At 36.5% G+C, this 57,671-nt stretch carries 55 protein-coding genes and 3 tRNA genes (2 of these 58 cut by a window edge); 36 read left to right on the top strand and 22 right to left on the bottom strand.

Translation table 11 applies throughout. The features are described 5' to 3' along the window. The 8 genes from argA to ubiG all read right to left on the bottom strand — a co-directional run. A protein-coding gene (argA, locus tag ACQ7EO_RS00245) for an amino-acid N-acetyltransferase (RefSeq protein ID WP_034618293.1) crosses the window boundary here: on the bottom strand, positions 1–217 show its start. The gene continues 1,139 nt to the left of window position 1, outside the view; the window shows 217 of its 1,356 coding nt (coding positions 1–217); its start codon is at positions 215–217; its stop codon lies beyond the left edge, outside the window. A 699-nt stretch (positions 218–916) separates the two neighbouring features. Beyond that, entirely contained in the window at positions 917–1,279 is a 363-nt protein-coding gene (locus tag ACQ7EO_RS00250) for an RcnB family protein (protein ID WP_434278660.1), read from the bottom strand. Between the two features lie 194 nt (positions 1,280–1,473). Next, positions 1,474–1,770, bottom strand: a complete 297-nt coding sequence (locus ACQ7EO_RS00255) for an RcnB family protein (protein WP_004723538.1) — start codon at positions 1,768–1,770, stop codon at positions 1,474–1,476. 208 nt (positions 1,771–1,978) lie between these two features. Beyond that, complete coding sequence (locus ACQ7EO_RS00260; protein ID WP_434278661.1) at positions 1,979–2,380, bottom strand: RcnB family protein; 402 nt, start codon at positions 2,378–2,380, stop codon at positions 1,979–1,981. Positions 2,381–2,661: 281 nt separating this feature from the next. Next, positions 2,662–2,817 (bottom strand): hypothetical protein, encoded by a 156-nt coding sequence (locus ACQ7EO_RS00265; RefSeq protein ID WP_167468963.1) that lies wholly within the window; start codon positions 2,815–2,817, stop codon positions 2,662–2,664. Positions 2,818–3,032: 215 nt separating this feature from the next. Then, entirely contained in the window at positions 3,033–3,779 is a 747-nt protein-coding gene (locus tag ACQ7EO_RS00270) for a YciK family oxidoreductase (RefSeq protein ID WP_004723535.1), read from the bottom strand. Between the two features lie 261 nt (positions 3,780–4,040). Further along, on the bottom strand, positions 4,041–4,715 hold the full coding sequence (locus ACQ7EO_RS00275; protein ID WP_166782866.1) for an HAD family hydrolase: 675 nt from the start codon (positions 4,713–4,715) through the stop codon (positions 4,041–4,043). Beyond that, positions 4,712–5,425, bottom strand: a complete 714-nt coding sequence (gene ubiG, locus ACQ7EO_RS00280; RefSeq protein WP_004723533.1) for a bifunctional 2-polyprenyl-6-hydroxyphenol methylase/3-demethylubiquinol 3-O-methyltransferase UbiG — start codon at positions 5,423–5,425, stop codon at positions 4,712–4,714. The genes ACQ7EO_RS00275 and ubiG overlap by 4 nt, the downstream gene beginning before the upstream one ends. Positions 5,426–5,654: 229 nt before the next feature. Between ubiG and ACQ7EO_RS00285 the strand changes: the two genes are divergently transcribed. Then, positions 5,655–6,272 carry a thiol:disulfide interchange protein DsbA/DsbL gene (locus ACQ7EO_RS00285; protein ID WP_004723532.1) on the top strand — a complete coding sequence of 206 codons (618 nt, stop codon included), beginning with the start codon at positions 5,655–5,657 and terminating at the stop codon, positions 6,270–6,272. An 80-nt stretch (positions 6,273–6,352) separates the two neighbouring features. On the opposite strand, the gene ACQ7EO_RS00290 is transcribed toward ACQ7EO_RS00285, so the two are convergent. Continuing rightward, positions 6,353–6,997, bottom strand: coding sequence for a TetR family transcriptional regulator (locus ACQ7EO_RS00290; RefSeq protein WP_056518244.1), 645 nt, complete (start codon positions 6,995–6,997; stop codon positions 6,353–6,355). Positions 6,998–7,170: 173 nt separating this feature from the next. Here ACQ7EO_RS00290 and ACQ7EO_RS00295 point away from each other — a divergent pair, with 173 nt between their 5' ends. The 6 genes from ACQ7EO_RS00295 (at position 7,171) to ACQ7EO_RS00320 (ending at position 13,479) form a co-directional block, all read left to right on the top strand. Beyond that, a complete protein-coding gene (locus tag ACQ7EO_RS00295; RefSeq protein ID WP_224964463.1) occupies positions 7,171–8,193 on the top strand; it encodes a ferredoxin reductase in 1,023 nt (340 codons plus the stop codon). A 119-nt stretch (positions 8,194–8,312) separates the two neighbouring features. Further along, positions 8,313–9,452: a fatty acid desaturase family protein gene (locus ACQ7EO_RS00300; RefSeq protein ID WP_004723529.1), complete on the top strand. Its 1,140-nt coding sequence runs from the start codon at positions 8,313–8,315 to the stop codon at positions 9,450–9,452. Positions 9,453–9,817: 365 nt separating this feature from the next. Next, positions 9,818–10,534 (top strand): ribonuclease PH, encoded by a 717-nt coding sequence (gene rph, locus ACQ7EO_RS00305; RefSeq protein ID WP_004723527.1) that lies wholly within the window; start codon positions 9,818–9,820, stop codon positions 10,532–10,534. Between the two features lie 220 nt (positions 10,535–10,754). Further along, positions 10,755–10,883 (top strand): hypothetical protein, encoded by a 129-nt coding sequence (locus ACQ7EO_RS00310; protein WP_262087376.1) that lies wholly within the window; start codon positions 10,755–10,757, stop codon positions 10,881–10,883. 20 nt (positions 10,884–10,903) lie between these two features. Further along, positions 10,904–13,084: a phosphocholine-specific phospholipase C gene (locus ACQ7EO_RS00315; protein WP_419373104.1), complete on the top strand. Its 2,181-nt coding sequence runs from the start codon at positions 10,904–10,906 to the stop codon at positions 13,082–13,084. Positions 13,085–13,314: 230 nt separating this feature from the next. Beyond that, a complete protein-coding gene (locus ACQ7EO_RS00320) occupies positions 13,315–13,479 on the top strand; it encodes a hypothetical protein (protein ID WP_004723523.1) in 165 nt (54 codons plus the stop codon). 14 nt (positions 13,480–13,493) lie between these two features. Here ACQ7EO_RS00320 and ACQ7EO_RS00325 read toward each other — a convergent pair whose 3' ends face one another. The 3 genes from ACQ7EO_RS00325 to nadC all read right to left on the bottom strand — a co-directional run bounded on the left by ACQ7EO_RS00325 (position 13,494) and on the right by nadC (position 17,704). Further along, a complete protein-coding gene (locus tag ACQ7EO_RS00325) occupies positions 13,494–15,371 on the bottom strand; it encodes an LTA synthase family protein (protein ID WP_434278662.1) in 1,878 nt (625 codons plus the stop codon). 172 nt (positions 15,372–15,543) lie between these two features. Continuing rightward, a complete protein-coding gene (locus ACQ7EO_RS00330; protein ID WP_333664530.1) occupies positions 15,544–16,707 on the bottom strand; it encodes a YfaP family protein in 1,164 nt (387 codons plus the stop codon). A gap of 151 nt (positions 16,708–16,858) precedes the next feature. Continuing rightward, on the bottom strand, positions 16,859–17,704 hold the full coding sequence (nadC, locus tag ACQ7EO_RS00335) for a carboxylating nicotinate-nucleotide diphosphorylase (RefSeq protein WP_434278663.1): 846 nt from the start codon (positions 17,702–17,704) through the stop codon (positions 16,859–16,861). Between the two features lie 154 nt (positions 17,705–17,858). On the opposite strand from nadC, the gene ampD reads away from it, so the two are divergent. After that, entirely contained in the window at positions 17,859–18,446 is a 588-nt protein-coding gene (gene ampD / locus ACQ7EO_RS00340; RefSeq protein WP_434278664.1) for a 1,6-anhydro-N-acetylmuramyl-L-alanine amidase AmpD, read from the top strand. Positions 18,447–18,520: 74 nt separating this feature from the next. Next, a complete protein-coding gene (gene murJ / locus ACQ7EO_RS00345; RefSeq protein ID WP_171066951.1) occupies positions 18,521–20,071 on the top strand; it encodes a murein biosynthesis integral membrane protein MurJ in 1,551 nt (516 codons plus the stop codon). 264 nt (positions 20,072–20,335) lie between these two features. Here murJ and ACQ7EO_RS00350 read toward each other — a convergent pair whose 3' ends face one another. The 5 genes from ACQ7EO_RS00350 to ACQ7EO_RS00370 all read right to left on the bottom strand — a co-directional run bounded on the left by ACQ7EO_RS00350 (position 20,336) and on the right by ACQ7EO_RS00370 (position 25,718). Next, positions 20,336–21,025 (bottom strand): FKBP-type peptidyl-prolyl cis-trans isomerase, encoded by a 690-nt coding sequence (locus ACQ7EO_RS00350; RefSeq protein ID WP_434278665.1) that lies wholly within the window; start codon positions 21,023–21,025, stop codon positions 20,336–20,338. Positions 21,026–21,071: 46 nt separating this feature from the next. Next, the gene (locus ACQ7EO_RS00355) at positions 21,072–21,779 is read right to left on the bottom strand and encodes an FKBP-type peptidyl-prolyl cis-trans isomerase (protein WP_004723516.1); all 708 of its coding nucleotides are present in this window, start codon (positions 21,777–21,779) and stop codon (positions 21,072–21,074) included. A gap of 191 nt (positions 21,780–21,970) precedes the next feature. Beyond that, entirely contained in the window at positions 21,971–24,166 is a 2,196-nt protein-coding gene (locus ACQ7EO_RS00360) for a polysaccharide biosynthesis tyrosine autokinase (protein WP_434278666.1), read from the bottom strand. Between the two features lie 21 nt (positions 24,167–24,187). Continuing rightward, on the bottom strand, positions 24,188–24,616 hold the full coding sequence (locus ACQ7EO_RS00365) for a low molecular weight protein-tyrosine-phosphatase (RefSeq protein ID WP_434278667.1): 429 nt from the start codon (positions 24,614–24,616) through the stop codon (positions 24,188–24,190). A gap of 1 nt (position 24,617) precedes the next feature. Continuing rightward, entirely contained in the window at positions 24,618–25,718 is a 1,101-nt protein-coding gene (locus tag ACQ7EO_RS00370; RefSeq protein ID WP_434278668.1) for a polysaccharide biosynthesis/export family protein, read from the bottom strand. A gap of 397 nt (positions 25,719–26,115) precedes the next feature. Here ACQ7EO_RS00370 and rfbB point away from each other — a divergent pair, with 397 nt between their 5' ends. The 18 genes from rfbB (at position 26,116) to galE (ending at position 45,875) form a co-directional block, all read left to right on the top strand. Continuing rightward, a complete protein-coding gene (gene rfbB, locus ACQ7EO_RS00375) occupies positions 26,116–27,174 on the top strand; it encodes a dTDP-glucose 4,6-dehydratase (protein ID WP_434278669.1) in 1,059 nt (352 codons plus the stop codon). Next, on the top strand, positions 27,174–28,049 hold the full coding sequence (gene rfbA, locus ACQ7EO_RS00380) for a glucose-1-phosphate thymidylyltransferase RfbA (RefSeq protein WP_434278670.1): 876 nt from the start codon (positions 27,174–27,176) through the stop codon (positions 28,047–28,049). Before rfbB ends, rfbA begins: the two co-directional genes overlap by 1 nt. 1 nt (position 28,050) lies before the next feature. After that, the gene (locus tag ACQ7EO_RS00385; protein WP_262087357.1) at positions 28,051–28,908 is read left to right on the top strand and encodes a WxcM-like domain-containing protein; all 858 of its coding nucleotides are present in this window, start codon (positions 28,051–28,053) and stop codon (positions 28,906–28,908) included. Beyond that, complete coding sequence (locus tag ACQ7EO_RS00390; protein ID WP_434278671.1) at positions 28,905–30,020, top strand: DegT/DnrJ/EryC1/StrS family aminotransferase; 1,116 nt, start codon at positions 28,905–28,907, stop codon at positions 30,018–30,020. Before ACQ7EO_RS00385 ends, ACQ7EO_RS00390 begins: the two co-directional genes overlap by 4 nt. A gap of 2 nt (positions 30,021–30,022) precedes the next feature. Then, positions 30,023–31,276, top strand: coding sequence for an O-antigen translocase (locus ACQ7EO_RS00395; RefSeq protein ID WP_434278672.1), 1,254 nt, complete (start codon positions 30,023–30,025; stop codon positions 31,274–31,276). A gap of 4 nt (positions 31,277–31,280) precedes the next feature. Then, positions 31,281–32,195 carry a glycosyltransferase family 2 protein gene (locus tag ACQ7EO_RS00400; RefSeq protein WP_434278673.1) on the top strand — a complete coding sequence of 305 codons (915 nt, stop codon included), beginning with the start codon at positions 31,281–31,283 and terminating at the stop codon, positions 32,193–32,195. Then, a complete protein-coding gene (locus ACQ7EO_RS00405) occupies positions 32,196–33,440 on the top strand; it encodes a hypothetical protein (protein WP_434278674.1) in 1,245 nt (414 codons plus the stop codon). It begins immediately after the preceding gene. A gap of 64 nt (positions 33,441–33,504) precedes the next feature. Continuing rightward, positions 33,505–34,764, top strand: a complete 1,260-nt coding sequence (locus ACQ7EO_RS00410; RefSeq protein WP_434278675.1) for a glycosyltransferase family 4 protein — start codon at positions 33,505–33,507, stop codon at positions 34,762–34,764. Further along, positions 34,748–35,869: a glycosyltransferase gene (locus tag ACQ7EO_RS00415; RefSeq protein WP_434278676.1), complete on the top strand. Its 1,122-nt coding sequence runs from the start codon at positions 34,748–34,750 to the stop codon at positions 35,867–35,869. The genes ACQ7EO_RS00410 and ACQ7EO_RS00415 overlap by 17 nt, the downstream gene beginning before the upstream one ends. Before the next feature lie 9 nt (positions 35,870–35,878). Next, a complete protein-coding gene (locus ACQ7EO_RS00420; RefSeq protein WP_262087349.1) occupies positions 35,879–36,913 on the top strand; it encodes a polysaccharide biosynthesis protein in 1,035 nt (344 codons plus the stop codon). Between the two features lies 1 nt (position 36,914). Beyond that, the gene (gene wbjC / locus ACQ7EO_RS00425) at positions 36,915–38,027 is read left to right on the top strand and encodes a UDP-2-acetamido-2,6-beta-L-arabino-hexul-4-ose reductase (protein WP_434278677.1); all 1,113 of its coding nucleotides are present in this window, start codon (positions 36,915–36,917) and stop codon (positions 38,025–38,027) included. Positions 38,028–38,038: 11 nt separating this feature from the next. Then, positions 38,039–39,169, top strand: coding sequence for a non-hydrolyzing UDP-N-acetylglucosamine 2-epimerase (gene wecB / locus ACQ7EO_RS00430; protein WP_434278678.1), 1,131 nt, complete (start codon positions 38,039–38,041; stop codon positions 39,167–39,169). A gap of 9 nt (positions 39,170–39,178) precedes the next feature. Beyond that, positions 39,179–40,372, top strand: a complete 1,194-nt coding sequence (locus ACQ7EO_RS00435) for a glycosyltransferase family 4 protein (protein WP_434278679.1) — start codon at positions 39,179–39,181, stop codon at positions 40,370–40,372. Between the two features lie 20 nt (positions 40,373–40,392). Next, entirely contained in the window at positions 40,393–41,013 is a 621-nt protein-coding gene (locus ACQ7EO_RS00440) for a sugar transferase (RefSeq protein WP_262087344.1), read from the top strand. A gap of 17 nt (positions 41,014–41,030) precedes the next feature. Next, entirely contained in the window at positions 41,031–41,906 is an 876-nt protein-coding gene (galU, locus tag ACQ7EO_RS00445) for a UTP--glucose-1-phosphate uridylyltransferase GalU (RefSeq protein ID WP_434278680.1), read from the top strand. Between the two features lie 14 nt (positions 41,907–41,920). Then, positions 41,921–43,180, top strand: coding sequence for a nucleotide sugar dehydrogenase (locus tag ACQ7EO_RS00450; RefSeq protein ID WP_434278681.1), 1,260 nt, complete (start codon positions 41,921–41,923; stop codon positions 43,178–43,180). Beyond that, positions 43,177–44,838: a glucose-6-phosphate isomerase gene (gene pgi / locus ACQ7EO_RS00455; RefSeq protein WP_434278682.1), complete on the top strand. Its 1,662-nt coding sequence runs from the start codon at positions 43,177–43,179 to the stop codon at positions 44,836–44,838. The genes ACQ7EO_RS00450 and pgi overlap by 4 nt, the downstream gene beginning before the upstream one ends. Before the next feature lie 17 nt (positions 44,839–44,855). After that, on the top strand, positions 44,856–45,875 hold the full coding sequence (galE, locus tag ACQ7EO_RS00460) for a UDP-glucose 4-epimerase GalE (protein ID WP_434278683.1): 1,020 nt from the start codon (positions 44,856–44,858) through the stop codon (positions 45,873–45,875). Between the two features lie 55 nt (positions 45,876–45,930). Here galE and ACQ7EO_RS00465 read toward each other — a convergent pair whose 3' ends face one another. Beyond that, positions 45,931–47,301 (bottom strand): phosphomannomutase CpsG, encoded by a 1,371-nt coding sequence (locus tag ACQ7EO_RS00465; protein ID WP_434278684.1) that lies wholly within the window; start codon positions 47,299–47,301, stop codon positions 45,931–45,933. A gap of 416 nt (positions 47,302–47,717) precedes the next feature. Here ACQ7EO_RS00465 and ACQ7EO_RS00470 point away from each other — a divergent pair, with 416 nt between their 5' ends. The 3 genes from ACQ7EO_RS00470 to ACQ7EO_RS00480 are packed head-to-tail and all read left to right on the top strand — an operon-like array spanning position 47,718 to position 52,668. Beyond that, positions 47,718–49,283: a TolC family protein gene (locus ACQ7EO_RS00470; protein ID WP_434278685.1), complete on the top strand. Its 1,566-nt coding sequence runs from the start codon at positions 47,718–47,720 to the stop codon at positions 49,281–49,283. Continuing rightward, complete coding sequence (locus tag ACQ7EO_RS00475; RefSeq protein WP_004723489.1) at positions 49,280–51,415, top strand: type I secretion system permease/ATPase; 2,136 nt, start codon at positions 49,280–49,282, stop codon at positions 51,413–51,415. Before ACQ7EO_RS00470 ends, ACQ7EO_RS00475 begins: the two co-directional genes overlap by 4 nt. Next, positions 51,412–52,668, top strand: a complete 1,257-nt coding sequence (locus tag ACQ7EO_RS00480) for an HlyD family type I secretion periplasmic adaptor subunit (RefSeq protein WP_434278686.1) — start codon at positions 51,412–51,414, stop codon at positions 52,666–52,668. Before ACQ7EO_RS00475 ends, ACQ7EO_RS00480 begins: the two co-directional genes overlap by 4 nt. A gap of 180 nt (positions 52,669–52,848) precedes the next feature. On the opposite strand, the gene ACQ7EO_RS00485 is transcribed toward ACQ7EO_RS00480, so the two are convergent. From ACQ7EO_RS00485 to ACQ7EO_RS00495, 3 genes are all read right to left on the bottom strand, one after another. After that, a tRNA-Gly gene (locus ACQ7EO_RS00485) sits at positions 52,849–52,924 on the bottom strand. A gap of 45 nt (positions 52,925–52,969) precedes the next feature. Continuing rightward, a tRNA-Gly gene (locus ACQ7EO_RS00490) sits at positions 52,970–53,045 on the bottom strand. Between the two features lie 46 nt (positions 53,046–53,091). Further along, positions 53,092–53,164 (bottom strand) — tRNA-Gly (locus ACQ7EO_RS00495). Between the two features lie 216 nt (positions 53,165–53,380). On the opposite strand from ACQ7EO_RS00495, the gene ACQ7EO_RS00500 reads away from it, so the two are divergent. From ACQ7EO_RS00500 to ACQ7EO_RS00515, 4 genes are all read left to right on the top strand, one after another. Continuing rightward, entirely contained in the window at positions 53,381–53,689 is a 309-nt protein-coding gene (locus ACQ7EO_RS00500; RefSeq protein WP_034614975.1) for a BolA family protein, read from the top strand. A 17-nt stretch (positions 53,690–53,706) separates the two neighbouring features. Beyond that, the gene (locus ACQ7EO_RS00505; protein ID WP_434278687.1) at positions 53,707–54,099 is read left to right on the top strand and encodes a SirB2 family protein; all 393 of its coding nucleotides are present in this window, start codon (positions 53,707–53,709) and stop codon (positions 54,097–54,099) included. Between the two features lie 85 nt (positions 54,100–54,184). Further along, positions 54,185–55,021 (top strand): ParA family protein, encoded by an 837-nt coding sequence (locus ACQ7EO_RS00510; RefSeq protein WP_004723483.1) that lies wholly within the window; start codon positions 54,185–54,187, stop codon positions 55,019–55,021. Positions 55,022–55,034: 13 nt separating this feature from the next. Further along, a complete protein-coding gene (locus tag ACQ7EO_RS00515; protein WP_314339990.1) occupies positions 55,035–55,448 on the top strand; it encodes a hypothetical protein in 414 nt (137 codons plus the stop codon). Positions 55,449–55,513: 65 nt separating this feature from the next. Here the strand turns inward: ACQ7EO_RS00515 and ACQ7EO_RS00520 are convergent, their stop codons facing one another. After that, positions 55,514–56,164, bottom strand: a complete 651-nt coding sequence (locus ACQ7EO_RS00520; RefSeq protein ID WP_004823651.1) for a DedA family protein — start codon at positions 56,162–56,164, stop codon at positions 55,514–55,516. A 196-nt stretch (positions 56,165–56,360) separates the two neighbouring features. Here ACQ7EO_RS00520 and ACQ7EO_RS00525 point away from each other — a divergent pair, with 196 nt between their 5' ends. Continuing rightward, positions 56,361–56,777 carry a DoxX family protein gene (locus ACQ7EO_RS00525; protein WP_434278688.1) on the top strand — a complete coding sequence of 139 codons (417 nt, stop codon included), beginning with the start codon at positions 56,361–56,363 and terminating at the stop codon, positions 56,775–56,777. A 295-nt stretch (positions 56,778–57,072) separates the two neighbouring features. Then, on the top strand, positions 57,073–57,671 hold the 5' portion of the coding sequence (gene guaA, locus ACQ7EO_RS00530; protein WP_004823655.1) for a glutamine-hydrolyzing GMP synthase. 970 nt of this gene lie beyond the right edge of the window; only the first 599 of its 1,569 coding nucleotides appear in the window; it begins with the start codon at positions 57,073–57,075; its stop codon lies off the right edge, out of view.

A 57,671-nucleotide genomic window follows, 5' to 3' on the forward strand; every position in this document is an offset into this window, starting at 1 on the left:
GGGCGCCGTGGACTAAAATGAGTCGTATGCCCAATGAATGCAGTAGCGCAATATCATGAATAATATGCTGAAAATTTTCATGTTCAACGGCTTCACCACCAAACATCAATACAAAAGTTTTACCACGATGGGCATTGATATAGGGTGCAGAGTGACGAAACCAATGCACGTATTCTTGCGTTGTGCTTTGTATTGTTTCTAAACTGTCGGTTTGCATGCCTATCTCAGTATTGATGATTGCGATACAGCGATTCTAAACAAAAATAGTGCAAGAATAATAGGGTCTGCTGATAATTCGTCTATGTTTGCGACTATGCGGTTTTTTAGGTGATACGAGGCACGAAATACGAAATTTAGTCATTCTAAATGATGAGAAACATCGTTTCGCAAGGTAACGAAGTAGCGGCAAAAAAACACGCTAGTCCTGAAAGGTTGTAGCTAAAATTATCTCAGTCTGCGTTATGAAACTCGAAAATAGTCTCGCTATTCCCTTCGTTTCCTGCCTTGCCTGCTCAATTTTATTCTACAACGCAAGCCATTTATGAAATGCCAACAGACCCTAATCAATAAAAAAAGCACTCGAACGTGGGAGGACGAGTGCAAAAGGGTCATATGAGTGTTGCGATTCAGATTGGATTATTGAGTTAAAAACCAAATATTTTAAGGATTACTGTTCATTGAAATGACATAATCTAATCTTTTCATTTTGAACAATTTACTGAGGATATTTGCCTTTTTAGCTAATTCAATAATTAACCAGTTCAGATTAAATCTAATCGTAAAATATAGAGAAACTATGGAGATATAAATGAAAGTATGTAGTTTATTTATTTGCCCAATCAATTAGATTTTAATCATATTCTCAAAATGTGAAAAAACCCAAGCTGAGTTGGGTTTAAAAGTTAAAATATAGACATTAACCAATCACACGAATAATACGATTATTTCGCTCATTTACCAGCACATAATCACCATTTACTTTATACCATTGCTGATATCTTCCAGGTTTAGGTAACTGACGGTAGTTTTTATAATTGACATGATAACGCGACGAATTGAATTGAGTCGGGAAGTATTGCCCAGAGCGCCAGCGCTGACTCGAATTTACTCGGTTGTCATAATGGTTGTTGTTATTCCAACGATTGTCATATTTATGATCCCAATGGTTTTGTTGATAGCGATTGTGATCATTTCGATGATAATCATGCGGTGCAGCCATCGCAGACGTTGCAATCAGCGCACTCATCGATAAAGCCAGTGTCATTAAGATATTTTTCATTTGATTCACCTGAATTGAACTTTTGTCCTTTGATCTAATCAAATTACTCAATAATTTGAGATAAACGGTGAGCAAGATTTAGGTGAATTGTGAAATGTATGAAGACTTGATGAAGAGACCCATTGGGGGTTTTTCTTTTCATAAATAAAAAAGCCCAAAAAAGAATTTGGGCTGTAAATATCGTAGTTTGGATATTATCGAATCACACGGATAATATGATGGTTGCGTTCATTAACCAGTACATAACGACCATCTACTTTATACCAGCGTTCAAACTTAGCTGGTTGATGCAGGTTTTTGTATGCACGATAATCATTTACGTAATAGCGATTGTCATGGTAACGATCAGGTAAAATAACTCCTTCTCGCCATTCAAATTTTTCATGTGATGCAACAGGGCGATGATTTTGACCATGATCCCAGTCAGCCATTGCTGAAGTAGCAACTAAGGCACTGAGTGATAGTGTGATTGCGCTTAGAACTTTTCTCATTTGAATCGACCTTTTCAGACGGATGCTTTATCCGATCATTCAAATTACAATTTAAGTTAAGATAAAAAATGGAGAAATATCATCTAATTGTCAATTTTATGGAGGTTTCTAGCGTTTTTTTAAAACAGATTGTAAAAGCTGAAATTTAGACAAAAAAAAGCTCAAACAAAAAGGTGTTTGAGCCTATGAAACCAAAATATTAAAAAAACTACATTCCTCGGATATTCACAATATTATTATTGTCTGAGTCGACCAAGATATAGTCATTGTTAATCTTATACCACTGTTGATTACGTGAAGGTTTTGGAAGATTTTCGTCTTTATAATCAACTTTATAACTATTACCACGATAATGTTGTGGCATTACATAACCCATTTGCCATTTGTGCTGTTGCAAACGTTTTACACCACGTTCTTCACGTTCACGACGTTGTTCTTGAATGTTGTCATCGTCATTACCACGATCACGATGATTGCGTCCACGATCTCCACGGTCACTTTTGCCACGATCAAAACCATTGTCATCGTCAAAATGAGGACCTGCACTGCTGATCTGAGCCGTCAACAGCATTGATAAAGAGATGGCGATGATCGCTAAAATCTTTTTCATAATCGTCCTCGCTTATTCAATATGTTTATTTTGACCTCACTACTGTACTGCTAAATTGCAGAGAAACTGTGAAGAAAGTTCAGTTTTTCATTTAAAATGACAGACATAATAAAAACATATTTATGTAAAAGTGAAAAGGGTTATTGCAAAGCTTTGAGCTGTAATGCATCGCAGCAAATTTTTTTTAGCGGAATATGTGACTAAAAAATGTAAATATTTATGAAAATAAACTTGTATGCAGGCTTAGAGAGATGACCCCGCTATAAATTGAGCCTGAATGATTAATACCACTGCTGATTCATCTGCTTTAAACAATTGATTGCTTTGATCATCTCTTTAGCTTGATGGGCATCATCTAAGGCCTGAATAAACTGATTTGGGAGCTGTAATTGTTCGATAGAACGAATCATCTCTACTTTATGTTTTAAATCTTTCATAAAAAAACGCCTCAAATGGATCTGCTTAACTTGAGTAACACTATAGAGGAAGCGTTATTATTTAAGAAACTGAATAAAGTTATAGTTTTTATTGGGTAAAGCGATTTTGATGTGGGCTTTTATTAAATTTTTATTTTCACTCTGTGATCAATATTTTAAATGACAGGATCTCTTATGATTTTCTCCACGCTTCGAAAAGCGCGGAGAAACAGACCCTAATCTTGTGCGTCGATACTCTCACCATTCAACGCAAGGCTATCATCTCCCATGAGGTAGAGATAAGCAGGCATGATGGCTTCAGGTGATGGTAAAACTTTTGGATCTTCATCAGGATAAGCTTTGGCACGCATAGCGGTACGGGTCCCACCTGGGTTGATACAATTATATCGAATATTTGGATAAGTATTTTCTTTAGCAAATATTTTACTGACCGCTTCAATCGCAATCTTTGAAACCGAGTAAGCGCCCCATTGCGCACGTGCTTCACGTCCTACACCAGAGCTGGCGAAAACAACTGATGCATTTTCTGATTTTTCCAGTAAAGGCAGTAATTCTTGGGTGAGCACAAAGGGTGCACGTAAATTCACCGCCATCACATCATCCCAAACCTCTTCTGGATAATGTGCCAACTCAACACGCTCTCCTAAGATTCCGGCATTATGCAAAATACCATCTAAGCGGCCAAATTGTTGCTCTAGAGTATCGACAAGCAGTTCATAGTCACGTGAAGAGGCAGTAGAAAGCTGCAAAGGAAGAATGGCAGGTTGCGGGGCACCAAGTGATTCAATTTCATCATAAATGACTTCAAGTTTATTGAGCGTGCGACCATGTAACACGACTGTTGCGCCGTGTAAGGCGTAGCTGAGCGCAGCTGCACGTCCAATACCGTCTCCCGCACCCGTAATAAGGATAATTTTATCCTTCAATAAATCTGGGCGAGGTTGATATTCTGAATACTTCATGGGAGACCTCCTATAGTTGTTATGATGTCATTTAGGCTTTGGACGCAATGTCGTTACCCGATCAAACAATGTTTCTCATCATTTAGAATGATTAAATTTTATATGTCTTACTTTACACTGTTGGAAAAGAACTGCTTCTCGTAAAGCGAGCCGAAGTGCCAACAGAGCTATCTTCTATATAAAAACATTGAAACATCATATTCAAGATGTTTCAGTGTTATTTATCATGTTGTTGGGTAAATTGAATGATTTTCTTGGACTTTAACTATTCACAAGTTTTCGAATAACTTGATGTAATTCATCGACATTCTCTACGATACAGTCGGCTTGCCAAGCATTTAAATCATCTTTGTACTGTAATGGTAAATAACCATATGCTGCGAGGATTGTATACATTTGCGCATTACGTCCTGCATCAATATCGCGCGGATGATCACCCACATAAATACATTGTTCAGGTGCAATCTCAATTTGCTTTGCTGCCAGATACATTGGCTCAGGATCTGGTTTGGTCTGAGCGACATCTTCAGGACAGACCAGAACAGCGCAACGTTGTGTGAGGTTCAATGCGTTCAATAATGATTCACTTAACCAACGTGGTTTATTGGTCACAATACCCCAAGGGATCTGTTGGCTTTCTAACTCTGCCAAAAGTGGATACATACCAGCAAACAGGTCTGTGTCTACAGCAATGTCATCACCATACTGATCTAAAAAGCGTTGGCGATGTGCTAGAAAGACTGGATCATCTACTTCAAGCTCTGGATAAACCAGTTTTACCATTGCGCGTGCACCCTCAGAAACCTGAGTGCGGATCAAATCCGCATCAACCACTGCGCGTCCTTCTTCTCGACACATATTTTGAATAATACGGATAAAATCCGCAGCCGTATCAATCAGTGTTCCGTCTAAATCAAAAAGAACAGCTTGCATCAAACACCTTCATTCACAGTATAAACCATGTAATTCACATCAACATTGGGCGCAAGCCAGTAATGCTTTGTGAGTGGGTTGTAGTGTAAGCCAGTCATATCTTTAAGTTTTAAACCTGAGTTACGAATGTCATCTGCAAGTTCAGACGGTTTAATAAATTTATGATAATCATGGGTGCCTTTTTTCAATAAACGTAATACATATTCCGCACCAATAATTGCGAATAAATAAGACTTAGGATTACGGTTAATTGTTGAGAAAAACACATGACCATTTGGTTTAACTAACTTTTGACACGCTTGGATGATGGATGCTGGGTCAGGAACATGTTCTAGCATTTCCATACATGTAACAATATCGTATTGTCCTGCTTGCTCTTCTGCGAGTTGTTCCACAGGAACCTGGCGATATTCAATATTTTGAACATTTTCCTGTTCAGCGTGTAAGCGAGCCACATTCAATGGCGCTGCCCCCATATCGATACCTAAAACATCGGCACCACGACGCGCCATACTTTCAGCCAAAATCCCGCCGCCACAGCCCACATCAAGAATCTTTTTGCCTGTAAGACCATTGGCATGTTCATCAACCCAGTTTAAACGCAGTGGATTGATTTGATGTAAAGGTCTGAACTCAGAGTGTTGATCCCACCATAAAGCAGCAAGTGCTTCAAATTTAGCAATTTCCTGTGGATCAACATTAAGTTGCGACATGCCGGGCACCTCTAAGTAAATTGTTTTAATCAAAAATTAAGTTCAGTTATGCTAGTGTTTGTTAACACTTCGTCTATTTATGAAATATCAACAGACCCTAGTGTAACCATAAATCCAGAAAAAGCGATGAATCGTGTAAAAAACTTCACAGAAGGAAAACGATTTTCCCATATTTGTTTTATAGTGAATGCATAAGCTATACGAGATGACTACGAGGACAATAAAGTCAATGAAAAAATTTATTTTAGGTGGCATGACTGCCATGGTGATGGCGTTTTCTGTAAATGCCATGGCTGCCGATTTTGTTGCAGGTAAAGATTATACCGTGGTGCAAAACCCAGGAAAAGTTTCAGTTCCGGGTAAAATTGAAGTACGTGAGTTTTTTTGGTATGGATGCCCTCACTGCTTTACATTAGAACCGCATATGCAAGCGTGGTTAAAGAAGATCCCTAAAGATGTTAACTTTATCCGTACACCTGCAGCTATGAATCCATTATGGGAACAAGGTGCTCGTGCATATTATGTGAGTGAAGCATTGGGTGTACGTAAACGTACGCATTTGCCTTTATTCCATACCAATCATGCAGGTAATCAGCAAGTTCTACAAAAAGATGCTTTTGCTAAATTCTTTACTCAGTACGGTGTGCCTGAGGCGAAATTTAACAGTATGTATAGTTCTTTTGCGATCACTGCAAAAATTGCTGAATCAAACCAATTGGCACAACAGTACCAGCTTTCAGGGGTGCCTGCTGTTGTGGTAAATGGTAAATATGTGGTTCAAGGTGAAGATGGTAAAGTGACGCAAGTTGTTGACTATCTGATCAATAAAGAACGTAAAGCCAAATAAGCTTTGCTGTTTTTAAAACCCGCAATTGAATTGCGGGTTTTTTTATTGCTGGTGATATACAGACGAGTTTGGGAAATAAATTAAGCTCTATCTCGGTCCCAATTTTCGATGCCTTTAAAAATTAAGCGGATTTGCGTCACCGATTGTTTTTTAAGGACCATTTTTTGTAACTCAAGTTCGATGCCTGAGTATTGGCGAGATAAGTTAATCCATGACATTGCCCAAGTAAAAGATAAATTAATCAAAATATTGGTGATCACTTTTAAATCATTTTCATCATGAAAATTTGCGATAACTTCAAACTTCTTTAACGCGTTGGCAAGGTCATCGTTTAGGAAGTCAATTTCACGGGCGATGGCTTTACGCACAACTTCTGAACCACCCCAACGTTCCGCGATCATAAAAATCCATTGTTGCGAACTGCTGTCTACAGCCTCAAAAAACAGTGCCATGCTGGTTTTGGTTTTCGCTTCAGGATGCGCTAGGCCTTTGCCTAATTGATGTAGGACATTCTTTAAATAAAGCGCAACTTGATCCACCAGCTCTTTGCCCAACTCATCCATATCTTGGAAATGGCGATAAAACGCTGTCGGAACCAAACCAACTTCACGGGCAACTTCTCGCAAACTGATACTCGAAAATGAACGACCCGATGTGCTTAAGGTTAAAGCAGCATCAAGTAAAGCCTGACGGCTTTGCTGTTTTCGTTCATCGCGTATCGACATTCTGGTATCCAAAGATTTTTGTTGTGATGAGTCTATCAAAAATAAAAACAAATTAAACGACGAATGTCAGTGTACAGGTGTTGACTGATTTAAAAAATGATTATAGTGTACATATGTTCACTAAAAGAACGTTTGTTCACTCAATAAATAGCAAGCACAAAGAGGAACGTCACATGAGTAGCTATATGCAGTATCAGCCAGAATGGGTTCGTGAGGATTTTGTCGATTTTATCGCTGAAAAAATCAATCCTGTTTGGGCTTGGAAAAAGGTAAAAGCCACGATTATTAAAACTCGTGCATTAAGCCCTGATTTTTATCAAATTCAATTACGTCCAAATCGTAATTTTAAGCATCATCAGTTTAAAGCGGGACAATCTGTTCTTGTAACTGTTGAAATTGCGGGTGTGCGTCAACAACGTAGTTACTCTGTGGTTAAATTTTTGAATAATGGCGATATGATCATTGCTGTAAAACAGCAGGGTAAAGTCTCCAATGCACTGAGCCAAATGGCTTTTGGTAGCATTGTTGAGTTGTCACAAGCTCAAGGTGATTTTGTTTTAGCTCAAGACGCGTCACCATTGTTATTGATTGCGTCAGGCAGTGGAATTACCGCAATCCATTCTTTGTTGCTTGAAGCACTTAAAGATTCAAATCGTCCAATTGATTTAATTTATTTTAGTCGTGATGAGGCTTTTCATGCAGATCTAGAGCAGCTTTATCAGCAACACGCATTGTTAAATTATCACTATATTCACACCGCTCAACAAAAGCAGCATTTAACCATCGAGTTATTGGAAAGTTTGGTTCCTGATTTCCAACAGCGTCAAAGCTATGCGTGTGGTGCAAGTGCAATGATGCAAAGCATCAATCAAATTTTTCAAGATTTGAATATCACAGATCGTTTGAAACAAGAGTATTTCCAGATTGCGGTAGATGAAAGCCTAGAAGCACAACCGATTGTTTTTTTACGCTCACAACAAGAGTTTGCTGCGAAATCAAACCTACTTGAAAGTGCTGAACAAGCGGGATTAAAGCCAACTCATGGTTGTCGTATGGGGATTTGTAATACCTGTACCTGTACCAAAGTGAGTGGTTCGACTAAAAATATGCTGACAGGTGAAATTGACCATGCTTCAAATACACAGATCAAATTGTGTATCAGCCAAGCGATAAGCCCTGTGGTCATTAATCTGTAAATTAAAGCAATCATTTCAATAAATTTAAACAACTTCTCGGTCTGTTGAACCTAGGCGTAGGAAGTTGTACCCAAAATTCAGCTAAGGCTTCTAAAAATGAAGTGCTGAGGAGCAAGACAATGAATATGTCAGTTACTTTTCCAAACAGTAAATCGAAACATTTAAACCCAGAACAAACCGCAGAGTTTGGTCGCCGTGTTGATGAAATCCGTCGTGAAATCATGGACAGTTTAGGTGAACAAGATGCCAAGTATATTTATAAAATCCGTAATTTTGTCCGTTATAGTGAAATTGCTTCACGTGCTATGTTGATGTTTGGCGGATGGATTCCACCTGTTTGGGTGGTGGGTACGGGATTGCTGGGAATTTCCAAAATCGTAGAAAATATGGAGCTGGGTCATAATGTTATGCATGGTCAATTCGATTGGTTAAATGACCCAAGTTTGAATGGTGCAAACTACGACTGGGATACCATGGCAACAGGTGATGATTGGAAATACACACATAATTATGTGCATCACACCTATACTAATATTGTGGGTAAAGATCATGATGTGGGTTATGGTTTACTCCGTGTTAGTGAATCACAAAAATGGGAACCGCGCTTTTTGTTTAATATCCCTTTAGCGATTCAATTGATGGTGTTTTTTGAATGGTATGTTGGCTTACAAAATCTACATTTGGAAGATGCGCTGATCTATAAAACAAAAACTTGGAAACAGGTCTGGGCAGATGCGGCAAAATTTCGTAAAAAAGCCCGCCGTCAAATTCTAAAAGATTATGTGTTTTTTCCTGTGATTGCAGGCCCCAATGCTTTGCCAGTGTTAGCTGGGAATGCCATTGCCAATGTGATCCGCAGTTTGTGGTCTTCAGCGGTAATCTTTAATGGTCATTTCACTGAAGATGCAGAGACTTTTGAAGCAGATAATGTGGAAAATGAAACCCGTGCTGAATGGTATTTACGTCAGATTCGTGGTTCTAGTAATTTTACTGGAACAGACTGGTTGCATATTTTGAGTGGGAATTTAAGTCATCAGATTGAACATCATTTGTTCCCTGATATGCCAGCCAATCGTTATTCAGAAGCTGCTCCAAAAATTAGAGCTTTATGTGCAGAATATGGCATCAATTATAATGAAGCAGATTTCCTGAAACAATTTGGCAGTGTATGGGTGCGTTTAGCCAAATGCTCTTTGCCAAATAGTCTGACAGCAACCATTACTCAGTCTTTACAAAAGTTGAAGGGTATTTTTGCTTAAACAAAGTTTTTGCGATGTGTAAGCATTGGTGTTGCTAAGGTGTTTATCTCGCTTCATTCAACTGGTGCAATAGCTGTTGAAAATAGATCCTCAATTGTTGTTAGAAGAACCTTATTGAGTTAAATAAGGTTCTTCTATTGCTTTTAATGCGATGTTTTAGATTCAGTGATTTTTAATTTTTTGGCTAAATTTCGAAAATTTTAAAACGTGGTTTGTATATCTATCTTTTTGTATAGACGTTTATTTAAGTCACCACATATAGATTTAGCGAGCAATTTCAAAAACCACCATCTTGTAACAAAACCATCTCTCTTGGATCTGTTATAATAAGTCGCAATATTTTTTGAATCCCATAAGGACAAGCTATGCGTATCGACCAACGTGCATTAGATCAATTACGTGAAGTTAAAATTACCCGTAACTACACCCGTTATGCGGAAGGTTCAGTATTGGTTGAATTTGGTCATACAAAAGTGCTGTGTACTGCAAGTATTGACAATTCAGTGCCACGTTTCTTAAAGGGTCAGGGCCAAGGTTGGGTGACTGCGGAATACGGTATGTTGCCACGTTCTACCCATACACGTAGCGACCGTGAAGCTGCTCGCGGTAAGCAATCTGGTCGTACTCAAGAAATTCAACGTTTGATTGGTCGTAGCTTACGTGCAATGGTGGATTTGAAAAAATTGGGTGAAAACACCATTACCATCGACTGCGATGTGATTCAGGCAGATGGTGGTACACGTACTGCTGCAATTACGGGTGCTGCGGTTGCATTAATTGATGCTATGAATGTACTTCTTGAGAAAAAGAAAATTAAGCATGATCCATTAAAAGGGCTTGTTGCTGCGATTTCTGTCGGCATGTATCAAGATGAAGTATTGCTTGATCTTTGCTATGAAGAAGATTCTAACTGTCAAACAGACTTGAATGTGGTGATGACTCAAGCAGGTGAGTTTATTGAAATTCAAGGGACTGCAGAAGAAAAACCATTTACACGCGCTCAGTCCAATGCAATGCTTGAAATGGCTGAAAAAGGTATTCAGGAATTGGTAAAAAAACAACAAGAAGCGCTTGGTTGGTAATTCTAAAATATTGATATATTTTTATAAACAAAACGCATCTTCGGATGCGTTTTTTATTGCATAAAATTGTTTTAACCTAAGTTGCTTATTTTTTAAATTAAAACAAATATTTGATATTCATCGTTTTTTAAAAAATATTCATCAAACTGCCATAAAAACTTCACTCTAGCGTCATAGCAGTTGTATTGACTATCCCTACCTTTATTTCATGGATAGGACAATGCGAAATTTTTTGCTGATTTTAGTGACCAGTCTGAGTGTCTTACTCAGTGCTTGTAATGATGATAATGAAAGCTCAACGACGAATCCACAGCCACCCGCTGCTTGTAAAGTACATTGCGCACCATAATAAAAAATAAGGAAATAGAGATGAACCGTCGTGATTTTTTAGTCAATTCAACAAAAACAATATTTGGTACAGCCGCTTTAGCCAGCTTTCCAGCCAGCATCCAAAAAGCTTTAGCCATTGACGCCAAAGTCGAAACAGGCACGATTAAAGATGTAAAACATGTCATCATTTTGACGCAAGAAAATCGCTCGTTTGATAATTATTTTGGAACGTTAAAGGGTGTTCGTGGGTTTGGTGATCGTTTTACGATTCCGCTATCCGACAACCGTAAGATTTGGGAACAATACGATAAAGATAAGAATAAAATCTTTCCCTATCATTTAGACAGCACGCGTGGCAATGCACAACGTGTTAGCGGTACGCCACACTCATGGACAGATGGGCAATTTGCTTGGAACCATGGGCGTATGGGCAATTGGGTACAGTATAAACAACCCCAATCTATGGGATATTACAAACAAAAAGAAGTTGAATTTCAGTTCTCACTTGCCAACGCCTTTACCCTGTGTGATGCATATCATTGTGCAATGCATACAGGAACCAATTCGAATCGTATGTTCTTATGGGCAGGTTCAAACGGTCCGAAAGCTGCGGGTGTTGCCAGTGTCGTAAATGACTTGGACAGTATTGGTGCATCAAGCACAGGCTATGATTGGACAACCTATCCTGAGCGCCTACAACAAGCGGGTGTGACGTGGAAAGTTTATCAAAATATGCCAGATAACTTTACCGACAATCCTTTGGCTGGCTTTAAACAATATCGCCGTGCCAATGAGTTGTCTGGTAAACCTGTAAACAATGACAGCACGTGTCCTGCTTATGATCCAGCCATTGATGCAACACAACCGTTGTATAAAGGGATTGCCAATACGATGCCTGATGGTGGATTTCTTGCTTCATTTAAAGATGATATTGCCAAAGGTCAATTACCTCAAGTCAGTTGGATGGTTGCACCTGCGGCCTATAGTGAGCATCCAGGACCATCAAGCCCTGTACAAGGTGCTTGGTATATTCAGGAAGTTTTAAACGCTTTAACGGAAAACCCTGCAATTTGGAGCCAAACGGTTTTATTGGTCAACTTTGATGAAAATGATGGCTTTTTTGACCACGTTCCATCACCAAGTGCACCTTCAAAAGACGCTTCAGGTGTGATGCAAGGTAAAACCACTTTGAGTGATGAACAAATCTCATATGAATACGCTACGCATCCTAAAGCTTCAGCAGGACAACCTAACTTTACTGATCCTAAAGTCAGTAATGGTGTGGGAGTCTATGGTCCAGGAATACGCGTACCTATGTATGTGATTTCTCCCTGGAGCCGTGGTGGTTGGGTAAATTCACAGGTTTTTGATCATTCGTCTGTTATTCGTTTCTTAGAGCAACGTTTTGGCGTGCAAGAACCGAATATTAGTCCATATCGCCGTGCTGTATGTGGTGATTTAACAACAGCTTTTGACTTTAAAAATCCAAATACCACAGCTATTTCGGACTTGATGGGTAAAAAAACCAAGAATGATGCAGATGCGATTCGTAATGCGCAAGCGCTATTGCCGCCGGTTTCCCGTCCTTTAAGTCAGGTCTATCCTGTTCAAGAGTTAGGAACACGATTGTCTCGGGCATTGCCTTATATTTTACATAGTAGTGCGAAAGTTGATGTGGCAACAAAAACGGTGAAGTTAATGTTCTCCAATACAGGAACACACGCTGCAGTTTTCCATGTTTATGACAAATTGAATTTAGATGCGATTCCTCGTCGTTATATGGTTGAAGCAGGTAAGCAATTGGACGATGTATGGAAAGCTTCAAATGGACTATATGATTTATGGGTGTTGGGTCCAAATGGCTTCCATCGTGGCTTTGCAGGTGATTTAGCCAAGTCTGCACAAATAGAGGCATTGCCAGAAGTGCGTGTATGTGTTGAAGAATGTGATCCTAAACTCTATTTAAAAGTTCGTAATGACGCTACGAAAACAGCAAAATTGACAGTGAAAGCCAATGCTTATCTACCCAATAAGACATGGAATATCGAAACGGCTTCTACAGAAAAGGAGTTGAATTGGAATATGTCTGATTTCGGTGGTTGGTATGATTTTACTGTAACAATAGAGGGCGATAGCACCTTTAAACGTCGTTTTGCTGGGCGTATTGAAACGGGTAAAGATTCATTTTCTGACCCTTATATGGGATTTATAGAATCTTAATTTTAAATAGCTGAATTTTTATAATTTAAATAAGGTGCGAATTGCACCTTATTTTTAGTTGATAGAAGGCCACATAATTTGCGCAAACTTACATGATTAAGATTCCAATCATCTATTTACGTCAATAGATACATAAATCAGCTGAAATCCCTTGTTTCGTATACAGACTCTACAAATCTTTTCATCAACCGATATTTAGAATATTTCAAACTTTAGCAAATGGCAGGCTTATGAAAATACTCATTGTTCTATTCGCAGTGATTACCTTTGTATTGATGGCTGGAGATCCACGCCGTGAAGATTTCGAAAGCAAAGAATTTGACGCAAAAAATAATGAACCGCAACAACATGCTGAACAGCAGCATGATCAAGAAGACTCTGGAGAACCTTCTTGATCATTTGGGCAGGACTAGCTTTCAGCTTTAGATTTTAACATCTGATAAGTGAAATTCTTACCATTTAACACATCCATATTCATGTCTTTATACTGTTGTAGAATCTCAGCTTGATTAAATTCACAAGATTTTTGCGTTTGTGTGCCTGTTTGATGAACAGTGCTATAACAAGAACCCACCTTATTCACAAAAGCATAGTAAGGTGAAAGGGGAATATGCGCAGCTTCTAATACTTTGGGTGCTAAGAAATGTGCTGCCACAAAAGGCCCTTTAAATTGCTTTTGATCAATGGGGAAATTTGCCCAAACTGCAAGCGGTGTTTCAAAGAAGCGCACATCTTTTTTCTCAGCTTTTTCTTGCGCTGATTTAAAGAAGCCATACTCATCGTAAACGCTTTGTAAGTTGGGTAAATGGTCACCAAAGAAAATCACAATTGTTGGGCGATCAAGCTGTTTAACATGCTCAATCAGGGTTTTAAATTTATCGTCAGCACGTTGCATACCCGTTAAATAAGTATTCAGCGCGCGTTTACTGTTCTCACTCACACCATCTTTGGTGATTTTAAAATGGTCTTTACCAAAGCGATCATCACTGTACATTGGATGATTTTCAACACTGATCGCATAGATAAATTGCGGTTTATCAGTGTTTTTAAGCTGATTTTCAATGCTGTTATAAATCAAATCATCAGTAGCCCAACCCGCAGCATTGATATATTTGGCGCGGTCAGCCATGTTGATCATATTTTCAATTGAAGTAAAACGGTTAAAACCTAGATTTTGATAAACTGCGCTACGGTTATAAAAATATTTGCCGTTGTTATGCATTGCAGTTGTTTCATAACCCAATGTATTTAAATACATCGGTAATGAATAAGTTGGACGTTTTAATTTTGATACATAAGCCAGTTCATTATGATTTAAATAGGTATTTAGACTGGTTAACACTTCAAACTCAACGTTAGCAGTTCCTCCACCAAAACTTGGAGACAATAAGCTAGAAACCTGATTTTTATTAATCGTTGGGGTGATGTTAGGTGGAATGCTTTTGTCTAATTTTCTGGCATCCCAATGCGACTCGCTCATCACAAAAACGATATTTGGCAATAACTTTTGTTGTGACGGATCATCTGATGCTAGATTCGCTGTAGATTCTTCATCATGTTCAACCGCCATCGGTTGATAAAAAGCAGCAACTTTTTCTTCAGGAATAACTTGTGTTTGGAAAATTTTATTGTTTAAGCCATCTACGGTTTTGGAAAAGAAGAAGGTCGAAAAACCTAAGTATTTAATGGTTAGATGATCACCAATCCAGTCACCACGGGTATTGGGTAAATATTTTGCATATTGGCAAATTGAATTTTTTGCTGCATTGGCACAAGCTTCACTAAAATTATTTTTAAAATTCGCAGTGATAAAGAAACCAAGGATGGCAAAAGATAAAATGCTGTTTGTCAGGAGAAGAGGCTTCGTCCCTAATTTTTCTTTTTTATAGAGAAATACAAATAGTCCAATAAACACCACAATTGCTGCAAAGACTGCAATTTTGAGCATGATTGGAGAGGCGATAAAGGTTTCTTTAAATAATAAAAAATCACTAGGAACTAAACTTGCAGAAAGATATTGCTCTTTCTTGATATTGATAAAGCTCAGTAAAAAAATAATAAATTGACTAAGTAAAATGGTCGCAAAGGTTTTTCTTAGGATTAAATAAAATAAACTAATAAAGGCGTAGTTTAAGAGAATTGAAAAGCCATATTTATACAGACGTGGTTTTAGATAGATGTCACGTAATTGAAAGAAACGCGTGATATCTTCTTGATATAAGAAAAAAGCAAATACAGATAAAAAAGCGACAAGTAAAAACAAAACTTGTTGTTTCAAAGTCTTCATTGGCCTAATTACAGGAATGTATTGGAAGCCAAAGATTATAGGCTTATTCAGACGGCTTTTCTATGTAAAAACTGCTTGTTTTGTAAGCAAAATTAAAACTAATCAATAAAAAATAGCAAACTAAAGCATCAACGTTGCCCAAAGAATGTAGATATCCTTTGGGCAATTTTTTTTACTGGCTTACACGTTGTATCGCTTCATCATAAGTCGCGCTTGGTTTGTATTGATTGGCCAATTGGTAATGTTGCTTAGCTTGGGCATAATCTTGATTATTTTCATAGATTTTACCCATATTATAGTGAGAATAAGCTTTGGTATTGTTATTGGTTGCCAAAGCAATGGCTTTTTGATTTGCCCATAAAGCTTCTGAGGAACGATTGAGCTTTTGATAAGCAACAGCAAGATTACTATAGGTCTGGCCAACATTTGGATTGTAGTCGATAGACTGTTGATAGAGCATTGCAGCTTGTTCAATCTGGTTGTTTTGATAGGCTTTATCCGCACTTAAATTAAGTGTCTTGGCTCGTTTTTGCGCATCTGCTGAGACAGGAACGATATTTACCCGAGTGGTTTGATTTTGATAATTTGATACTGTTGAACCCACTTGGCTTGCGTTAACTGTGGTTCCTGAAATACGATTGATGTCTTGAATTTCACCTTCAGGGCTAATGCGGAATACAGTCCATAGATTACCCGTTTGACCAGTCGGAATATAATAAGAACGAATCAGTGATTCACCTGCATAGACCATGACTTTGGCTTGGCTATTGGATAAATTGGTCGTAGTTGGTTGAGTCCGATCAGAATAGTCATGTACTGAATACACATAATATTGACCTTCTAAACGTTTATCAATCGTGACGGTTTCAGGACCATAAGAGTCGGTGTCATCCACATCCAGATTTGCAGCCAAACCTTGTTTACTGTCCCAATATACATGCTGATTTTTATAACTTAAGTGTGAATCGAGATCTAAAGGATTTTGCCCCCAATTCAGTACAATTCGCATACTGTTGAGATCTTTGAGTACAGGACTTAAGGCGTAGGTCATGCCATCACATGGACATTTTGCAACCAGTGTTGAATAACCTGATTTTTTGATAATCAGTAAATTATCTGAACTGTCTATAGTATTACTATTGACTGAGGCTCGGCCGCTTGTATTGGTAGAACTTGAAGCAGAGCGCTCACCATTTTTTTGCAAAATCACTTCAGCATTGGCAATATTTTGATCTTTCACTGTTGCACTTAACACATGCACATTGACGGTGCCTGCATGGCTCAAGATCGGAATAATGGATGCGAATAGTGATGAATATAAAATATGTTTTTTCATTGTTTATCTCTTTTGTTGATGCACATAATTTGATTGTTATTTAGAAGGTCTTTTGCATAAAATTAGCTGATTATTTATTGACTCATCGTTATATTTTGTAATAAAAAAGCAGTATATAGATACTGCTTTATGACCGAATATGATTGAGTGATTAGTCATTAAAACGCATAGATAAATCAATCGCTTTAACATCTTTGGTTAATACACCCATCGAAATATAGTCAACACCTGTTTGTGCAACTTGACTTAAATTCTCAAGGGTTATATTCCCAGAAGCTTCTAATTTACAACGCCCTGCAACATGTTTAACTGCATCAATCATTTGTTGTTGGCTAAAATTATCTAGCATGACGATATCTGCTTTGGCTTTAAGTGCTTGATTCAGTTCATCCCATGTTTCAACTTCGACTTCAACAGGCTTACCTGGTGCGATTTGATGCGCTTTGGCAATTGCTTGAGCGATGCCACCGGCAGCCATGATGTGATTTTCTTTGATTAAGAATGCATCGAATAAACCTAGGCGATGGTTTTGCCCGCCACCTACAGCAACTGCGTATTTTTGTGCAATCCGTAAACCCGGCAAAGTTTTACGTGTATCTAATAATTTGGTTGGTGTACCTTCAAGATATTTTACATATTCAGCCGTTTTGGTTGCGACTGCCGACAGGGTTTGCACAAAGTTTAATGCAGGACGCTCAACAGTCAGCAAGCTACGCGCAGAACCTGCCAATTTATAAATAGTTTCATTGGCTTTGACCCAGTCTCCATCATTTTTAAGCCAAGTAATCTGTACGCTTGGATCATAAGCCTTGATCAGAGCATCGACCCAAGGTTGTCCCGCCAAGACCATATCTTCACGCGAAATGATCGTGGCTGTCGCTTGCTCATCTTCTGGTGTGAGTAGGGCAGTAATATCAGCATCGCCAATATCTTCTTGGAGTGCTTGTTGAATATTAATTTGAATAGATTGTTCAAGCAAAGATTCAGGTATGCTCATGGATATCCCTATTTTAGTCACCCTTAAAAACTGAGCGATATATTAGCACTGTCGTTGCAAGTTTGAAGAAGTTTTTATTTTATACAGATAAGAGTACACTAAAATATTGAGAATCAGCTTTATTGAAAATAGAAAAATTCTGTAGGAATAAGATATGCAATCTGCACCACAGTTTCAGGTCGTAAATGGTCAATTGATTGGCGCAAGACAAGTCCCATCACCCAACTATAATCAACGTCCTGAAAATACAGAGATTCAGCTGATTGTGATTCACAATATTAGTTTGCCACCGTCACAATTTGGTGGCGGTTATATTGAACAGTTTTTTCAAAATCAACTGGATTGGTCAGTCCATCCTTATTTTCAAACCATTGAGGGTATGCAGGTTTCTGCACATTTATTGATTTTAAGAACTGGTGAAATTATCCAGTTTGTTAATTTTAATGATCGGGCTTGGCATGCTGGACGTTCAGCTTATCTGGGTAAAGTTGAGTGTAATGACTATTCAATTGGGATTGAACTTGAAGGAAGTGATGATCGCGATTTTGAAGCGATCCAATATCAACAACTGGTTGATGTGGTTGCCATTTTGCAACACGCTTATCCAAAAACTGATCATCATTTAACAGGACATTCTAATATTGCATCAGGACGAAAAACTGATCCTGGACCACATTTTCAATGGCAGCAGTTTAGAGAAAGTTTGAATCAGAAAAAATTAAAAGTAGAACAAGCAAAGTAAATAAGTGTCTGTTTATGATTTAACAACGCAATTTTAAGAATATTTAATTACAATAGCGACTTTATTTTAACTAGGTGAATACGATGGCGCTGTGGCGATCCACCTTTATTGTCAGTGCAATGACCATGTTGTCACGAGTCTTGGGCTTAGTCAGAGATATGGTTTTGCTCAATGTGTTTGGGGCAGGTAAGGATTTTGACACCTTTGTGGTCGCTTTTCGTATTCCCAATTTTTTCAGGCGTTTATTTGCAGAAGGGGCTTTTTCACAAGCCTTTATTCCCGTACTCACTGAATATAAAACTACAAAACTGCATGCGGAAGTACAGATTCTCATTAGTCGTGTGTTTGGCTGCCTGTTAATGGTGATGTCACTGTTAACTTTGATCAGTATGATCATTGCACCTGTGATCTTGTATGTCTATGCACCCGGTTTTCATAACGATCCCGCAAAATTTGATTTGGCTGTAGATATGTTTCGTTTAACGATTCCCTATCTGATGTTTATGTCATTGACTGCATTTGCCAGCAGTATTTTGAATAGTTATGGTTCTTTTGCTTCGCCAGCGTTTTCGCCTGTATTACTCAACGTGGCAATGATTGCTGGTGCTTGGTGGTTAGCCCCGCATATGGCTCAACCGATCATGGCTTTAGGATGGGCTGTGGTTGCAGCAGGGGTTTTACAACTTGCCATTCAAATACCTGAATTATGGAATAAAAAATTACTGATTCCACCTAAAGTTGATTTTAAACATGAGGGTGTAGATCGAATTTTAAAACTGATGTTGCCCGCTTTATTTGGTGTATCAGTCACTCAGATTAACTTATTACTAAATACAATTTGGGCGTCATTCATGCAAGATGGTTCGGTGTCATGGTTATATAGTGCCGAACGCATGACCGAGTTACCTCTTGGATTGATTGGTGTTGCCATTGGTACCGTGATTCTTCCGTCTCTTTCCGTAAGTAAAGCAGAACAAGATCAGGCCAAGTTCCGTAGAATGCTGGATTGGGCTGCTCGTGTGATTGTCTTGGTGGGTGTGCCAGCCAGTATTGCTTTGTTCATGTTATCTACCCCGATCATTCAAGCGCTTTTCCAGCATGGCGCTTTTGATGCACGTGATACACAAATGACCGCTATGGCGCTGCAATGTATGAGTGGTGGTGTACTGGCATTTATGTTGATTAAAGTCTTTGCACCAGGTTTTTATGCCATTCAGGACACCAAAACACCTGTACGTGTCGGCTTAATGGCGGTTGCAGCAAATGCGATTTTAAACATTATCTTTATTGGTATTTTTAAATTGATTGATTGGCAAGCTGAGCATATGGCCTTAGCCATTGCTTCTTCAGGCTCAGCTTTGGTCAATGCAGGGATGTTATATTTTTATTTACATAAGAAAAATATTTTCCGTTTTGGTGCGCACTGGAAAAAATTATTCGTTCAATTTGCCATAGCCAATATCGTGATGATTGGTGCGCTATGGTTTGCTTTAAATTGGTATGATGGTGCAGCTTCGCAATGGCTTCGAATTCTTGAGGTTGTCGGATTATGTTTGGTCGGTATTGTGGCTTATGGTGTTGCACTGCTTGCTGCAGGATTTAGACCAAGACATTTAAAGCACTAAATTAAGACCAATCAATAGAATATAAATGAGATAGCTTTTACTTTGAGCATCATTCGTTCATAAGTGATGTATCTAGCGCATGGCGGCAAGGATGTCGCCATAGCGTGTGGGATAGAATTTAAATTCTAAATAATAAAATACGGTACTGTAAGTTTGACCAAGGGATGAATTTACGTCTATGAAATGCGATAAGATTTTATTAGAGCATAAAAAAACATCGCAATTGAGCGATGTTTTTATTTTAAAAGCTATTTCACATTTAACTTAAGGTAAAACTTTTAATAGTTCTACATCAAAGATTAATGTGCTGTTTGGGCCAATCGCATCACCCGCACCAATCTCACCATAGGCAAGTTTCGCTGGAATAAAGAAACGATATTTCGCGCCCTCTTTCATCAGTTGCAAACCTTCAGTCCAACCTTGAATCACTTGGCTAACTTGAAATTCTACCGCTTCATTTCGTGCAAAAGAACTGTCAAATACAGTACCATCAAGTAAACGGCCTTCATAGTTTACAGAGACTTTAGATTTCGCAGAGGGTGATTTCCCAGTACCTTGTTGTAAAACACTATACTGCAAACCACTTGGGCGAGTAATTACACCTGTTTTCTTCGCATTTTCTACAAGAAAATTTTCACCTTGTTTGGCATTTACATCTGCAGCTTGTTTAAACTCTAGCATTTGTTTTGCTTCGGTTTGCTGTTTATATTGTGCAAGTGCTTTTGCCATTTCTTCATCAGTTAAGCTTGCTTTCTGACCTGTAGAGCCTTCTTTGATCCCTTGGATAAAGGCATTTAAATTAATTTGTTTTAAGGTATCGGCATTGGTACGTCCCATGACATAACCATAGCTATAACCCAGTTGATCTTGTTGGGAGCTTTTATTGTTAATCGGTGCTGAGAAAGCTGCGCTACTCAGCATACTAAGACTAAGCACAATAAGTGTTTTTTTCATAATTAAAATCCAAAAAAGGAGAGTAAATCTCTCCTTTTCTTAAATGTTATTTAACTTTAACAAGTTCAACATCAAAAATTAAAGTGCTGTTTGGAGGAATCGTACCAGGAACACCTTGTTCACCATAAGCCAATTTTGCAGGGATATATAAGGTTGCTTTACCGCCTTCCTTCATGAGCTGTAAACCTTCAGTCCAACCTGGAATCACTTGGTTTAAAGGGAACTCAACCGGTTGACCACGATCATATGAACTGTCGAATACCTTGCCATCTAACAACTGACCTTTGTAATGTACCGTAACTTGTGAAGTAGCAGCAGGCTGTTTACCTGTACCTTCTTTGGTGATTTTATATTGCAATCCTGAAGCTGTTGTTTTAACACCTTCTTTTTTCGCATTTTCAGCTAAGAATGAGTCATTTGATGAAGCTGTTTCTTTGCTTTGTTGTAATTGCTTTTGTTGCATTTCTTTTTGGAAGTCAACATACGCAGCTTGTAATTCTTCATCTGTATAGGCACGTTGTTTTTTAGCATGGCCGTCACGAATACCACTGATAAATGTATTCACATCGACTTCAGGTGGGGTTTGGCTCGCAACTTCATAACCAAGTGCATAACTAATTTTTTCTACAGGTTTAGCATTTTTTGACATTGAGTGACTGTTTACATCAGCAGGATGTTGAGATGCATAATAAACAGGTACAAGTGCAGCACCACCTAAGATTACAGCAATTGCGATGGGTAAGGCTTTACTCATAAAAATTTCCAAATTTTAATCTTTTAAGAGGCTAATTTGATCATTAGCATAATCTGCTCAAGCATATAACTTCTTCATCATAAACGATATAGTTATCTGATGGCGACAACTAAAAATATACAGTTAAATTGATCAAAAAATTGACACAAAAAAGCCAGATTTAATCTGGCTTTTCTGTTACTCATTTGATATCAGTCATCTTTTGATGCGGTGTAGGCATAAGCATAATTATAGCCATAATTACCTCCAGCAGTTGCTTGAACATCATTGAGAATAATACCATTCACTTTGCTTCCCGCCTGTTCAAAGCGATTGATGGTTAATTCGAGTTCTTTCATCTGTGTTTTTGCATATCGTGCAACCACAAGATTTACACCTGCAAATTGAGAAATGATGATGCCATCAGTTACTGCTAAGATAGGCGGTGTATCGATAATAATATGATCATATTGCTGGGAAAGCTGTTCCAATAATTCGCTAAGACGATCTGAACTAAGCATTTCAGCAGCATGACTATGGTTTTTACCGCGTGGCAGAAAATCTAAATGATTTACAGTATTTGAATGAACAATGCATTGCTCAAGCGAACTTTGACCTGCTAAATACTCAGTTAAACCTGGTGAAGTGTCATGACTAAAATATTTATGTAAATAACCTCTGCGTATATCGGCATCAATCAACAAAACTTTCTTATTCCCTTGTGCAAAAATTGCGGCAAGATTGGTCGAAATAAAAGATTTACCAATTTCTGGAGCAGGTCCTGAAATCGCAATAATATTATTTTTTGCATTATTTAAAGCAAAGTGAATCGTGGTACGAATACTACGCAAGCTTTCAATCGCAATATCTTCACTATTTTTAGCCGCAAGAATCGGAATTGACTTTTTCTTTTTCAGTAACTGTACACGACTTTCTTGAATCGGAGAGCGAGGCACAGTAGCATACACAGGTAGATCAAGTTCATTTTCAATTCGGCTTGAATCTTTAATCCCTGATGAAAGCATATTACGGAGTAATGCAATCATTACTCCAATAAAGCCACCTAGAAAAATGGAAAGAATTAACACAATCAATTTTCTTGGCTTAATCGGCTTAACAGGTTCTACTGCAGTATCAATGATACGAACATTACCGATTTCACCTGCTTTGACAATTTTTAATTGCTGGTAACTGTTTAATAGAGAGGTATAGAGTTCGGTATTGACTTTAACATCGCGATAGAGTTGTAAATATAAGCGTTGAGTTTCAGGTAAACGTCTAATGGCTTGGTTAAGTTCCGTAGATTTTTTATCAATTGCCGCGAGTTGCGCATTGATCTCTGTCATGAGTGGGTGATCAGGGGTATATTTAGCAGAATATTCAGCTTGTTTTTGTTTTAACTCTATTCGCATTTTCTCCAATTCAATATTTTGCTTTAACATCAGCTCTGATTCTTGAGTGACATCCACAGTATTATATTGTTCGCGGAATTTATTGAATTTAATCTCGGATTCTTCAAGCTGCAGTTTTAGTTCTGGCAATTGTTGGTCGAGAAAACTTAAGGTTTGTTTAGACTCTAAGCTTTTACGTTCAATATTCTGTTCATGATAAACACTCAGAATATTGTTGAGAACCTGAGTAATATGCTGCTGATCATTTCCGTTATAACTGAGGCCTATGACACCTGTCATTTTTCCTTTTTCAGCCACAGAATAATTTGTTTGAATTAATTTAACAGCTGAAGGGAGAGAAAGTTTAGTGATGGTAAAGTCTTGTTGAAATGGATTGAGACTATTAATTTGAACCGACCATAATCCCTTATTGTCTTGAGATTGGTTGAGCCGATTGAGCGTGCCTTGAAATACAACTTGGTCTTTATAAGCTAAACTAAATTGCTTCTTATCTATAAATTTTAAAGTGAGTTTTTTATCATAATAATATTCTGGAATATCTAGCTTTAAAATAGAAAAATTAGACTGATTTTTTTGAAAATCAACTGCTTGGGCGCTATAACTAAGTTTAGATTTTTCTTTGGACACTAATTTATGAAAGAAAGTATCTACATTGTCTTGAATCTGAATATTTAAGTTCAAATTCTGAATCACTTTACCAAGTACAAGTCGCGAATTTAAGATTTCTATTTCAGCATCAGCTGGTGATTTTTGCCCCAAACCTCCTGCAACATCTTTGAGTTCCCCCATAAGGGCCGCAGAGGCAGCACTTTTACCATCTTCAACCTGAACCATTGCATCTGTAGAATAGAGGGGTGATGTTACACGTAAATAAAGTAAGGCACAGATTAAAGTTAAAATGACACAAAGCGCAATCACTTTCCATTGAGCGATTAAAGAGAAAAATAACTCTTTTAAGTCAATCGTATCATCATTAGTTTTTGAATTTTGGTTCATAGGTAAACAACTAATTAAAATTTATAGATGTGATTGCCAATCATTGGCATAAGCTTGGATATTTTTACATGTTTCATCAAAAAAAGCTTGATCATGTTTGTATGGGTCAGGCACATTTTGATCTTGCCAGTGTCCTAAACGGAAAACCTTGCCTTTGGCAAAGGGCCATTTCTGCTCAATATGTTGTGATTGGTTTTTGCTCATCACTAGAACAAGATCGGCCTTTTTGATCAACTCTGCATTTATTTGTCGTGCAATATGGGAACGCATATCAATATTTAGGGCATCCATACAAGCAATGGCTTTATTATCAGCTGAATGACCGACCATCGCAGCAAGCCCTGCGGATTCTATTTTTAGATCAGGATGGCTTTGTTTTAAAAAAAATTCTGCCATTGGACTACGACAAATATTGCCAACACAAACCACTAATATGTTTTGAATCTGCATCCTATTTACCCAATTGATCAAAGCTATATAGAGCACTTGAGAACGGAATTACTTGATTCATAATACGTTGCCAGCGGGTTAAACCTGTTGCATCAATATAGACGATATCATTTTTTTGCATCGCAAATTGATTGGCTAAAGCCAAATTTCCTAAACTACTTAAGTTAAGATGATAAATTGTAGACTGCTTGGTGCTAAGGTCAGTACGCATCACATAAATACGTGCAGCACTTGCTGAAGTAGGGTTAATTCCTTCACTTTCACCAAGTACATCACTCAGGGTCATACCTTGATCTCGTAATGTGAGGGCTTGACTGCGACTGGATTCACCCATGACATAGAGTTTTTGATCTTGTTTAGTATTGACGAAAATGGTGTCATTGGGTTGGATTAATAATTGATGCAGGGACAATCCTTGTTTTTCTAACTGAATGGTATTCAGGTTATAGGTTTGTCCGTTTCTGATCAGCTGAATATTGGTGGTATCACCAGTTTTAGTGTCTACACCACCCGCCTGACCCAACGCAGTATAAATACTGATCGGTTGGTCATTTAAGGTATACTGCCCACTGCGCATAACTTGACCATTGACAAAATAACGACGTCCTTCATAAGACAGTACTCGAACCACAACATCAGGATGCTTTAGATATTTAGCAAATTGATTATGTAAAAAACGATTAGTTTCGGCTAAAGTTTTACCTGCAATATGCACTGAACCCACTAAAGGTAATTGAACATTACCATTTGGATCAATGGGGTAACCAACAGCTTTAATATTGGTTGCATCTTGGATTGGTGGGGTAATTTCAGGATACGCCCAAAGCTGAATTGAAAGAACATCACCAGCGCTTAAACGATAAATATTTTGTGAGCTGTTGAATAACGATACAAGATTATCTGAACTTAATTGGCTAGTTGTATTTAGATTTGGAATATTATTTTGATTCAGTTGTACAACGGAAAGTTCAGCACCTTGATCAGTTCTATATTGACCTTGTTCAGGCAGATCATAGGTTTGAAGTCCTGAAGTGATCGCACAACCAGAAAACGAAATCGAAATCGCTAAAATTGTAAACAGTGATGTGTACGGATACTTCACATTCAAAACCCTTATTTTATATTGCGTTGTTGCTTAGAATCTAATCTTGAAAGCGAATTGTAAGCTAAAAAAGTCAGGTTGGGTATCTTATTGTTAAGGGGTAATTGTATTAAAACCGAAAAAGAAGTGTGTTGACTTGTATCTATTCAATGATTTTGTAATTTAAAAAGAATAAAGTAATTCATTAGGAATTTGAACGGTGATGAAAGTCAAAATTATTTGGCTTTGTTTGATGCCGTTTAATATATAATTTTAGCTTGAGTTTGGATATAATCTTTTAGTATGAAAATGGATAGAAATCATCCTTATGTAAAAAAGATTTTGGTGTTTTGATGAGCTTGTTATTGGAACATTTTAACTATTAGATTTATTAAAAAATGATTTGCAGGATTAGGGTATGAGAGTTTTGGTGACTGGTGGTGCGGGGTTTATTGGATCAGCAGTGGTACGATATATTATAAAAAATACAAAGGATGAAGTATTAAATATTGATAAGCTGACTTATGCTGGCAATCTAGAGTCTTTGAAAGAAGTTGATCCAGATTCACGTTACCAATTTAAGCAAATTGACATTTGTGATGCTGAAAAATTAACTCAAATTTTTGCTGAGTTTAAACCTGAGGTGGTGATGCATTTAGCTGCTGAGTCACATGTGGATCGCTCAATCGATGGGCCTGCTGAATTTATTAACACTAATATTGTAGGTACATATACTTTGTTGGAAGTTACCCGAAAATATTGGCTAAATCTTAGTGAACTGCAAAAACAACAATTTAGATTTCACCATATTTCAACTGATGAAGTGTATGGTGATTTAGAAGGGACTACTGATCTGTTTACTGAAACAACAGCTTATGCACCGAGCTCCCCTTATTCTGCAAGTAAAGCCAGCTCAGATCATTTAGTTCGAGCGTGGCAAAGAACTTATGGTTTGCCTACTATTGTGACTAATTGTTCAAATAATTATGGTCCTTATCATTTTCCTGAAAAATTAATTCCATTGGTCATTTTAAATGCTTTGGATGGTAAGCCTTTGCCTATTTATGGTAAAGGTGATCAAATTCGTGATTGGTTATATGTCGAAGATCATGCGCGCGTACTTTATAAAGTTGTTACAGAAGGTGCAGTTGGTGAGACTTATAATATTGGTGGACATAACGAAAAACAAAATATTGAAGTGGTAAAAACCATCTGTAAAATTTTGGATGAATTAAAACCCCAGATAAATAATCAATCATATGAAACATTGATTACTTTTGTTAAAGATCGTCCAGGGCATGATTTACGCTATGCAATTGATGCAAGTAAAATTGCTCAAGATTTAGGCTGGAAGCCAGAAGAAACATTTGATACAGGTATTCGTAAAACTGTGGAATGGTATTTAAATAATTTAGAATGGTGCCGTCGAGTACAAGATGGTAGCTATCAACGTGAACGATTAGGTGTAACTGCGTAATGACAACAACAAAAGGTATTATTTTAGCAGGTGGTTCAGGAACTCGTCTTTATCCCATTACCAAGGGTGTTTCTAAGCAACTCCTCCCTATTTATGATAAACCGATGGTGTATTATCCATTATCCGTACTTATGCTTGCAGGAATTCGAGAGATTTTAATCATAAGCACGCCTGAAGATATTGATGGTTTTAAGCGTCTATTGAATGATGGTTCGCAGTTTGGTGTAGAACTTAGTTATGCAGTTCAACCGAGTCCTGATGGCTTAGCGCAGGCTTTTATTCTCGGTGAAGATTTTATTGGTGATAGTAATGTTTGTTTAGTGCTTGGTGATAATATTTTTTATGGCCAGGGCTTTACACCAATGCTACGTCAAGCTGTCGCACGTCAAAAAGGTGCAACAGTTTTTGGTTATCAAGTTAAAGACCCAGAGCGCTTTGGTGTGGTTGAGTTTGATGAGCAGAAATGCGCTGTCTCCTTAGAAGAAAAACCAAAACAGCCAAAATCTAATTTTGCAGTCACGGGTTTGTACTTTTACGACAATGATGTTATTCAAATTGCCAAAAGCGTGAAGCCTTCTGACCGTGGTGAGTTGGAAATTACCACAGTTAATCAGATGTATCTTGAGCGTGGTGATTTAAACGTGGAGTTGTTAGGTCGCGGTTTCGCTTGGTTAGATACAGGAACGCATGCAAGTCTACTAGAAGCTGCTCAGTTTGTTGAAACGATAGAAAAACGTCAAGGGTATAAAGTTGCTTGCCTAGAAGAAATAGCTTTACATAATGGTTGGTTAACTAAAGAACAAGTTTTACAAATCGGTCAAAGCATGAGTAAGAATGACTATGGTCAATATTTGATTTCTTTGGTAAATGACTAAAATGAGCCTAGTTAAATTAATCGATTTGCCAAATTTTGGCGATGAAAGAGGTGGATTGGTTGCAATTGAATCAAATCATTCCATTCCTTTTGAAGTAAAGCGTTTATATTATATTTTTAATACCACTAATAAACCTCGTGGATTTCATGCTCATATAGATTTGAAACAGGTTGCAATTTGCCTTAAAGGAAGTTGTCGTTTCATTTTAGATAATGGTTATAAGAAAGAAGAAGTCATTTTGGACTCAGCTACCAAGGGCTTGGTAATAGAAAGTTTAATATGGCGTGAAATGCATGATTTTTCTGAAGATTGTGTTTTACTTGTTCTTGCAAGTGAGCATTTTTCAGAACAAGATTATATTCGAAACTATGATGAGTTTCTCAAGGTCGTGAATAAACCTTATATTCATCCCTTGTCTGACGTAAAGTCTAAAAATATTGGTCAAAAAACAAAAGTTTGGCAATATAGTGTGATTTTTTCACAAGCAGTCATTGGTGAAAATTGTAATATTTGTGCGCATACCATGATTGAAAATGACGTACAGATTGGTGATAACGTCACAATTAAATCGGGTGTTTATGTATGGGATGGCATTACATTAGAAGATAATGTTTTTATTGGCCCATGCGTTGCTTTTACTAATGACAAGAAACCACGTTCAAAGCAATATCCTGATGAGTTTCCAAAAACTATTGTTGAGAAAGGAGCAACTATCGGAGCAAACGCAACGATATTACCTGGTATACGAATAGGTGAAAAGGCACTCATTGGCGCTGGCGCAGTTGTAACCAAAGATGTTCCTGCAAATGCAATCGTAGTTGGAAATCCAGCAATAATCAAAGGATATATAGAAGAATGATTCCTTTTTTAGATTTAAAAAATATTAATCAACAATATAGAACAGAGCTAATAGAGGCTTGTACACGAATAATTGACTCTGGTTGGTATATTGGTGGGAATGAACTGGAAAAATTTGAACAAAATTTTGCTGAATATTGTGGAACAAAATTTGCAATTGGGGTTGCAAATGGTTTAGATGCACTTATCTTAACACTGCGTGCTTGGAAAGAGCTTGGTAGGTTAAAAGATGGTGATGAGGTTATTGTTCCGTCAAATACTTATATCGCAAGTATTTTAGCAATTACAGCAAATAATTTAGAACCAGTCTTAGTTGAGCCAGATATTAGAACATATAATATCGATATTTCAAAAATTGAAGAAGCAATTACTTCGCGAACAAAAGTTATTTTACCTGTTCATTTATATGGTCAATTAGCTGATATGCCTGCAATTATAGAAATTGCAAATAAGCATAATCTACTTGTTTTAGAGGATTCAGCACAATCGCATGGTGCTACAATAAATGGGAAAAAGGCTGGAAATTGGGGTGATGCCTCAGGCTTCAGTTTTTATCCTGGGAAAAATTTAGGTGCCCTCGGTGACGCAGGTGCTGTAACTACCAATAATGAAGAACTTGCTCAAATGTTACGTGCGCTTCGTAATTATGGATCCCATGAAAAATATAAGAACTTGGTACCAGGAGTAAATAGTAGACTAGATGAAATTCAAGCTGCAATGTTAGATGTTAAATTAAAATTCTTGGATCATGAGGTTGAACATCGTCGTAAAATTGCCAGTTTATATCTTGAGAAGATTAATAACCCTCTAATTGAGTTGCCATTAAGTAATATAAATGCTGAAAAATACCAACAGCATGTTTGGCACTTATTTGTAATTAGAACAGAGTATAGAGATACTTTACAGAAATATTTAGCAGACCATAACATTCAAACTTTAATTCATTACCCTATTCCTCCACATAAACAGCAAGCTTACAAAGAGTGGAATGATTTAAGCTATCCAATCTCAGAGCAAATTCATGCGGAAGTAATAAGCATACCAATTGGACCGACTTTAAGTTTTGAAGAAGCTGAAGTGGTAATTCAACTTTGCAATGATTTTAAAGTATAAAAATGAATTTACTCAAAACGAGTATACTCAATGGAGTTGCTGTTTTAATTAAAACAGCAACAATGTTTATACTGAATAAAATTTTGGCTGTTTATGTTGGCCCCACAGGTTATGCAGCAATTGGGCAATTTCAAAATTTCATACAAATGATAACAACTTTTGCAGGAAGTGCTATCAATACAGCTGTTATTAAATATACAGCGGAATACAATGACGATAAAAGTAAGCAAGAAAAAATATGGAAAACAGCTGGAAGTATTGTTTTATTTTTTAGTTTAATTTCTTCATTATTTATTTTAATTTTTCAAAAAAAACTTTCTATTTATATTTTTCATACCGATACATATCAATTGGTATTTGTATGGTTTGCAATTTTTTTACTTTTTTTTACTTTTAACTCACTATTTTTGGCAATACTTAATGGAAAAAAAGAAATATTAAAGCTTGTTGTTGCAAATGTACTCGGCAGTTTGTTTTCTCTCGTAGTTACAAGTATCTTGGCAATCAAGTATAATTTATATGGAGCATTAGTTGCACTTTCAATTTATCAATCTTTAGCTTTTTTTATTACTTTACTTTTATGTTATAAATCCGATTGGTTTAGACTGGCATATTTATTTGGTAAAATAGACACAAGTATCGCAAAAAAATTTGCAGCATTTGCATTGATGGCTTTGGTTAGCGCTATATGTGTTCCTCTTTCACAAATAGTTATTCGAAGTTACTTGACATATGAATATGGACTAACATATGCAGGCTACTGGGAAGCCATGATTCGTTTGAGCGCAGCTTACTTAATGCTTGTAACAACTACTTTAGGTGTATATTACTTACCTAGGCTTTCGGAGCTATCAAAAATACAGGAAATAAAATCTGAAATTTATCTTGGCTATAAATTTATATTTCCTCTAGCTGTTGTTAGTGGTTTCTTTGTTTATTTATTAAGAGATTGGATAATTGTATTGCTGTTTAGCAAAGCCTTTCTGCCAATGAGAGATTTATTTTTATGGCAAATAATAGGTGATTCTCTAAAAATCGGTAGCTGGATACTTGCATATTTGATGTTAAGTAAAGCTATGACAAGGCTTTTTATAACTACAGAAATTATTTTTGCAATGATTTCAATTGGATTAACTTATGTGTGTACTCAAAGTTTTGGTTTTGAAGGTGTCTCAATTGCTCATTTAATTAATTATGCATTATATTGGATTATTATGAGTTTTTTTGTTTTTAAATCTTTAAAAGAATGTGTGTGAAAATATGAGTGAAAAAAGTCAGCCTTTGGTTTCAATTGTCATACCTTGCTATAATCATGAAAACTTTGTACAAGACTGCATTCAAGGTTTGATAAACCAAACTTATAAGAATATAGAACTTATTATTATTGATGATGGATCAAAAGATGATTCAATTATAAAAATACAAGAAATGATAACAAAATGTAGGAATCGCTTTATTCGTTTTGAATTTAGGCATAGATCGAATAAAGGTTTAAGTACAACATTAAATGAAGCATTAGAGTGGTGTGAAGGAGATTACTGGAGTATTTGTTCTTCTGATGATTTCTATCATGAAAATAAAGTTTCTATTCAAGTTGAATATCTGCTATCTAATATAAAACATAAGTTTTGTGTGACTAATGCATATGTTATTAATGATTTGAATGAAGTATTAACAAGTCAAACCGGAAATTATAATTTAGGCTTGATTCATAAAATAATTTTTGATGATATATTTACATTTAAGATTCATCTACCCGTTACTGGAATGTATGAAACTTATTTAATAAAAAATATTATAAATGGCTTTGATCCGAATGTTACTGCAGAGGATTATGATATATATTTAAAAATAGCACTAGTTACAGATATCGGTGTTATTGATGATAAACTATATTATTATCGTTCGCCAGAAGCTATCGGTTCTGAAAGAAAGCGTATGCCAATGAGAATGGATGTTTCTGATTCACATTTGTTAACTATAAATAAATATAAGAATCATCCATTGTATAATGATGCGATTAATATGTGGAATTACAGAAGGTTTGTTTTTTTCTCTGCATATAGATTTAGTAAAATATATGCTTTTAAAGGGATGATTAAATCTTTTAATAAATTTAAAGAATTAAATTTTTGTAAATCATTAATAAAGCTTATTTTCATTTGGAGAGGGTAAGTGTTGGCTAATAGTTTTTTTTCAAAAACATTTCTCTATTTATATGCTTTTTTATATATATTTAATCCAGGGAATTTTTTTAGTTTTAATTTAATGTACCTACTGGGTGTTTTTGCAATTGGATATTTTTTTATAAATATTAGTCAAACTTTGATATATTTATCAAGTAAAAGAGTTTTGATATTTATATCAATTTGTTTGTTATTTTTTATGTACTTGTTTGTTTTATATTTATTTGGTGCTGATGATGCCTTATTAAGAGGGTATTCTTTTTTATTAATTATACTTAGTCTTCTATGTGCATTAACAATATTATCTATTTATAGTAAAATATATTCATGTAATTTTAAAGATTTTTGTGATTTTATTATAAAGGTTGGAGCTATTCAACTTTTTTTTGTAATATTAGCACTAACTGTTCCAGCATTTAGAGACTGGACATTAGCAACAGCGAGACAGAATTCAATACAAGATATATCAAATGATTTTGGGAGTGGGCTAAGATCGTTTGGCCTTGCTACAGGTTATACGTCAACATTTCCTATGTTGATGGGTTTATGTTCTTTATTAAGTATTTATTATTTTATTTTTTCAAAAAAAATATCAGAAAAGATTACATATCTATTTCTTTTTCTAGGCATGATTTTAAGCGTAATACTTAATGCAAGAATTGGTCTCGTTCCAATTGCACTTTGGTTGATCGTATCTCCATTATATCTTTTATACAAAAGGAAAGTAAAACTATTTATTTTACTAGTTTTAATGTTTAGTTTAGGTTTTATTTTTATTGGTATTGATTATTTGCAGACTGATTATTTTTTCAGGTTAATGCAGGGTGTGGAAGAGTTAAAAAAACTATCAGAAGGAAAATCGACAGGAACTTTTGAAACTTTATCCTATATGTGGTTTTTTCCAGAAGATATAATGCATTTCTTATGGGGGGAAGGGAAAATAATAGTTGGAGCGTATCCGGTAGGTTCAGATATAGGCTTGATTCAAGATATATTCATGTTCGGTCTTGTTCCAACAGTTTTTCTTGGCTTTATTTTATTATACTTTTTAAACCCTTTATTTAAGAATATTTCAAAAACATTTGGAACTTTTTTCTTTTTAATTTTTATATGCTCTTTATTTTTATATTATTTAAAAGGTATGAATTTTTATTCAAATGAGGTAAGTAATACGGTGTTGTTATTAGCTGTTTTTTCCATATTTACATATAATGACATGAAAAGTGTGAAGTGATGTTAAAGCATTTCATAAATCAAGATATTATATTCTTTAATATCTTTTGATAAGTAGGATTGATATGACTGTTAAATCGTTTTTTTTATCCAGCTTGTTTCCGGATGAACTAACTTCGGAAATAGTAAACTTAAGTAATGGTCAAATTGCTAATGCAAATAATGCATTGCAATGGAGTATTTATACAGGATTACATCATTTTCTACCGACTTTATATTTGTTGAATTTTCCAAATGTAGGAGCTTATCCTCTAAAATACAAAAAAATTTCTATGTCTGGTAGCAAGATTTATCGAGATGGGAAGGAAATAGGTGAAAGTTTTTCTTTTTTAAATATTGTTTATGTTAAACATTATTTGAAATTTATAAAAATTATGAAAATTCTTGATGAGATTATAAAAATAAATAAAGAAAATGAAAAAATTATTTTCTTTATTTATGATTTATATCCACCCTTTTTAAAAGCGCTTAGTATATATAAATCTAAATATTCTGAAATTGAGATAACATTATGTCTTATTGTACCTGATTTGCATGGAATGACAGGTAGCAAAAAGAGTTTGATAGGCAGTATTGTTTTAAATCAAGATGCAAGAGTTATTTCTAAATCTTATAAAGAAGTAGATGCTTTTGTATTTTTAAGTAAATATATGGCCGATGAAATACCTGTTGGAACAAAGCCTTGGGTTGTTGTTGAAGGCATTTTTAATAATGAATTTTTAGATCAAAACCCAAAATTAAGTTCAGAAGAAGTAGTTTTATTTTATTCTGGGGCTATTGATGAGAGAAATGGTATTTTAAATCTTTTGCAAGCATTCTCAGCGATCGATAATCCTAATTATCGTCTGATAGTGTGCGGGGCTGGACCTTTGTACTCGGAAGTGATCAATTATGCAAAAAAAGATAGCCGAATAAATTATTTAGGTCAAATTCCTCGTGCTGAAGTTTTAAAGTTACAAATAAATGCTACTTTACTCATTAATCCACGGTTACCTGGACAAGATTTTACAAAATATTCTTTTCCGTCAAAAACTATGGAGTATTTCGCTTCAGGTACACCTACATTAATGTACCGTTTAGAAGGAGTTCCAGATGAGTATTTTAATTTTTGTTTTCACCTTGATTACTCATCCTCAGACAATTCTGTGATTACTGATCTGAAGGATAAAATAATTGATGTTTGTAGTATGGATAAAATTAAACGTTGGAAAATAGGTAATTCAGCAAAGACTTTTATTCTTACAAAAAAGAACCCAATTGCACAGTGCGAGTTAATTTATAATTTGGTAATGAATAAAGGTTATACTGATGAATATCTTACTTAATGCTTCAAATTTGCATAGTGGAGGAGGAGTGCAAGTTGCCATTTCGGTTATATTTGAATTGTCACTACTTGATCTCAATGGCTTAGAAATTTCCGTTCTTGTTTCAGACGAAGTCAATGAATCCTTAATGCAACTTAATACCGATTTTTCTAAATTTTATGATTATACTATTCTAAATACTTATGGTTTATCCGCGGTATGGAAGGGCGTTGATTTTATTATTAAAAAATATGATTTAGTTTTAACTGTTTTTGGTCCTCTATATTCTATTTTTAAACCAAAAAAAATGATTACAGGTTTTGCACAACCATGGATTATTTATACTAAAAATGAAATTTACTCAAAATATTCTTTATTTAATAAAATAAAAATTAATGTTAAATATTTCTTTCAATATTTATTCTTTAAAAGAAATGATAAGTTAATTACTGAACTTGAACATGTTAAAATAGCTTTAATTGAAAAAGGTTTTACCGAGAATAAAATTGAAATAGTTTACAATTGTTTAAATTCTATCTATTTTTCACCAGAGAGATGGGCAAAAGAAAAAGTAGTTGCTTGTAATAATAATTTGAAATTTGGATTCGTTGGAAGAGATTACCCACATAAAAATACTGATTTTCTTGCAGATTTGAAGCTTATACTTGCCTCTGAGTATAACCTCAATATTGATTTTTATGTTACTTTCAATGACTTAGAATGGAAAAATAAAAGTGAGAAATTTAGAGGTCTAGTTAATAATGTTGGTGCATTGACTATTGACCAATGCCCTAGGTTTTATAAGGAAATGGATGCAATTATTTTTCCGAGTCTATTAGAATGTTTTTCGGCCACCCCTCTAGAAGCTATGGTTATGGGCAAGCCTTTATTTGCATCAGATAGACATTTTGTTAGAGATGTGTGCAAAGATTACGCTAATTATTTTAATCCTTTAGATCCTAAATCTACTGCAGATATGATTTATAAATTTGTAAATGATAATGGATTCAAAGATGTTGAAAAATTAGAATCGGCTAAACAATATGTACTTAATTTTTCAAATCCCAAACAACGGGCTCAACGATATTTAGATTTAATTTTATCTTTCCAAGATGATAGTAAATAGGAGAACATAATGTTCAATGGAAAAACATTATTAATTACTGGTGGTACAGGATCATTCGGTAATGCTGTACTAAACCGTTTTTTAGACAGCGATTTTAAAGAAATCCGTATCTTTAGTCGTGATGAGAAAAAACAAGATGATATGCGTAAAAAGTATCAATCATCTAAACTTAAATTTTATATCGGAGATGTCCGTGATTTTAACTCAGTATTAAATGTAACACGTGGAGTGGATTATATTTTTCATGCTGCAGCGCTGAAGCAAGTCCCCTCATGTGAGTTCTATCCTTTAGAAGCAGTTAAAACAAATGTTTTAGGTACAGAAAATTTACTGGAAGCCGCAATTCAAAATAAAGTTACACGAGTTGTTTGCTTAAGTACTGATAAAGCTGTTTATCCAATCAATGCTATGGGGATTTCTAAAGCAATGATGGAAAAGGTTATGGTAGCAAAATCACGTAATCTTGAAGGTACTAACACTGTTATTTGTGGTACTCGTTATGGCAATGTTATGGCTTCTCGTGGTTCAGTTATTCCATTATTCGTTGATCAAATTCGCGCTGGTAAAGCTATTACAATAACAGATCCACATATGACTCGCTTTATGATGACGCTTGAAGATGCGGTTGATCTTGTACTGTATGCATTTAATCATGGTCAAAATGGAGATATCTTTGTACAAAAAGCGCCTGCGGCAACCATTGATACACTAGCACGCGCAATTACACAAATGCTTAATAAGAAAGACCACCAAATTAATGTGATTGGTACCCGTCATGGTGAAAAAGCATTTGAGGCACTTCTTAGTCGTGAAGAGAAAGCTTGTGCTGAAGATCTTGGTGATTATTTCCGAGTTCCAGCAGATCAGCGTGATTTAAACTATGAAAAATACATTGAAGATGGTAATACCAAAGTTGTTGAATATGAAGATTATAATTCACATAATACAACACGCTTAGATGTAGATGGGATGAAAGAATTATTGCTTAAACTTGAATTTATCCGTGATTTAACCAATGGCATTTACAAATCACCTGAGGTTTAAAATGAAAGTTTTGGTTACTGGTGCAAATGGTTTTGTTGCTAAAAATTTAATACAGTATTTATCTGAGAAAGAAAATATTGAAGTATTGAAATATTATCGCAATTCAACTGAGCAAGAGTTAGAGCAATTAGTTTTAGAGGCTGAATGGATTGTACATTTAGCTGGTATAAATCGCCCTAAAAATGATGATGAATTTGTAGAAGGGAATGTTTCACTTACTGAAAGAATTTGTGACATTCTGCTGATCAATAAGAAAAAAACATCAATTATATTATCTTCTTCTATTCAGGCAGAAAGAGATAATATCTATGGTCAAAGTAAACTCGGTGGAGAACAAGCATTAACTAAATTGAATCAAGAAAATGGAAATCCAATTTACATTTCTAGAATGGTCAATATTTTTGGTAAATGGTCAAAACCGAACTATAACTCAGCAGTTGCAACCTTCTGTTATAACATCGCAAATGATTTACCTATACAAATCAACGATCCAAATGCACTGATTCGATTGGTTTATATTGATGATGTCGTTGAAACAATTTGGGATATTTTAAATCAAAAATATCCAGCAAATGAGTCATTTGAAATTAAACCTGAATATCAAATTTCCGTAGGGCAACTTGCTGAAACGATTTATGGATTTAAAGATTCAAGAGAGTCTTTGATTACAGATCGAGTAGGTACCGGTTTAATACGTGCCTTGTATTCAACATATTTAAGTTTTTTTAGCCCTAAGCAGTTTGATTATGGCGTAACAAAATATGGTGATAATCGTGGTGTATTTGTAGAAATGTTGAAAACCCCTGATGCGGGACAATTTTCTTATTTTACAGCTTATCCAGGTATTACACGTGGTGGGCACTATCATCATACCAAGACAGAAAAGTTTTTGGTCATTAAAGGTAAGGCTTTATTTAAGTTTAAAAATGTGATCACTGGTGAGTTTTATCAATTGGAAACTTCTGGTGAAGAGCCTAGAATTGTTGAAACAGTACCTGGTTGGACGCATGACATTACTAATATTGGTGATGATGAAATGGTGGTGATGTTATGGGCAAATGAAATATTTGACCGTTCAAAACCAGATACATATGCAATGCCATTATCTAATTAAAGAGTTATTTTGTGAAAAAATTAAAATTAATGACAGTCGTGGGGACTCGCCCAGAAATTATTCGTTTATCTCGTGTGATGGCCGTATGCGATAAATATTTTGATCACGTTATTGTACATACTGGTCAAAATTATGATTATGAACTAAATGAAATTTTCTTTACGGACTTAGGTATACGTAAGCCAGATTATTTTTTAAATTCAGCAGGTGCTACTGGGGCAGAAACAATTGGTAATGTTATCATTGCAGTAGACAGGGTTCTAGAGGAAGCTCAACCTGATGCATTATTAGTATTAGGTGATACCAATAGTTGTACAGCCGTTATTCCAGCAAAGAGACGTAAAATTCCGACATTCCATATGGAAGCGGGGAATCGTTGTTTTGATATGCGAGTGCCTGAAGAGATTAATAGACGTATTGTAGATCATACTGCTGATATTAATTTGACTTACAGTACGATTGCCCGTGATTATTTGCTTGCTGAGGGTTTGCCCGCTGATCTTGTGATCAAAACAGGTAGCCCAATGTTTGAAGTATTAACCTATTATAAAGAGAAAATTCTAGCTTCAAATGTATTAGAACAATTGAAGTTGAAAGAGCACGAATATTTTATTGTGAGTGCACACCGTGAAGAAAATATTAACTCAGATCAAAATTTCTTGGATTTGGTTGAAATGTTAAATGCCGTGGCGGAAAAATATAATTATCCTGTGATTGTTTCCACTCATCCTAGAACACGTAAACGTATCGAACAAATGGGCGTAACATTTCATCCGTTAGTACAATTGTTAAAACCACTAGGTTTTAGTGATTACAATAAATTACAACTTTGTGCCAAAGTAGCTTTATCTGATAGTGGAACGATTAATGAAGAGTCTTCTATTCTAAACTTTCCAGCTCTGAATTTACGACAGGCGCATGAGCGTCCAGAAGGTATGGAGGAAGCAGCAGTCATGATGGTTGGCTTAACTTCTGAACGTATTTTGCAAGGGTTGCAGATTTTAGAATACCAAGCGAGAGGGGATGAAAGAACGCTCCGATTAGTCGAAGATTACAGTATGCCAAATGTTTCAGAAAAAGTAGCACGCATTATCTTAAGTTATACAGACTATGTTAATCGTGTAATTTGGAAAAAATATTAAGGCAATTAGATGATGAAAAAGACATACTTAGTAACGGAATATTATCATTCAAATCAAAATACGACAGGATATCTATTTCATAAGTTATATATCCATTTGAAAAAGGTATATGGTTCTGAGCTATGCTTGATTATCAAAGAAGACAAAAACAATGATGTTATCGATCCTGAAAGCATCATTGTTAAAGATTTGAATTTGAATAAGAAGAGTTTGATTCAAAGGTTGTTTTTTGAATTGATCATTTCTTTTCGTTTTTTTATTAAAGTATTAAAAAATGTTAAAAAACAAGATCTCGTGTTTACTGGAACCACTCCTATTTTTCTGTTGATTGTCATTTACTTTGCTAAAAAAATGATAGGTTTTAAATGGGTATTGCTTGTTCATGATGTATTTCCTGAAAACTTAGTGTCTGCTAAGGTTTTGAAAAAGGAAAATTTTCTTTATAAAATTTTAAAAAAAGTTTTTGATGTTTTCTATGCAACTCCTGAAAAGTTGATTGTGATTGGCCAAGATATGAAAGATTTAGTCGACACCAAAACAAATCAAAGTAATAGTGTTGTGATCCAAAATTGGATTGATGAAAATGATATTGAAGTAGAAGAAAAAAGCTCAAATGAGATATTGAAAAAATTAAATTGGGAAAATGAGTCACCAGTATTTCAATTTTTTGGTAATATTGGTCGCGTACAAGGTGTAGATAATATTATTGAAGCGATTAAGCTGATAGAACCGTCTAAGAGACCTAAATTTTTATTTATGGGGGATGGGGCATATGTCGAACAACTTAATCACGCAATAGAAACATTAAATGATCCAAATATACAATATATTGGACCTGTGAAACAGAATGCGAAATCTAAGGGATTAAATGCTGGAGATATTGCTATTGTAACTCTAGCTGATGGAATGTTGGGTTTAGGAGTGCCGAGTAAAGCTTATTTTTCAATGGCTGCTGATAAGCCTTTATTGGCGATTATGGATGAATACTCTGAAGTTGCTTGTATGATTAAAGCGCATCAAATTGGTTGGATTGTTCCACCTGAAAACCCTATGCTTTTAGCAAAAGCGATACTAGAGATCATAGAAAACACTTCAAAAGATAATATACAATCGTCTAGAGATGTTTTAATTAATAATTATTCTGAGCCAGTAGCAATGAAAAAAATAGTAGAGGTTTTACAATATGTCTCTAATATTAAATAAGAAATTGAGGTTTTATAGTAATGAAAAGACTTGTTGATATTATTATTGCGTCAATAGCACTTTTATTACTGTCGCCTATTTTTCTTTTAGTCGCATACAAGGTACGTAAAAATTTAGGTTCCCCTATCTTCTTTTATCAAGAACGACCAGGAAAAGATTGTAAACATTTTAGAATGATGAAGTTTCGTTCTATGAAAAATGCTTTTGATAAAGATGGTCAACCCTTACCAGATGATCAGCGTATTACGCCATTTGGGAAAAAACTGCGCTCAACCAGTTTAGATGAAATGCCACAATTACTTAATGTCTTAAAAGGTGATATGAGTATTGTTGGACCACGACCGCAGCTTCCTGAATTTGTAGAACACTATACGGCCCATCAATTGCGCCGACACAATGTTAAACCAGGAATGACTGGTCTGGCTCAAGTGAGTGGACGTAATAATTTATCTTGGGAAGAAAAATTTGACTTAGATGTACAGTATGTTGAAAGACAGTCAACTTTTCTCGATTTTAAAATCATGTTTAAAACCGTTAAAGTTATGTTTAAAAAAGAAGGCATAGATTCACCAGACCAAGCTGTTGGAGCAAGCCGTTTTTCAGGTTCAGATACAACTGATACCAAATCGACCAATCATTAATAGTGTTAAAGTAAATCATGATCAAAAAAGCCATTTTACCTGTTGCTGGGTTAGGTACTCGTTTTCTACCTGCAAGTAAATCAATTCCTAAAGAAATGGTCACAGTGGTTGACCGTCCTGCAATTGAGTATGTTGTCAAAGAAGCTGTGGCTGCTGGAATTGAACAAATCATTTTAGTGACACATTCTTCAAAAGCATCCATAGAAAATTATTTTGATCGTAATTTTGAACTGGAAACAACTTTAGAAAATAAGAAAAAAATTGATCTACTGAAAGAAATTACTGAAATTTTACCTAAACATGTCAGCGTGGTTAGTGTCCGTCAACCTCAACCATTGGGCTTAGGGCATGCTGTTTTATGTGCGAAATCAGTAATTGGAAGTGATGATTTTGCTGTGTTATTGCCAGATGTTTTGGTAAAAGAAAATAGTACAGAAAATGATCTGGCACGAATGATTCATCGTTTTAATATATCTAAAACATCGCAAATTATGGTAGAGGCTGTACCTGATCATCTTGTGGATCAATATGGTATTGTCGATGTAGCATCTTTACCTGTTGAGGGTGAAAGTATCGTGATGAAAGGGATTGTCGAAAAGCCTGCAGTTGGTAGTGCACCTTCAAATTTATCTGTGGTGGGGCGTTATGTACTGCCTGCTAAGATTATGCAGTTATTAGAACAAACGCCCAAAGGTGCGGGCAATGAAATCCAATTAACTGATGCCATTGCTGCATTACAAAAATTAGAAAATGTCGAAGCGTATCGTATGAAAGGTCAGACTTTCGACTGTGGGAGCAAAATTGGTTATTTAAAAGCAGTATTACACTATGCTGTGGAGCATCCTAAGTTGGGTGAAGAATTTAAATTGCTCATCAAAGAATTGAATTTATAATAATTGGATCTGATATGAATATTTGTGTATTTGGCACAACACTCCAAGCTGGCGTACTCGCTGGCTTGTTTGCTGAATATGGGCACCGCGTGTATTGGTGTCCCCGAGTAGGCGCTGATCATCAATCCTCAGTACACTACCAAGATGAAGATTTAAATCAACTCATTCAAAAACAGATTAAGAATAATTCCATTCAATTGGTCGGGTTAAAACAACTTCAATTACAAAGTGAAGTTTTTTTATTTAGTTTTAATCCTTCTGAATTTGACCAAGCCAAACACTTGGCTGAAGAATTAAAACGTTTTCCTATCATTCATCCAAGACTGATGATCAATGGTTCTACATTCGGTTTACAAGGTACTGAAGAACTAAAACAAATTTTAGTGGCTGATCATTGGGCGTATTTGCCAGACACCATTCAAGAAGGTAATGCGATTCAAAGTTTTATCGACCTAAAGCAGGTGATTGTTGGTGTAGATCAACCTGCGACACAGCAGATTATCAAAGAATTATTAAGACCCTTTTTTCAGTTAAAACATCAATATTTGTTTATGCCATTTTTAGATGCTGAATTTACCAAGCTGAGTATTTCAGGCATGTTGGCTACACGCATCAGTTATATGAATGATATGGCGCAAGTCGCTGAAAAATTAAATATTGATATTCATAATGTTAAACAGGGATTGGCATCTGATAGTCGAATTGGCGCATCATATTTATCTGCAGGTGTGGGTTTTGGTGGAGAAAATTTCTCCCATGATATTTTAACCTTAACTGGTACAGTGGCGGGTTCAGGGATCAAAAGCCAATTGCTGGATCAGGTTTGGAATATCAACGAACAACAAAAAGAAATTTTATTTAGAAAACTCTGGAATTACTATCAAGGGCAGTTAACAGGTAAAGTTGTGGCGATTTGGGGTGCTTCTTTTAAAGAAAATACCTCAAGTATTGAGAACTCACCAATTCATGCCATGCTTGCAGCGCTTTGGGCACAAGGCGCGATTGTACAGTTACACGATCCACAAGCCTTAGAGCGGGTAGCAAATTTCTATGGCAAACGCGCTGATTTGATTTTATGTCATGATCAATACCAAGTGGTAGAAAATGCACATGCATTGTGTTTATTGACAGCTTGGAAGCAATATTGGAGTCCTGATTATTCACAACTTTTACAGAAAATGGCCCATCCTTTGATTCTCGATGGTCGTAATATGTTAGATCCAGATTTCGTCAAAGCACAAGGTTTTGCTTATCAGGGTGTAGGGCGAGTATGACAAATTCTATATTAGACAATGATCAAAGAGAGCAGCATTTAGTACGATTGCAAAATCTTGCTAAAGAACAACAGCAATTGTGTTTAACCGATTTATTTGAGCAAGATCCGCAGCGGTTTGATAAGTTCTCAGTACATTTTAATCAACTGAGTTTTGATTATAGTAAACATCGTATTGACCAAAATGCATGTGATGCCTTGTTTAAATTTGCAGATTTAAAACAATTAACGCAATGGATCAAACGTTTATTTACCGAAGAATCGATCAATTATACGGAAGACCGATCAGCAATGCATTGGGCATTGCGTTTACCGAAGCATGATCAAGATTACCCTGAACTGGCTGAATTGGTACATCAACAATTAGATCGCATGTATCAGCTTGTCGATAAAGTTCATGCAGGACAATGTCGTGGTTCGACAGGTGAAGTGATTCAAGATGTGGTCAATATCGGTGTGGGTGGTTCTGATTTAGGACCATTGATGGTGAGTCATGCTTTATCAGACTATAAAGTCAGTACTGCTAAACCATTAAAAGTACATTTCGTTTCAACTATGGATGGTAGTCAGCTTTCTGATTTACTACATCAATTACGCCCTGAAACTACCTTATTTATTATTTCGTCCAAGTCTTTTGGAACTATTGATACTCTATCCAATGCTCAAACAGTTCGGCAGTGGTTAGAAAAAGATTTGGGTATGCAAAACAGTGTGATCCAACATCATTTTATTGGGGTTTCAACCAAGCCTGAGAAAATGACAGAATGGGGAATCGCAGCAGAAAACCAGTTCTTACTTTGGGATTGGGTCGGTGGTCGTTACTCGTTGTGGTCATGTATTGGTTTACCGATTGCATTGCAGATTGGTGTTGATGGGTTTAAACAATTGCTCGCAGGCGCTTATGCGATTGATCAGCATTTCCAAAAAGCTTCATTTGCACAAAATATTCCAGTACTGATGGGGTTACTTGGGGTTTGGAATAATAATTTTTTAAATATTCAGACCCATGCAGTATTGCCTTATGATGGCCGTCTAAAATATTTTGCTTCTTATTTACAGCAACTAGAGATGGAATCGAATGGGAAGTCGATTCAAAGAAATAATGAAAAAGTTGATTTAAAAACCTGCCCAATTGTCTGGGGCGAAGTGGGCCCAAATGCGCAACATGCTTTTTATCAGCTTTTGCATCAAGGAACCCATGCGGTGAGTTGTGATTTTATTGCGCCAGTGCAGCGTTATAATTCGAATCAATTTACTTATGCTGAAAGTGCAGAATCCTTAATTGAGCAGCATCATTTGGCTTTATCCAATTGCTTGGCGCAGTCGCGATTATTGGCTTTTGGTAACACAGCATTAAATGCCAATGAATTATCAGGCTTACCTGTATATAAACAGTATGAAGGCAATCAACCAAGCTCAACGCTATTGTTGCAAGAACTAAGCCCTTATAGTTTAGGAATGCTGATTGCATTGTATGAACATAAAGTGTTTGTACAATCGGTTATTTGGAATATTAATCCATTTGATCAATGGGGCGTTGAAAAAGGCAAAGAAATTGCCAATCAATTACTCCCTATCCTCAATGGTAAAGAAAAAGACGTGTCTCAACTGGATGCTTCAACACAAGGTTTAATTAAGATCTTGCTGGGTAAAGAGTAGATATACTGGAAAAATTTATGGCAAATATTTTAGTAACAGGTGGTGCAGGTTATATCGGATCGCATACCTGTGTGGAGTTACTTGAGGCTGGGCATAAGGTTATTGTTCTAGATAATCTATCAAATAGCTCAGAAGAATCATTAAAACGTGTCCAAGAATTGACTGGAAAAACACTAAAATTTGTTCAAGGTGACATTCGTTATCAAAGTGATTTAGATCAAGTTTTTTCAAACAATAAAATCGATGCTGTGATTCATTTTGCAGGTTTAAAAGCAGTGGGGGAAAGCCAACAAATTCCACTGACTTACTTTGATCATAATATTGCAGGATCAGTTCAGTTGGCACAAGCGATGCAAAGAGCGGGTGTTTTTAATTTAGTTTTTAGTTCATCTGCAACAGTTTACGGAGAAAGCAATTCTTCCCCTTATCAGGAGGATATGCAACTAGGTCTACCGAATAATAATTATGGTCATACCAAGCTAATTGTTGAGCAATTATTGGAAAAACTATCAATTGCGGATAAGCACTGGTCGATTGCACTATTGCGTTATTTTAATCCTGTTGGTGCGCATAAGAGCGGTCGTATTGGCGAAGATCCATTAGGTATTCCAAATAATCTTATGCCTTATTTGACTCAAGTCGCTGTAGGTCGTAGAGAAAAGCTTTCTATTTTTGGAAATGATTACCCAACTCAAGATGGAACATGTGAAAGAGATTTTATTCATGTTGTCGATTTAGCAAAAGCACATGTTTTAGCTGTTGAAAATAGAATAAAAAGCCAAGGGTGTCGTGCTTGGAATATTGGGACTGGTCAGCCTATTTCAGTACTACAAATTAAGAGTACTTTTGAAAAAATAAATAATATCAGTATAAATTCAGAATTTGTAAGCCGACGAGCTGGTGATTTGCCGAGTTTTTATGCTAATGCATTGCGAGCTAATATAGAATTAGGTTGGACGCCAAAATATACTTTGGAAGATATGTTGGCAGACAGTTGGAATTGGCAAAAACAAAATCCAACAGGCTATCAAGCATAAATTTAACTGTAAAAAATAGGCGCATTAAGCGCCTATTTTTTATCGCCATTTAAAACTAACCCTGAATCAACTGAGTTAACTCATCTACATAGTCTTGCATTGGTTTTGGATTTTTATCTGCACGGCTTTCAATATTTAAGCGTAATAATGGCTCGGTATTGGATGCACGGACATTTAAACGCCATGCACCAAAATCAAGGCTAACACCGTCTGTTTGATCAATTGCAGGGGTTAAATCAGCAAAATGATCGAAGATTTTTTGAATGGTTTTTTGCGTATCTTCGACTTTAAAGTTGATTTCACCACTGCAAGGGAAACGTTCAATCATCCCTTCGACCAGACTTGATAACGATTGTTGAGTTTCTGATACCACTAAAATTGCTAATAACCAAGGGATCATTCCGCTGTCACAGTAAGCAAAATCACGGAAATAGTGATGTGCGCTCATCTCTCCGCCATAAGCTGCATTGTGTTCACGCATCACATCTTTAATAAAAGCATGTCCAGATTTAGATTGAACAGCAATTCCTTGATACTGCTCAATGATATCCAGTGTATTCCAGACTAAGCGAGGATCATGTACGATTTTTTCACCCGCTTGTTTTAACAAGAAGGCTTGGGCTAATAATCCGACTATATAATAGCCTTCAATAAATTGCCCTTTTTCGTCGAATAAGAAACAACGGTCAAAGTCACCATCCCATGCAATCCCCATATCCGCATGGTGTATTAAAACTGCATTGCGGGTGCTATCTCGATTTTCCACCAAAATTGGATTAGGAATACCATTTGGGAAAGTACCATCTGGATGATTATGGATTTTAATAAATTCTACTGGAATATTGAGCGCTTTGAATTTTTCTTCGATTGCGTCAACAACATGACCCGCTGCGCCATTGCCCGCATTCATCACCAGTTTAAGCGGGCGGATTTTGCTCGGATCAATATAGGTGAGTAGGTGTTCAATAAATTCAGGGAGGATATTATATTTTTGGGTTGAGCCTTTTTTCTCAACTTCAATAAACTGTTCCGATTCAGCCAACGATTGGATCTCTTTTAGTCCTGTATCTGCACTGATTGGTCGAGCATTTTCACGAACCAATTTCATACCATTGTAATCCATTGGGTTATGGCTTGCTGTGATTTCAATACCACCCTGAACATCAAGATGAAAAGCAGCAAAGTAAACTTCTTCTGTTCCCGTCATGCCAAGATCAAGAACATCTACCCCAGCATCATTTAAACCACGAATCGTAGCTTGTTTTAACGCTTCGCTGGTTAAACGGATATCACAACCAATGACAACAGTTTTGGGTTGATAGATTTGACCATAAGCACGGCCTACTTTATAAGCGATTTCTTCATTTAGCTCTGTGCCAAGTTTGCCTCGAATATCATAGGCTTTGAAACAAGTCAGTTTATTCATGTTCATCTTTATATTGTTTAAGGTTGGCTGGTAGTGAAACATCATTTTAACCTTAAAGTGTATAAGAAATTATATTGGAAGATGTAAATTTAGTTTGAAGAATAAAATTGAATACGTTTCGATTACACCAAGCTTATTTTTAATAATGTATTGGATCATCGGTCATGATTTGCACATTGTGGATTTACAGCTTTTGAGATGACCTATGTAGAATTTTATAATTCATGTGATAATGTTCACATTTTTTCGCTGTTAGTATTTGAATTTAAAATATTTTATTAAAGAAATTTAACTTTAAAAAGTAAAAATAAGCATTTGATTAGGTTTTATAATGTGTAGAATAGAAATAAGGTAGGGAAATAATTCAAAATAATTCAATACCGATAATTAAAAGCTTTTCTAGGTGCCATTCGCGAATGTTAATAGCAAAAAAGCCCACTATATTGTTAAAAAGTTTGAGTGCTGTAAGTTTATTGGTTCTATTGCAGAACAATGGTTATACACAAGAAACAAGCTACTTAAAAAATATCAAAGAAGGTGTGACAGGGTTGATAAAACCCAAGGATGATCAGTCATTTAGAACCGTTCAGCTCAAGGATTTGACCGATTTTAAATATCAACCCGATGCATATATAGGCAATCAGAATCAACTCCCTGTTGTAAAGCCATATACTGGACAAAAGGCTTCGCTCAATAATTTATATTTAGAACAAGCGCAAACACAAACAACCCATGCGTATTCAAACCAAGCAAAAATCTTAAGTCTTGAAGATGCGATTCAGATTGCAGTAAAAAGAAACCCCAATATTGCTCAAACAATTTCAACATTGGCAGGACAAAATGCCAATATTGACGTGGCAAAAGCGCAATATTACCCACAGTTAAAAGCGGGTATGAATACAGGTGATTTTACCTCCAATGATAAAGGTCGCCAATTGTATTCAGTTGAAGCCAATCAACTGCTTTATGACTTTGGTAAAGTAAAATCCAGTGTCACCACGCAACAAAATAAATTGGCAGTTGAGCAAGCCAATGTATTAATCAGTATTGATGATATCTCGACCCAAACCGCACGAGATATTTTATCCTTACTGCGCTATCGCAATATTATCAAAATAGCGCAAGATCAATTTAATGGGGTTAGTCGTTTACATGAGATTGCACGCTTAAGAGCAGATGCGGGAATTAGCAGCAATGCCGATCCTGTACAAGCACAAAGCTATGTTGAGTACGCACGTTCTTACTTAATCACACAGCAAAACTTTTTAAAACAACAAGAACAAAAATTACGCACATTATTGGGTTTTGATGTGAGCCAAATGGATTTTAATATTCCTGATGAGTTTGTAAAACAGTCTGGTCTTTATGATGATCCTGAAATGAATACCATTCCTACGATGATTGCAGCAAAAGCAGAGATTGATGTTGCACAGAGTCAGAAAAAACAAACCCAATTGAGTGCTTATCCAACGATTTCATTGGTGGGATCAGTCAGCAAAGCATTGAATGGTCAAAATCCAAATACTGGTTTAGAAAATGATACCGATGGTTCTGTTGGCGTGCAGATGTCGAGTAATTTTTATCAAGGTGGCGCACTGGGATCTCAAGTCAAGGCTGCAAATTTTGCTGAACAGGCTGCACGAGCAAAGTTGAATGCAACTTACCTAGATATTATGGATCAAACACAAATTGCACGAGAAAGTATTGAAAACACGGATAAGCAAATTTGGGTTCTATTGGATCGGGAGCGCTCAACAGCAAAAACCCGTGAGCTGTATGAAGAACAATATAAATTAGGCAAGCGTTCGATCTTAGATTTATTAAGTTCAGAACAATCCTATCAAAGTTCAAGAATAGAAAGGGAAGCGGCACGCTTTGATATTTATGACACGATCGCGGTGTATATCAAGGTAACCGGTAAAAGTAGAAATGCTTATCATTTAAATAACATTCAAATTCAGGGGTTTGAAGTTCAACCATGAATACAAAAACATTAAATTATCAACCCTGGTTACAAGCGATTATTACGGTTGCGCAGCATTATCGAATGCAACCTGCTGAAGAACAAATTCGTCTGCAACTGGATTGGAATAAATACACAAATATTGACGACATGTTATCCATTATTACCCGTCAAGTGGGTTTAAATGTTCGCAAAGCAGACTTTAGCACGGATGTATTGAATCCATGGCGGTTGCCCGTTGTTGTTGAATTTAACAATGGTCAAGTTGCAGTTATCGAGAAAGTCGACAATGAGGGCAATGCAAGCTTACAGCTAAGTGGTGATCAAGGCCTTTCACAAACTTTTAATTTGCATGAACTTCAAGCCAATGCCAGTCGCGTTTATATTTTTCGACCAGAAACATCGATTCCTGATGCACGTGTTGATGAATATATCAAACCTTATGAAAAAAGCTGGTTCTGGGACATCGTTTTAAAAGATTGGAAACGTTATACCGACATCATGGTTGCTTCAATGATTGCCAATATTCTGGCATTGGCGACCATTATTTTCTCTATGCAAGTCTATGACCGAGTTGTGCCTTCTCAATCTATTCCAACCTTGTGGGTACTCGCGGGTGGGGTGTTGATTGCAGCTGTTTTTGAGTTTGTGTTGCGCATTGCACGGGTTTATTTGTCAGACATTATTGGTAAGCGTGCAGATCTCAAGATTTCAGACCGCGTTTTTGGTCATGCACTGCGGATCCGTAATAAAGATCGCGCACGTTCAACAGGTTCGTTTATCTCACAGATTCGTGAACTTGAAGGCGTTCGTGAATTGGTGACCTCAACAACGATCAGTGCAATTGCTGACTTACCATTTTTCTTCCTGTTTTTAGCGATCTTCTGGATTATCGGGGGCAACATCTTTTGGGTGATGTTACTGGTTGTGCCATTGATGATTATTCCTGGCTTTTTGGTGCAGAAAAAGTTGGCTCAGTTGGCGACTGAAGGGATGCGAGAGTCTGCGATTCGCAACGCGATTTTGGTCGAAGCAGTTCAAGGTATTGAGGATATCAAGTTATTACGTGCTGAAGCCAGATTTCAAAATCAATGGAATCACATGAATGAAGTGTCTGCAGATGTCAGCATGCGGCAACGTAAAATTGTGGGTTGGTTAAATGCTTGGACACAAAAAATTCAAGGACTGACCTATGCAATTGTGGTTTTAGTGGGTTGTTTTGCGGTGATGAAAGGTGATATGACCACGGGGGCTTTGGTGGCGTGTTCGATTTTATCTTCACGTATGCTTGCACCGATTTCACAAGTTACAGGTGTACTCGGTCGTTGGCAGCAAGCCAAAGTGGCTAAAAATGGTTTAGATGAGCTGATGCAAAAGCCAGTAGACCGTCCTGATCGGGCACAATTGATTCAACGTAAAGTCCTTTCAGGTGATTATGATTTTAAAGGTGTGGTATTTAAATATACCGAAGATGATCCACGCCCAACTTTAGTCATTCCACAGTTAAAAATCCATGCAGGTGAAAAAGTTGCAATTCTTGGACGCAATGGCGCAGGAAAATCTAGCTTATTACAGCTACTTTCAGGAATGCAATTGCCCGTACAAGGCAAGATCAGTTTGGATGGTGTCGATCAATCTTTGCTTGATCCCGATGATATTCGTCGTGATATGGCATTACTAAATCAAAATGCTCATCTGTTTTTTGGGACCATCCGTGAAAATTTAACTTTGGGTGCACCATTGGCAAGCAATGATGAAATTATCCGTGCATTACAAATCACCAATGCTTTAGAAATCGTGGAACAAAAAAAGGAAGGTCTAGATCATCTTATTCTTGAAGGGGGTGTAGGATTCTCTGGAGGGCAGAAACAAGCATTGTTACTCACACGGTTATTGCTCCGAAATCCGAATATTGTGTTGTTGGATGAACCGACTGCTTCGATTGATGATGTTTCTGAAAAAGTATTGATACAGCATTTAAAAGAATGGCTAGGTCATCGGACCTTAGTGGTGGCGACGCATCGCCCTGCTGTTTTGCAACTTGTTGATCGTATTATCGTTGTGCATGAAGGGAAGATTATCAAAGATGGGCCACGTGATGCCATTCTAAATCCTGCACAGCAGGCAAATGCAGGAGGGACTTCAACATGAGTCAAGAAAAAAATGACCCAAATATCACAGTTCAAGAGGTTGAACCTGCTCAAGTCGATCATGCATCCAATATTTTACAGCGGCCAACCAATCCCTCTGCGTTAAAGTTCTCAGAACCACCGTTACCCAAATCCACATTTATTATTTGGATTGTTGCCATCGGTCTGCTGGCTTTCGTAATTTGGGCTTGTTTATTCAAATTGGAAGAAGTTTCTACAGGGACAGGTAAAGTTGTTCCGTCATCTAAAGAACAGACGATTCAATCTTTAGATGGTGGTGTGTTGACCAGCTTAGATGTTAAAGAAGGCGATATTATCCAGAAAGGGCAGACCCTTGCGCAAATTGACCCTACTCGATTTGAGTCCCAAGTCGGTGAAAGTCAAATGAAATTACTTGCGACATTGGCTACGGCAGCACGTTTAGAGGCTGAGGTGAATGGTACCGCAATCAAGTTTCCAAAAGAGGTTTTGGCCGTTCCTGCTTTGGTGAGAGAGGAAACTGCATTATATACTTCGCGTCGCGCAAATTTGGATGAGTCGATTACTGGTTTAAAGCACGCATTGTCTTTGGTTCAAAATGAATTGCAAATGACTCAACCTTTGGTGGCGAAAGGTGCTGCTTCTGAGGTTGAAGTGTTGCGTTTAAAACGAGATATCAATAATTTTGAAAATCAAATTAACGACAAGCGAAATGACTACTATGTAAAGTCACGTGAAGAATTGGCAAAAGCCAATGCCGATATCCAATCATTACAGCAAGTTGTTGCTGGTCGTAATGATTCGGTGAAACGCTCTACTTTTAAAGCGCCTGTACGTGGTGTGGTAAAAGAAATTGCGGTGACAACCATCGGTGGGGTTATTCCACAAAATGGTAAATTGATGACGATTGTACCAATTGATGAGCAGTTATTGATTGAAGCGCGTATTTCGCCACGAGATATTGCGTTTATTCATCCGGGTCAACCTGCATTGGTAAAAATTACAGCATATGATTATTCAATTTATGGTGGCTTAGAAGGGAAAGTAACGGTGATTTCTCCTGATACCATCCGCGATGAAGTTAAACAAGATCAGTTCTACTATCGAGTCTATATTCGGACCGATAAAGATAAGCTGACCAATAAGGCGGGGAAATCTTTCTCAATAACACCAGGTATGGTGGCAACGGTAGATATTCGGACCGGTCAAAAAACAATTATTGAATACTTGTTGAAACCGTTTAATAAAGCCAAAGAAGCGTTAAGAGAACGATAATTGTATCGTGTGGTGATTATTTTAAAAACCAATCTTCGGATTGGTTTTTTGTGCGTTTACAGTTTTGTGATCAACACGCTGATTGAGTGAATGCAGCATAAAGTGGGTAAGTATATTTTGATGATTTATAAGACAATAATGCAAAAAAGCCCCAATCTTTCGATCAGGGCTTTTTAAATTTGGAGCGGGAAAGGAGACTCGAACTCCCGACCCCAACCTTGGCAAGGTTATGCTCTACCAACTGAGCTATTCCCGCGGAGTCTGTCCAATTTTTTAAATAAAAAACTGAATAAAAAAATTTTGGAGCGGGAAAGGAGACTCGAACTCCCGACCCCAACCTTGGCAAGGTTATGCTCTACCAACTGAGCTATTCCCGCGGAGTCTGTCCAATTTTTTAAATAAAAAACTGAATAAAAAAATTTGAGCGGGAAAGGAGACTCGAACTCCCGACCCCAACCTTGGCAAGGTTATGCTCTACCAACTGAGCTATTCCCGCATGCGGTGTATAATACATCAACAGATGGTAGGGTCAAGATTTTTCTGCAAAGGAAAACACTAATTGCATAAAATAAAGACATTTTTATGAAAAAACTTCAAAATTCAATTTAAAAAATCAAATCGAACAGCAAAAGCTTTGCTGAACACACAGCGATGCTCAAAGAATCCGCTATACTATGTCATTCACCCATTGATCGATCTCTAAGGAATCAGTATGAGTTTAGAACAACAATTGATTGAAAGTTTAAATCAACTTGAGCCATCACATTTAGAAGTGATCAATGAGTCTGCTGGTCATGGCGGGTATTTTCCTGGAAAAGAGTCGCATTTTAAAGTGATCATTGTCAGTGAACAATTTGCAGGGTTACGTTTGGTACAACGCCACCAAAAAGTGTACGCAGAAGCCAAAGCCTTACTCAGCCCTGGAAAAATTCATGCCTTAGCGATCCATGCTTATCTTCCTAGTGAGTGGCAAGGTCAAGCCCCAGCAAGCCCAGACTGCGCTCATGCACCTAAAGCATAAAGTGCAGAGTAATTAAAATGGATACACATTTACTGATCAAAATCATTCATATGACCAGTGTTGGGTTATTAATCCTGGTTTTTGTTTTACGCGCTTCAACATTATTTATTGGAACACACAACCAGCAGCCGAATCCTAAAGGTCGAGTGGCTTTTGTTGCCTTGCAACATCTTTCCCTCACGGTGGTTATATTTACAGGGCTAACTTTATTGATTATGAACGATTTTAAAGTGCAGCCTTGGTTCTATGCGAAAATTATTTTGTTTATGGTTTTCCTTTCCTCACAAATAAAAGCCTATAAAAAGGATGATACCGTTCTTTTAGCACAACGCAGAGCTGGTTTAGTGATTGGCGGAATTGCCTTGTTTGCAACTTTAGTTTTGGTCGTGCTTAAACCAGTTTTTAGTTGATTGTTAGACATGAATTTCACACTTGTATAGCGTCTAGGTTAAACTAGATACAAGTTTAAAAATAATGATAGCTTAGGGAACTTGTATGCTAACTCGTGTGGTATTTAACCAAAAAGGCGGTGTAGGAAAATCAAGTATTACGGTGAATCTTGCTGCGATTAGTGCGTATCAAGGTTTTAAAACATTGGTGATTGATTTAGATCCTCAAGCAAATTCTAGCCAATATCTTTTGGGTGATGACGCCACCTATTCTGCTGAAAAAACTGCATTAGAGCCGAATATTGAAAACTTTTTTAATGATGTACTTGGGAATCATCAACAAAAAGGATTGATTGGCAATGCTATAGGTAGCCTTTTAAAAACAAAAAATAAAGGTTTTGAGCAATATATTCATCGTTCACCTTTTAAAGATTTGGATGTATTACCCGCCAGTCCGAGCTTAGGCGAGTTAGAGCATGCGTTAGAATCAAAGCATAAAATTTATAAGTTACGTGATGCGATTCAGACCTTAACCAGTCAATATGAGCGTATTTATATTGATACACCGCCAGCATTTAACTTTTTTACCTTATCAGCACTGATCTCAGCAGATCGTGTTCTGATTCCGTTTGATTGTGATGTATTTTCAAAACGTGCATTACAGACGCTTATTCAAAATGTCATTGAAACTCAAGATGATCATAATGATCGACTTGAAATCGAAGGCATTGTGGTCAATCAATATCAAGCTCAGGCAAAATTACCGCGTGAAGTGGTACAACAGCTTAAAGATGAAGGTTTACCGGTTTTAGAAAATATGTTGCCACCTTCTGTACTAATGAAAGAATCGCATCATAAAAATCTGCCATTAATTCATTTGGCTACAGATCATAAATTGACTCAAGCCTATCAATCATTGTTCAATGAGATTGATAAAAAATAATTTCGAGATCGTGATGAAATCATTGAAAATGACTTCTGTTAAATTATCAGTCGTTGCCTTAACGGCGATTGTCGTATCTGCTTGTACGACGACGGTTAAACCCACTTATGTATCGCCTACCCAGTATCAGGCGATGAACTGTTTGCAATTGACGACAGAATTTAATCGTATTCAGCAATACATTAATAATGGTGTACAACCTGCGAAACGTACAGGTGTAGGTGTTGGATTAGGTGTTGGTGGTGGTTGGGGCAGCGGTGGCTGGGGTTGGGGGATTGGTCCAAGTATTTCTGTAAACTTAGGGCAATCTTCAAATACCAAAAATACTGAGCTTTCCCGACTGTATGGTGAGCAAGATGCCTTGTCTCAGGCGGCTCAATTTAAGAACTGCCCTTACGTCCCGAAACGTCAGGAAGTTAAAAAATAACGGGTTTTACCCATAAAAAAGCCGATTTTAGAAATCGGCTTTTTTATCATCTTTAAATATGCTGTTTATTGATTATTGGGCATTTTATTTTTATTAAAAAATTTATGACGAATATAACCAATCACACCAGGTAACACACTGAGAATAATGATACCGAAAACCAAATGGGTGAAATTATCTTTCACAATTGGCATATTACCGAATAAATAACCCAAGGTAATAAACGAGCCAACCCAGCAAATTGCACCGACTGCATTATAGGTTAAGAAATATTTATAATTCATGCTTCCTGCACCTGCAACAAAGGGTGCAAAAGTACGGGCAAAAGGGATAAAACGGGCAAAAATAATGGTTTTTCCACCATGCTTTTCAAAAAACTGTGATGTTTTCAGCAAGTGTTGTTTGTTGATAAATTTAGAATCAATTTCAAAAACACGCGGTCCGACATATTTCCCAATATGATAATTGAGGGTATCGCCGAGCACTGCTGCAATAAATAGCAGAGTGATTAAAACCACAGGATCCATTGCACCCGTCGAAGCAGCTAAAGCGCCGGCAGCAAAAAGTAAGCTATCCCCAGGCAGGAATGGCATTACCACGAGACCTGTTTCAACAAAAATAATCAGGAATAAAATTCCATACACCCAGATACCATAATTTCTAATAAATTCAAACAGGTGTTCGTCTACGTGCAAAATAAAGTCAATCAGATCCATAAGGCAGAAACTATGCGAATTGGTGCACAAATCCTAGCAGTGTGAGTTATGAAAGTCAGTATTAAAAAGTAATTTTTTAAAACTTATTATTGTTCTTAATTTGCAACGATGAGTTTAGTTTTTAAGTATTTAACTTGAAATGTTTAGTGATTAATATGTATACATCTTCAGAACGAAATACAAATTAGGTCACACCATGTTTAATCCAAATGTTGTTGTTAAAAATATTGTGAATCAACCCACCGCCAATGCGAGCATTGCATTGATTGCACGTATTCTTATGGCGTATATCTTTCTTGTTGCAGGTTGGGGCAAAATCACGGCTTACAGTGCAACTGTCAGTTATATGGAATCAATGGGTGTACCAGGTGCCATGTTACCTTTAACCATTCTGGTTGAGTTCGGTGGTGGTTTGGCATTATTATTTGGTTTTCAGGCACGCTTTGCAGCATTTGGTTTGGGCGTATTTAGTTTGATTACTGCATTCCTATTTCATGGTGGTGAAGCAGATGCAATTAACTTTATGAAAAACTTCGCAATGGCAGGTGGTTTGTTTTTCTTGATGTTGCATGGTGCAGGCAAATTGAGTCTTGATCATCTAATAGAAAAATAATTTAAAGATAAATAAAGCTTTGAAAAGCCAGATCTGTATCTGGCTTTTTTGTGTGTTCATTTAGCGCTATTCAAATGGATCAATTGGTTTATGCTATCTAAAAATATTCAATTCAGTTTTAACAATGACTCCCAGTGAACTGATGAGCATCAGTAAAGCCAAAATGAACCTATAAGCTGATTATTTAAAATGTTTTTTTACAAAGCAAAGTAACTTGATTGAATGGAGTGCGTATGGCTTATAAAAATGATAGAATATGGCGCTTATATTCGTTTGCCTGCATAGTTGTTGACTCATGACTACCAATACTCAAATTACTGAAGATCGTATCCTTATCTTGGATTTCGGTTCTCAATATAGCCAGCTTATTGCACGCCGTGTACGTGAAGCTGGTGTATATTCTGAAATGTATGCTTTTGATATGTCTGAAGAAGACATTCGCGCGTTTAATCCGAACGGTATCATCTTATCTGGTGGTCCTGAAAGTGTGCATGAGGAAGGTAGTCCACGTGCGCCAGAAGTTGTGTTCAACTTGGGTGTACCTGTATTGGGGATCTGCTATGGTCTGCAAACCATGTCAGAACAACTTGGCGGTAAAGTAGAGCCAGGTACTGTACATGAATTTGGTTATGCAGCAGTTGACGTTTTAGTACGTGATCAATTGCTTGGTGATTTAAATGATGGTGATGACAAACTTAATGTTTGGATGAGCCACGGTGACAAAGTTTCTGCGATTCCAGCAGGCTTTAAAGTGACTGCAAGCACACCAAGCTGTCCATTTGCTGCAGTGAGTGATGAAACGCGTCGTTTCTACGGGGTGCAATTCCACCCAGAAGTGACACATACTGCCAAAGGCGCAGAGTTACTGTCTAACTTCGTTCATAGCATTTGTGG

Origin of the sequence: Acinetobacter sp. CE-15, assembly GCF_051059255.1 — a bacterium.
GTDB classification, from domain to species: Bacteria; Pseudomonadota; Gammaproteobacteria; order Pseudomonadales; family Moraxellaceae; genus Acinetobacter; species Acinetobacter guillouiae.

Bases quoted from the DNA above. Each gene is read 5' to 3' on its own strand.
- ACQ7EO_RS00250 (WP_434278660.1), bottom strand. From the start codon at position 1,279: ATGAAAAATATCTTAATGACACTGGCTTTATCGATGAGTGCGCTGATT.
- ACQ7EO_RS00255 (WP_004723538.1), bottom strand. From the start codon at position 1,770: ATGAGAAAAGTTCTAAGCGCAATCACACTATCACTCAGTGCCTTAGTT.
- ACQ7EO_RS00260 (WP_434278661.1), bottom strand. From the start codon at position 2,380: ATGAAAAAGATTTTAGCGATCATCGCCATCTCTTTATCAATGCTGTTG.
- ACQ7EO_RS00265 (WP_167468963.1), bottom strand. From the start codon at position 2,817: ATGAAAGATTTAAAACATAAAGTAGAGATGATTCGTTCTATCGAACAA.
- ACQ7EO_RS00270 (WP_004723535.1), bottom strand. From the start codon at position 3,779: ATGAAGTATTCAGAATATCAACCTCGCCCAGATTTATTGAAGGATAAA.
- ubiG (WP_004723533.1), bottom strand. From the start codon at position 5,425: ATGTCGCAACTTAATGTTGATCCACAGGAAATTGCTAAATTTGAAGCA.
- ACQ7EO_RS00285 (WP_004723532.1), top strand. From the start codon at position 5,655: ATGAAAAAATTTATTTTAGGTGGCATGACTGCCATGGTGATGGCGTTT.
- ACQ7EO_RS00290 (WP_056518244.1), bottom strand. From the start codon at position 6,997: ATGTCGATACGCGATGAACGAAAACAGCAAAGCCGTCAGGCTTTACTT.
- ACQ7EO_RS00295 (WP_224964463.1), top strand. From the start codon at position 7,171: ATGAGTAGCTATATGCAGTATCAGCCAGAATGGGTTCGTGAGGATTTT.
- ACQ7EO_RS00300 (WP_004723529.1), top strand. From the start codon at position 8,313: ATGAATATGTCAGTTACTTTTCCAAACAGTAAATCGAAACATTTAAAC.
- rph (WP_004723527.1), top strand. From the start codon at position 9,818: ATGCGTATCGACCAACGTGCATTAGATCAATTACGTGAAGTTAAAATT.
- ACQ7EO_RS00310 (WP_262087376.1), top strand. From the start codon at position 10,755: ATGCGAAATTTTTTGCTGATTTTAGTGACCAGTCTGAGTGTCTTACTC.
- ACQ7EO_RS00315 (WP_419373104.1), top strand. From the start codon at position 10,904: ATGAACCGTCGTGATTTTTTAGTCAATTCAACAAAAACAATATTTGGT.
- ACQ7EO_RS00320 (WP_004723523.1), top strand. From the start codon at position 13,315: ATGAAAATACTCATTGTTCTATTCGCAGTGATTACCTTTGTATTGATG.
- ACQ7EO_RS00325 (WP_434278662.1), bottom strand. From the start codon at position 15,371: ATGAAGACTTTGAAACAACAAGTTTTGTTTTTACTTGTCGCTTTTTTA.
- ACQ7EO_RS00330 (WP_333664530.1), bottom strand. From the start codon at position 16,707: ATGAAAAAACATATTTTATATTCATCACTATTCGCATCCATTATTCCG.
- nadC (WP_434278663.1), bottom strand. From the start codon at position 17,704: ATGAGCATACCTGAATCTTTGCTTGAACAATCTATTCAAATTAATATT.
- ampD (WP_434278664.1), top strand. From the start codon at position 17,859: ATGCAATCTGCACCACAGTTTCAGGTCGTAAATGGTCAATTGATTGGC.
- ACQ7EO_RS00350 (WP_434278665.1), bottom strand. From the start codon at position 21,025: ATGAAAAAAACACTTATTGTGCTTAGTCTTAGTATGCTGAGTAGCGCA.
- ACQ7EO_RS00355 (WP_004723516.1), bottom strand. From the start codon at position 21,779: ATGAGTAAAGCCTTACCCATCGCAATTGCTGTAATCTTAGGTGGTGCT.
- ACQ7EO_RS00360 (WP_434278666.1), bottom strand. From the start codon at position 24,166: ATGAACCAAAATTCAAAAACTAATGATGATACGATTGACTTAAAAGAG.
- ACQ7EO_RS00365 (WP_434278667.1), bottom strand. From the start codon at position 24,616: ATGCAGATTCAAAACATATTAGTGGTTTGTGTTGGCAATATTTGTCGT.
- rfbB (WP_434278669.1), top strand. From the start codon at position 26,116: ATGAGAGTTTTGGTGACTGGTGGTGCGGGGTTTATTGGATCAGCAGTG.
- rfbA (WP_434278670.1), top strand. From the start codon at position 27,174: ATGACAACAACAAAAGGTATTATTTTAGCAGGTGGTTCAGGAACTCGT.
- ACQ7EO_RS00385 (WP_262087357.1), top strand. From the start codon at position 28,051: ATGAGCCTAGTTAAATTAATCGATTTGCCAAATTTTGGCGATGAAAGA.
- ACQ7EO_RS00390 (WP_434278671.1), top strand. From the start codon at position 28,905: ATGATTCCTTTTTTAGATTTAAAAAATATTAATCAACAATATAGAACA.
- ACQ7EO_RS00395 (WP_434278672.1), top strand. From the start codon at position 30,023: ATGAATTTACTCAAAACGAGTATACTCAATGGAGTTGCTGTTTTAATT.
- ACQ7EO_RS00400 (WP_434278673.1), top strand. From the start codon at position 31,281: ATGAGTGAAAAAAGTCAGCCTTTGGTTTCAATTGTCATACCTTGCTAT.
- ACQ7EO_RS00410 (WP_434278675.1), top strand. From the start codon at position 33,505: ATGACTGTTAAATCGTTTTTTTTATCCAGCTTGTTTCCGGATGAACTA.
- ACQ7EO_RS00415 (WP_434278676.1), top strand. From the start codon at position 34,748: ATGAATATCTTACTTAATGCTTCAAATTTGCATAGTGGAGGAGGAGTG.
- ACQ7EO_RS00420 (WP_262087349.1), top strand. From the start codon at position 35,879: ATGTTCAATGGAAAAACATTATTAATTACTGGTGGTACAGGATCATTC.
- wbjC (WP_434278677.1), top strand. From the start codon at position 36,915: ATGAAAGTTTTGGTTACTGGTGCAAATGGTTTTGTTGCTAAAAATTTA.
- ACQ7EO_RS00435 (WP_434278679.1), top strand. From the start codon at position 39,179: ATGATGAAAAAGACATACTTAGTAACGGAATATTATCATTCAAATCAA.
- ACQ7EO_RS00440 (WP_262087344.1), top strand. From the start codon at position 40,393: ATGAAAAGACTTGTTGATATTATTATTGCGTCAATAGCACTTTTATTA.
- galU (WP_434278680.1), top strand. From the start codon at position 41,031: ATGATCAAAAAAGCCATTTTACCTGTTGCTGGGTTAGGTACTCGTTTT.
- ACQ7EO_RS00450 (WP_434278681.1), top strand. From the start codon at position 41,921: ATGAATATTTGTGTATTTGGCACAACACTCCAAGCTGGCGTACTCGCT.
- pgi (WP_434278682.1), top strand. From the start codon at position 43,177: ATGACAAATTCTATATTAGACAATGATCAAAGAGAGCAGCATTTAGTA.
- galE (WP_434278683.1), top strand. From the start codon at position 44,856: ATGGCAAATATTTTAGTAACAGGTGGTGCAGGTTATATCGGATCGCAT.
- ACQ7EO_RS00465 (WP_434278684.1), bottom strand. From the start codon at position 47,301: ATGAATAAACTGACTTGTTTCAAAGCCTATGATATTCGAGGCAAACTT.
- ACQ7EO_RS00470 (WP_434278685.1), top strand. From the start codon at position 47,718: ATGTTAATAGCAAAAAAGCCCACTATATTGTTAAAAAGTTTGAGTGCT.
- ACQ7EO_RS00475 (WP_004723489.1), top strand. From the start codon at position 49,280: ATGAATACAAAAACATTAAATTATCAACCCTGGTTACAAGCGATTATT.
- ACQ7EO_RS00480 (WP_434278686.1), top strand. From the start codon at position 51,412: ATGAGTCAAGAAAAAAATGACCCAAATATCACAGTTCAAGAGGTTGAA.
- ACQ7EO_RS00500 (WP_034614975.1), top strand. From the start codon at position 53,381: ATGAGTTTAGAACAACAATTGATTGAAAGTTTAAATCAACTTGAGCCA.
- ACQ7EO_RS00505 (WP_434278687.1), top strand. From the start codon at position 53,707: ATGGATACACATTTACTGATCAAAATCATTCATATGACCAGTGTTGGG.
- ACQ7EO_RS00510 (WP_004723483.1), top strand. From the start codon at position 54,185: ATGCTAACTCGTGTGGTATTTAACCAAAAAGGCGGTGTAGGAAAATCA.
- ACQ7EO_RS00515 (WP_314339990.1), top strand. From the start codon at position 55,035: ATGAAATCATTGAAAATGACTTCTGTTAAATTATCAGTCGTTGCCTTA.
- ACQ7EO_RS00520 (WP_004823651.1), bottom strand. From the start codon at position 56,164: ATGGATCTGATTGACTTTATTTTGCACGTAGACGAACACCTGTTTGAA.
- ACQ7EO_RS00525 (WP_434278688.1), top strand. From the start codon at position 56,361: ATGTTTAATCCAAATGTTGTTGTTAAAAATATTGTGAATCAACCCACC.